This window comes from Paraburkholderia bengalensis (genome assembly GCF_037126505.1).
In the GTDB taxonomy this organism is placed as follows: Bacteria; Pseudomonadota; Gammaproteobacteria; order Burkholderiales; family Burkholderiaceae; genus Paraburkholderia; species Paraburkholderia bengalensis.
On record NZ_JACFYJ010000025.1, the window covers coordinates 1 to 57,187 of the forward strand.

At 64.7% G+C, this 57,187-nt stretch carries 50 protein-coding genes, 2 pseudogenes and 1 riboswitch (1 of these 53 cut by a window edge); of the genes and pseudogenes, 35 read left to right on the forward strand and 17 right to left on the reverse strand.

Features of this window, described 5'->3' with window-relative positions; all coding sequences use genetic code 11:
• Positions 1 to 175: 175 nt before the first annotated feature.
• Positions 176 to 490 (forward strand): EscU/YscU/HrcU family type III secretion system export apparatus switch protein, encoded by a 315-nt coding sequence (locus tag H3V53_RS16780; protein WP_336598913.1) that lies wholly within the window; start codon positions 176 to 178, stop codon positions 488 to 490.
• Positions 491 to 506: 16 nt separating this feature from the next.
• Here H3V53_RS16780 and H3V53_RS16785 read toward each other — a convergent pair whose 3' ends face one another.
• Positions 507 to 1,925, reverse strand: coding sequence for a coniferyl aldehyde dehydrogenase (locus H3V53_RS16785; RefSeq protein WP_336598914.1), 1,419 nt, complete (start codon positions 1,923 to 1,925; stop codon positions 507 to 509).
• 72 nt (positions 1,926 to 1,997) lie between these two features.
• Complete coding sequence (locus H3V53_RS16790; protein ID WP_336598915.1) at positions 1,998 to 3,677, reverse strand: isovaleryl-CoA dehydrogenase; 1,680 nt, start codon at positions 3,675 to 3,677, stop codon at positions 1,998 to 2,000.
• A gap of 359 nt (positions 3,678 to 4,036) precedes the next feature.
• On the opposite strand from H3V53_RS16790, the gene H3V53_RS16795 reads away from it, so the two are divergent.
• Positions 4,037 to 5,686: a GMC family oxidoreductase gene (locus H3V53_RS16795; protein ID WP_336598969.1), complete on the forward strand. Its 1,650-nt coding sequence runs from the start codon at positions 4,037 to 4,039 to the stop codon at positions 5,684 to 5,686.
• A gap of 189 nt (positions 5,687 to 5,875) precedes the next feature.
• Positions 5,876 to 7,714, forward strand: a complete 1,839-nt coding sequence (locus tag H3V53_RS16800) for an OmpA family protein (protein ID WP_336598916.1) — start codon at positions 5,876 to 5,878, stop codon at positions 7,712 to 7,714.
• A 67-nt stretch (positions 7,715 to 7,781) separates the two neighbouring features.
• Here the strand turns inward: H3V53_RS16800 and H3V53_RS16805 are convergent, their stop codons facing one another.
• Positions 7,782 to 8,744, reverse strand: a complete 963-nt coding sequence (locus tag H3V53_RS16805; RefSeq protein ID WP_336598917.1) for a LysR family transcriptional regulator — start codon at positions 8,742 to 8,744, stop codon at positions 7,782 to 7,784.
• Positions 8,745 to 8,858: 114 nt separating this feature from the next.
• Between H3V53_RS16805 and H3V53_RS16810 the strand changes: the two genes are divergently transcribed.
• The 13 genes from H3V53_RS16810 to H3V53_RS16870 all read left to right on the forward strand — a co-directional run bounded on the left by H3V53_RS16810 (position 8,859) and on the right by H3V53_RS16870 (position 23,088).
• A complete protein-coding gene (locus H3V53_RS16810; RefSeq protein ID WP_336598918.1) occupies positions 8,859 to 9,350 on the forward strand; it encodes a CidA/LrgA family protein in 492 nt (163 codons plus the stop codon).
• A 21-nt stretch (positions 9,351 to 9,371) separates the two neighbouring features.
• A complete protein-coding gene (locus H3V53_RS16815) occupies positions 9,372 to 10,094 on the forward strand; it encodes an LrgB family protein (RefSeq protein WP_054918373.1) in 723 nt (240 codons plus the stop codon).
• A 141-nt stretch (positions 10,095 to 10,235) separates the two neighbouring features.
• Positions 10,236 to 11,045, forward strand: a complete 810-nt coding sequence (locus H3V53_RS16820; protein WP_336598919.1) for a glycosyltransferase — start codon at positions 10,236 to 10,238, stop codon at positions 11,043 to 11,045.
• 49 nt (positions 11,046 to 11,094) lie between these two features.
• Positions 11,095 to 11,208: riboswitch (S-adenosyl-L-homocysteine riboswitch) on the forward strand.
• Positions 11,209 to 11,240: 32 nt separating this feature from the next.
• Positions 11,241 to 12,662, forward strand: coding sequence for an adenosylhomocysteinase (gene ahcY, locus H3V53_RS16825; RefSeq protein WP_054918375.1), 1,422 nt, complete (start codon positions 11,241 to 11,243; stop codon positions 12,660 to 12,662).
• 167 nt (positions 12,663 to 12,829) lie between these two features.
• Entirely contained in the window at positions 12,830 to 13,183 is a 354-nt protein-coding gene (locus H3V53_RS16830) for a phage holin family protein (protein ID WP_054918378.1), read from the forward strand.
• A 30-nt stretch (positions 13,184 to 13,213) separates the two neighbouring features.
• Positions 13,214 to 14,044, forward strand: a complete 831-nt coding sequence (gene metF / locus H3V53_RS16835) for a methylenetetrahydrofolate reductase [NAD(P)H] (RefSeq protein WP_336598920.1) — start codon at positions 13,214 to 13,216, stop codon at positions 14,042 to 14,044.
• A 258-nt stretch (positions 14,045 to 14,302) separates the two neighbouring features.
• Positions 14,303 to 15,949, forward strand: coding sequence for an ABC transporter substrate-binding protein (locus tag H3V53_RS16840; protein ID WP_336598921.1), 1,647 nt, complete (start codon positions 14,303 to 14,305; stop codon positions 15,947 to 15,949).
• Positions 15,950 to 16,134: 185 nt separating this feature from the next.
• A complete protein-coding gene (locus H3V53_RS16845; RefSeq protein ID WP_336598922.1) occupies positions 16,135 to 17,766 on the forward strand; it encodes an ABC transporter substrate-binding protein in 1,632 nt (543 codons plus the stop codon).
• Positions 17,767 to 17,920: 154 nt separating this feature from the next.
• Positions 17,921 to 18,934, forward strand: a complete 1,014-nt coding sequence (locus tag H3V53_RS16850; protein ID WP_054918382.1) for an ABC transporter permease subunit — start codon at positions 17,921 to 17,923, stop codon at positions 18,932 to 18,934.
• Between the two features lie 10 nt (positions 18,935 to 18,944).
• Positions 18,945 to 19,862 carry an ABC transporter permease subunit gene (locus H3V53_RS16855; protein WP_054918383.1) on the forward strand — a complete coding sequence of 306 codons (918 nt, stop codon included), beginning with the start codon at positions 18,945 to 18,947 and terminating at the stop codon, positions 19,860 to 19,862.
• A gap of 1 nt (position 19,863) precedes the next feature.
• Positions 19,864 to 20,868, forward strand: a complete 1,005-nt coding sequence (locus H3V53_RS16860; RefSeq protein WP_054918385.1) for an oligopeptide/dipeptide ABC transporter ATP-binding protein — start codon at positions 19,864 to 19,866, stop codon at positions 20,866 to 20,868.
• Entirely contained in the window at positions 20,865 to 21,890 is a 1,026-nt protein-coding gene (locus tag H3V53_RS16865) for a dipeptide ABC transporter ATP-binding protein (RefSeq protein ID WP_054918386.1), read from the forward strand. The genes H3V53_RS16860 and H3V53_RS16865 overlap by 4 nt, the downstream gene beginning before the upstream one ends.
• The gene (locus H3V53_RS16870) at positions 21,883 to 23,088 is read left to right on the forward strand and encodes a TraB/GumN family protein (protein WP_336598923.1); all 1,206 of its coding nucleotides are present in this window, start codon (positions 21,883 to 21,885) and stop codon (positions 23,086 to 23,088) included. Before H3V53_RS16865 ends, H3V53_RS16870 begins: the two co-directional genes overlap by 8 nt.
• Positions 23,089 to 23,096: 8 nt before the next feature.
• Here H3V53_RS16870 and H3V53_RS16875 read toward each other — a convergent pair whose 3' ends face one another.
• The 6 genes and pseudogenes from H3V53_RS16875 to pxpB all read right to left on the reverse strand — a co-directional run bounded on the left by H3V53_RS16875 (position 23,097) and on the right by pxpB (position 28,440).
• A complete protein-coding gene (locus H3V53_RS16875; protein ID WP_336598924.1) occupies positions 23,097 to 23,699 on the reverse strand; it encodes a tetratricopeptide repeat protein in 603 nt (200 codons plus the stop codon).
• A gap of 212 nt (positions 23,700 to 23,911) precedes the next feature.
• Entirely contained in the window at positions 23,912 to 24,868 is a 957-nt protein-coding gene (locus tag H3V53_RS16880) for a DUF979 domain-containing protein (RefSeq protein ID WP_336598925.1), read from the reverse strand.
• Positions 24,865 to 25,644, reverse strand: coding sequence for a DUF969 domain-containing protein (locus tag H3V53_RS16885; RefSeq protein WP_336598926.1), 780 nt, complete (start codon positions 25,642 to 25,644; stop codon positions 24,865 to 24,867). Before H3V53_RS16885 ends, H3V53_RS16880 begins: the two co-directional genes overlap by 4 nt.
• Positions 25,645 to 25,966: 322 nt before the next feature.
• Complete coding sequence (pxpA, locus tag H3V53_RS16890; RefSeq protein ID WP_336598927.1) at positions 25,967 to 26,719, reverse strand: 5-oxoprolinase subunit PxpA; 753 nt, start codon at positions 26,717 to 26,719, stop codon at positions 25,967 to 25,969.
• Between the two features lie 17 nt (positions 26,720 to 26,736).
• Entirely contained in the window at positions 26,737 to 27,789 is a 1,053-nt protein-coding gene (locus H3V53_RS16895; RefSeq protein ID WP_336598928.1) for a 5-oxoprolinase subunit C family protein, read from the reverse strand.
• A pseudogene (gene pxpB, locus H3V53_RS16900) lies at positions 27,786 to 28,440 on the reverse strand (5-oxoprolinase subunit PxpB). Before pxpB ends, H3V53_RS16895 begins: the two are co-directional and overlap by 4 nt.
• A gap of 204 nt (positions 28,441 to 28,644) precedes the next feature.
• Between pxpB and H3V53_RS16905 the strand changes: the two are divergent.
• A complete protein-coding gene (locus H3V53_RS16905) occupies positions 28,645 to 29,157 on the forward strand; it encodes a winged helix DNA-binding protein (RefSeq protein WP_054918396.1) in 513 nt (170 codons plus the stop codon).
• Here the strand turns inward: H3V53_RS16905 and H3V53_RS16910 are convergent, their stop codons facing one another.
• Positions 29,158 to 29,763 (reverse strand): 5-formyltetrahydrofolate cyclo-ligase, encoded by a 606-nt coding sequence (locus H3V53_RS16910; protein ID WP_419539509.1) that lies wholly within the window; start codon positions 29,761 to 29,763, stop codon positions 29,158 to 29,160.
• 31 nt (positions 29,764 to 29,794) lie between these two features.
• On the opposite strand from H3V53_RS16910, the gene H3V53_RS16915 reads away from it, so the two are divergent.
• The 4 genes from H3V53_RS16915 (at position 29,795) to H3V53_RS16930 (ending at position 34,756) form a co-directional block, all read left to right on the forward strand.
• On the forward strand, positions 29,795 to 31,768 hold the full coding sequence (locus tag H3V53_RS16915; RefSeq protein WP_054918397.1) for a transglycosylase SLT domain-containing protein: 1,974 nt from the start codon (positions 29,795 to 29,797) through the stop codon (positions 31,766 to 31,768).
• A 102-nt stretch (positions 31,769 to 31,870) separates the two neighbouring features.
• Positions 31,871 to 32,827 (forward strand): complex I NDUFA9 subunit family protein, encoded by a 957-nt coding sequence (locus H3V53_RS16920; RefSeq protein WP_336598929.1) that lies wholly within the window; start codon positions 31,871 to 31,873, stop codon positions 32,825 to 32,827.
• Positions 32,828 to 32,858: 31 nt separating this feature from the next.
• Positions 32,859 to 33,506, forward strand: a complete 648-nt coding sequence (locus H3V53_RS16925) for a glutathione S-transferase family protein (RefSeq protein WP_336598930.1) — start codon at positions 32,859 to 32,861, stop codon at positions 33,504 to 33,506.
• Positions 33,503 to 34,756, forward strand: coding sequence for a multifunctional CCA addition/repair protein (locus H3V53_RS16930; protein WP_336598931.1), 1,254 nt, complete (start codon positions 33,503 to 33,505; stop codon positions 34,754 to 34,756). The genes H3V53_RS16925 and H3V53_RS16930 overlap by 4 nt, the downstream gene beginning before the upstream one ends.
• Before the next feature lies 1 nt (position 34,757).
• On the opposite strand, the gene H3V53_RS16935 is transcribed toward H3V53_RS16930, so the two are convergent.
• Positions 34,758 to 34,952, reverse strand: a complete 195-nt coding sequence (locus H3V53_RS16935) for a DUF2905 family protein (RefSeq protein ID WP_054918404.1) — start codon at positions 34,950 to 34,952, stop codon at positions 34,758 to 34,760.
• A gap of 16 nt (positions 34,953 to 34,968) precedes the next feature.
• A complete protein-coding gene (locus tag H3V53_RS16940) occupies positions 34,969 to 36,162 on the reverse strand; it encodes a class I SAM-dependent methyltransferase (RefSeq protein ID WP_336598932.1) in 1,194 nt (397 codons plus the stop codon).
• A gap of 13 nt (positions 36,163 to 36,175) precedes the next feature.
• Between H3V53_RS16940 and H3V53_RS16945 the strand changes: the two genes are divergently transcribed.
• The 5 genes and pseudogenes from H3V53_RS16945 (at position 36,176) to glmS (ending at position 41,909) form a co-directional block, all read left to right on the forward strand.
• Positions 36,176 to 37,024, forward strand: a complete 849-nt coding sequence (locus tag H3V53_RS16945; RefSeq protein WP_336598933.1) for an SDR family oxidoreductase — start codon at positions 36,176 to 36,178, stop codon at positions 37,022 to 37,024.
• A gap of 107 nt (positions 37,025 to 37,131) precedes the next feature.
• On the forward strand, positions 37,132 to 37,527 hold the full coding sequence (locus tag H3V53_RS16950) for a dihydroneopterin aldolase (RefSeq protein WP_054918426.1): 396 nt from the start codon (positions 37,132 to 37,134) through the stop codon (positions 37,525 to 37,527).
• A gap of 3 nt (positions 37,528 to 37,530) precedes the next feature.
• The gene (ttcA, locus tag H3V53_RS16955; RefSeq protein WP_336598934.1) at positions 37,531 to 38,547 is read left to right on the forward strand and encodes a tRNA 2-thiocytidine(32) synthetase TtcA; all 1,017 of its coding nucleotides are present in this window, start codon (positions 37,531 to 37,533) and stop codon (positions 38,545 to 38,547) included.
• 132 nt (positions 38,548 to 38,679) lie between these two features.
• Positions 38,680 to 40,040: pseudogene (gene glmU, locus H3V53_RS16960) on the forward strand (bifunctional UDP-N-acetylglucosamine diphosphorylase/glucosamine-1-phosphate N-acetyltransferase GlmU).
• Between the two features lie 51 nt (positions 40,041 to 40,091).
• On the forward strand, positions 40,092 to 41,909 hold the full coding sequence (glmS, locus tag H3V53_RS16965) for a glutamine--fructose-6-phosphate transaminase (isomerizing) (RefSeq protein WP_336598935.1): 1,818 nt from the start codon (positions 40,092 to 40,094) through the stop codon (positions 41,907 to 41,909).
• 289 nt (positions 41,910 to 42,198) lie between these two features.
• Here glmS and aroQ read toward each other — a convergent pair whose 3' ends face one another.
• Positions 42,199 to 42,633, reverse strand: a complete 435-nt coding sequence (gene aroQ, locus H3V53_RS16970) for a type II 3-dehydroquinate dehydratase (RefSeq protein WP_054918415.1) — start codon at positions 42,631 to 42,633, stop codon at positions 42,199 to 42,201.
• 25 nt (positions 42,634 to 42,658) lie between these two features.
• Complete coding sequence (locus tag H3V53_RS16975; protein WP_336598936.1) at positions 42,659 to 43,711, reverse strand: Gfo/Idh/MocA family protein; 1,053 nt, start codon at positions 43,709 to 43,711, stop codon at positions 42,659 to 42,661.
• 285 nt (positions 43,712 to 43,996) lie between these two features.
• On the opposite strand from H3V53_RS16975, the gene H3V53_RS16980 reads away from it, so the two are divergent.
• Entirely contained in the window at positions 43,997 to 44,920 is a 924-nt protein-coding gene (locus H3V53_RS16980) for a LysR substrate-binding domain-containing protein (protein WP_336598937.1), read from the forward strand.
• Positions 44,921 to 45,074: 154 nt separating this feature from the next.
• Here the strand turns inward: H3V53_RS16980 and cadR are convergent, their stop codons facing one another.
• Positions 45,075 to 45,506 (reverse strand): Cd(II)/Pb(II)-responsive transcriptional regulator, encoded by a 432-nt coding sequence (gene cadR / locus H3V53_RS16985; protein WP_336598938.1) that lies wholly within the window; start codon positions 45,504 to 45,506, stop codon positions 45,075 to 45,077.
• A 198-nt stretch (positions 45,507 to 45,704) separates the two neighbouring features.
• Between cadR and H3V53_RS43650 the strand changes: the two genes are divergently transcribed.
• The 7 genes from H3V53_RS43650 to H3V53_RS17020 all read left to right on the forward strand — a co-directional run bounded on the left by H3V53_RS43650 (position 45,705) and on the right by H3V53_RS17020 (position 54,996).
• Positions 45,705 to 46,016 (forward strand): zinc ribbon domain-containing protein, encoded by a 312-nt coding sequence (locus tag H3V53_RS43650; RefSeq protein WP_419539510.1) that lies wholly within the window; start codon positions 45,705 to 45,707, stop codon positions 46,014 to 46,016.
• A 192-nt stretch (positions 46,017 to 46,208) separates the two neighbouring features.
• Positions 46,209 to 46,475, forward strand: coding sequence for a DUF4148 domain-containing protein (locus tag H3V53_RS16995; RefSeq protein WP_054918428.1), 267 nt, complete (start codon positions 46,209 to 46,211; stop codon positions 46,473 to 46,475).
• Positions 46,476 to 46,700: 225 nt separating this feature from the next.
• Positions 46,701 to 48,032 (forward strand): TolC family protein, encoded by a 1,332-nt coding sequence (locus H3V53_RS17000; protein WP_336598940.1) that lies wholly within the window; start codon positions 46,701 to 46,703, stop codon positions 48,030 to 48,032.
• Between the two features lie 9 nt (positions 48,033 to 48,041).
• The gene (locus H3V53_RS17005; RefSeq protein ID WP_336598941.1) at positions 48,042 to 49,517 is read left to right on the forward strand and encodes an efflux RND transporter periplasmic adaptor subunit; all 1,476 of its coding nucleotides are present in this window, start codon (positions 48,042 to 48,044) and stop codon (positions 49,515 to 49,517) included.
• Positions 49,518 to 49,583: 66 nt separating this feature from the next.
• A complete protein-coding gene (locus H3V53_RS17010; protein ID WP_419539511.1) occupies positions 49,584 to 52,850 on the forward strand; it encodes an efflux RND transporter permease subunit in 3,267 nt (1,088 codons plus the stop codon).
• Positions 52,850 to 53,530, forward strand: coding sequence for a heavy metal response regulator transcription factor IrlR (gene irlR, locus H3V53_RS17015; protein ID WP_054918423.1), 681 nt, complete (start codon positions 52,850 to 52,852; stop codon positions 53,528 to 53,530). The genes H3V53_RS17010 and irlR overlap by 1 nt, the downstream gene beginning before the upstream one ends.
• Entirely contained in the window at positions 53,530 to 54,996 is a 1,467-nt protein-coding gene (locus tag H3V53_RS17020; protein ID WP_419539512.1) for a heavy metal sensor histidine kinase, read from the forward strand. The genes irlR and H3V53_RS17020 overlap by 1 nt, the downstream gene beginning before the upstream one ends.
• A 31-nt stretch (positions 54,997 to 55,027) precedes the next feature.
• Here the strand turns inward: H3V53_RS17020 and H3V53_RS17025 are convergent, their stop codons facing one another.
• Positions 55,028 to 55,303, reverse strand: coding sequence for a DUF4148 domain-containing protein (locus tag H3V53_RS17025; RefSeq protein WP_336598942.1), 276 nt, complete (start codon positions 55,301 to 55,303; stop codon positions 55,028 to 55,030).
• A gap of 667 nt (positions 55,304 to 55,970) precedes the next feature.
• Here H3V53_RS17025 and H3V53_RS17030 point away from each other — a divergent pair.
• Positions 55,971 to 56,237, forward strand: coding sequence for a hypothetical protein (locus H3V53_RS17030; RefSeq protein WP_336598943.1), 267 nt, complete (start codon positions 55,971 to 55,973; stop codon positions 56,235 to 56,237).
• 666 nt (positions 56,238 to 56,903) lie between these two features.
• On the opposite strand, the gene H3V53_RS17035 is transcribed toward H3V53_RS17030, so the two are convergent.
• Positions 56,904 to 57,187, reverse strand: the end of a protein-coding gene (locus tag H3V53_RS17035; RefSeq protein ID WP_336598944.1) for a Gfo/Idh/MocA family protein. It continues 871 nt past the right edge of the window; 284 of the gene's 1,155 nt are visible here — the last part of the coding sequence; its start codon lies off the right edge, out of view; the stop codon is at positions 56,904 to 56,906.

Below are 57,187 nucleotides of genomic sequence, written 5' to 3' on the forward strand. Positions count from 1 at the left end.
GGCTTGCGCAGGCGGGCATCGAGCTGAGCGGACTGTCGATCCGCGAAATCGGCGGCAGCCTGCCGGCAGGCGGTGCGGCGGCGGCCGCTGCTGCGGCGGCGTCGGCTTATGCGCGGTCGGCGGACGGCGCAAGCGCGCCGGAAGCCGCCGACGACAGCTTTGACTGGGACATGCAATGAGCCGCACGAATCGCAAGAGCGCCGCCGCGCTGGTCTACGATTCGCACGGCCACGACGATGCGCCGCGCGTCGTCGCGAAGGGTTACGGGATCGTCGCCGAGATGATCGTGCAGCGCGCGAGGGAAGCGGGCCTCTACGTGCACGAGGCGCCTGAAATGGTGTCGCTGCTGATGCAGGTCGATCTCGATTCGCGCATTCCGCCGCGTCTGTATCAGGCGGTCGCCGAGCTGCTGGCGTGGCTGCACCGGCTGGAAAGCGGCGCCGCCGACGAGCCGCCCGCCGTCGACGTCACCGTGTCAAACGGGCCGTAAGACCGCCCCCGTATTTTCAGAACCGCATCATCACCCTGAGCAGCGCGCGCACGCGCCAGCCGTACGGCGGCGCGATCAGGCCGCGCGCGTTGAAACGCGCCTGCGTCAGGACCGGCTTCATTTTCGAAAATGTCACGAAGCCTTCGTAGCCGTGATACGCGCCCATCCCGCTCGCCCCGACCCCGCCGAACGGCAGGCTCTCGCACGCGAGATGCATCAGCGTTTCGTTGATCGACATGCCGCCCGCGATCGTTTCGTGCGTCACGCGCCCGACGCTCGCCTTGTCGTCGTCGTACAGATAGAGCGCGAGCGGACGCGGACGCGCGTTGACGTAGGCAATGGCGTCGTCGAGGGTGTCGTACGGAATCACGGGCAGCAGCGGCCCGAAAATCTCTTCCTGCATCAACGCGGCCGTATCGGGCGCGCCCGTCACGGCGACGGGCGGAAAGCGGCGCGCGTGCGGATCGGGCGAGGCGTCGGCGAGCGCGTGCAGTTGCGCGCCCTGTTCGCGCGCTTCGTCGGCGAGACGTTCCAGACGCTGAAAATGGCGTGCCGAAATGATCGACGTGTAGTCCGCGTTGCGCGCGAAATCGGGATACATCCGCGCGACGCGCGCGCGTGCCCGCTCGACGAACGCCTGTTCCTTGCCGCGCGGCACCAGCACGTAATCGGGCGCGATGCAGGTTTGCCCCGCGTTCAGCACCTTGCCCGCGACGATGCTGTCGACGGCGTAATCGAAACGCGCGTGCGGCCCGACGATCGCGGGAGACTTACCGCCGAGTTCGAGCGTAACGGGCGTCAGATGTTCGGCGGCGGCGCGCATCACTTCATGGCCGACCTTCATCGATCCCGTGAACAGCAGGTGATCGAACGGCTGCGAGCTGAAGGCGGCGGCGAGCGCGGCATCGCCGTTGACGACGGCCACGTGATCGCGTGCGAACGTCTGGGCGACCAGTTGTTCGAACAGCATCGACGTGCGCGGCGTCAGCTCCGACATCTTGATGATCGCGCGGTTGCCCGCCGTCAGCGCGCTGATCAGCGGCCCGGCCGCGAGCAGCACGGGATAATTCCACGGCACGATGATCCCGACCACGCCGAGCGGCTGCGGCACGACCTTCGCGCGCGCGGGCAGCAGCCACTTGCTGGTCGCGCGGCGCTGCGCTTTCATCCAGCGCTTGCCGTGGCGCAGCGCGCTGTCGATTTCCTCCTTGATGAGCAGAAATTCGGCCAGCATGCTTTCTTCTTTCGCACGATTGCCGAAGTCGGCGTTCATGGCGTCGGCGAACGCGTCGCGGCTGTCGAGCAGCACTTCGCGCAAGGTCTTCAGGTGTGCGGCGCGCTCGTCCCACGACGGATACGGCGCGCGCCGATATGCGGCGCGCTGCTCGCGCAACAGCGCTTCCAGCGCCGCGATATCCGGCAGATCGTTTTTCATCGTCTTCCCCGTCTTGTTGTTGTGTGCTGTCGTTCGTTCCGTTGTTCGTTCTGTTGCTCGCTACGTATGAGATCAGCCCGCGAATGCGCGTTCGACGATCGCCGCGTGATCGAATGCCGACGGCAGCGTGCCGTAGACGCGGCCGCTTTCGCCGCAGCCTTCGCCCAGACGCGTCGCGATGAACGCATCGGCCACGAACTCAGGCGCGTGCTGCGCGAGCAATACCGCTTGCGCGATCAGCACGATCTGCTGCGCAATGCGTCGCGCCGATGCCTCGCGCGCGTCGGGCGCCGATGTCAGCGCGCTCAGCAGCCGGTCGAGCGCCGCCTTCAGCGCGGGATGCGCGCGCGCTTCTGCGCGCCACGCGCCGAGCAAGGCCTGCGCGGCGTCGGGCTCGCGCTCCATCGCGCGCAGCACGTCGAGGCACATCACGTTGCCGGAGCCTTCCCAGATCGAGTTGACAGGCGCCTCGCGATAGAAGCGCGCCATCGGCCCCTCTTCGACGTAGCCGTTGCCGCCCCAGACTTCCATTGCTTCGCCCGTGAATTCGAGCGTGCGCTTGCAGACCCAATACTTCGCGGCGGGCGTGACGAGGCGCCGCCATGCGCGGTCTTCGGGCGCGTTGGTCGTGTCGTCGAACGCGCGCGCGAGCCGCATGAACAGCACCGTCGCCGCTTCCGATTCGAGCGAGAGATCGGCGAGCACGTTGCGCATCAGAGGCTGATCAGCGAGATGCTTGCCGAACGCGACGCGGTGGCGCGCGTGGTGGATGGCCTGCGCGAGCGCCGCGCGCATCAGCGCCGCGCTGCCGATCACGCAGTCGAGCCGCGTGTAGTTCGCCATTTCGATGATGGTAGGGACGCCGCGCCCTTCGTCGCCGATCATCACGCCGTAGGCATCGAAGAATTCGACCTCGCTGCTCGCATTCGAGCGGTTGCCGAGCTTGTCCTTCAGACGCTGCACGCGCACCGCGTTCTTGCTGCCGTCGGGCGCGAAACGCGGCACGAAGAAGCACGACAGGCCTTCGTGAGTGTCGGTGCGCGCGAGCACCAGATGCGCATCGCACTGCGGCGCGGAGAAAAACCACTTGTGGCCGACCAGCCGGTAGGCCGCGCCGCGCCCGCCGCCGTTGGCGTCCAAAGCGAACGCCTGCGTGCGATTGCTGCGCACGTCGGAGCCGCCCTGTTTTTCGGTCATGCCCATGCCGACCATCATCGACGTCTTGCGTTCGAGCGGCACGTCGCGCGGATCATGTTCGCGCGAGTAGAGCTTGTCGCGCAGCGTGTCGAACAGGGCGGGCTCGCGCTGCAGGACGGGAATGCTGGCGAAGGTCATCGTCAGCGGACAGAGCGAGCCGGATTCGAGCTGCCCATGCAGAAAGTAGCCGGCGCAGCGCGCGACCATCGCGCCCGGCCGAGGGTCGGAAAACGGCAGCGCATGTAGACCTTCGCGCCGCAGCAGACCGAGCAGGGTGTGCCACGCGGGATGAAATTCGAGCGCGTCGATGCGTTCGCCGCGCGCGCTGAAGGTCGCGAGCTCGGGTGTGTGGCGATTGGCGAGATCGGCGAGGGCGAGCACATCGGGCGCGCCGAGCGTGGCGCCATCGCGCAGCAGCGCTTCGCGATGCCATGCGGCGCCTTCGCGCTGGACGGCGGCATCGAGCGCGGTATCGCAGGAAAACAGGTTGTAGTTCGCAAGCGGCGGAACCTGATTGATCACGTCATGCGTGTTGCCGGGGCCGAAGCGTTCCATTCGATGTCTCCGTTTGACGGACGCGCGCCGTCCGTCTCGCGGGGCGCTGTTTGACGCAAGCGCGCAAGCCGGGTGCTCGATGGGCGGCGCGCGAATGACCGTGTCTGAATGAAGGCCGCGCATGGGCTGTGGCGCGGACAGCACCTTTCATCATAGGGGTGCGGCACGGCTTGCGTTTAGAAGGATCGCTCTGACACGTACGCCGCGTGATCTGCCGTCGCTCCCTACAATGCGCAGACAGCGCACGGAGACAACAAGTGTGCACGAGACAGAAGCCGCCAGCAACGCAGCGCGGCCCGGACAGCAGCCGCCGCATGAACCGCGCAGGAAGCGGATGCGGCGCGGCACAGGAGGAGCGGATGCAATACGACTACGTGATCGTCGGCGCGGGTTCGGGCGGCTGTGCGCTCGCCGGGCGCCTCGCGCAGCACTGTCCCGACGCGACGATCGCACTGATCGAAGCGGGCCCGCACACGCAACGCAATCTGTTCGTCAACATGCCCCTCGGCGTCGCGGCTCTCGTGCCGTTCAGGCTCAAGACCAACTACGGCTATCTGACCACGCCGCAGCCGGGGCTCGGCGGGCGGCGCGGTTATCAGCCGCGCGGACGCGGCTTCGGCGGATCGAGCGCAATCAACGCGATGGTGTACACGCGCGGCCATCCCCTCGATTACGACGACTGGGCGCGCCTCGGCTGCGACGGCTGGGCATTCGACGATGTGCTGCCGTATTTCCGCCGCGCGGAGTGCAACGAGCGCAATCAGCACGGCAGCGACGCGCTGCATGGCGCCGACGGGCCGCTGAACGTGTCGGATCTGCGCTTTCAGAACGTCTTTTCGCATCGATTCGTGAAGGCGGCCGTCGAGGCAGGCTTTCGCCACAACGACGATTTCAACGGCCCGATGCAAGAAGGCGTCGGCTTCTATCAGGTGACGCAGCGCGACGGCCAGCGCTGCAGCGTCGCGCGCGCGTATGTGTACGGACACTCGCGGCCGAATCTGCATACGCTCGCCGATGCCGCCGCGCTGCGCGTGATCTTCGACGGCACGCGTGCGACGGGTGTCGAAGTGGTGCGCGGCGGCGTGAAGGAAATCGTCGAGGCGCTCGCGGAAGTCGTGCTGTCGGCGGGCACGTTCAATTCGCCGCAACTGCTGATGTGCTCGGGCATTGGTCCCGCCGACCAGTTGCGCGCGTTCGGCATTCCCGTGCTGCACGACGCGCCCGAAGTGGGCCGCAACCTGACCGATCACGTCGATTTCACCATCAACAAGCGCGTGCTGTCGACGCAGCTCACGGGCTTTTCGCTGCGCGGCTTCGCGAAGATGGTGCCGGGTTTCGTCTCGTATCTGCGCAGCGGCCGCGGCATGCTGACGAGCAATGTCGCGGAAGCGGGGGGTTTTCTGAAGAGCAGGCCGACGCTCGACCGGCCCGATCTGCAACTGCACTTCTGCACCGCGCTCGTCGACGATCACAACCGTCACATGCACTGGGGCCACGGCTATTCGCTGCACGTGTGCGTGCTGCGCCCGCATAGCCGGGGCGCCGTCACGCTCGCGAGCAGCGATGCACGCGAAGCGCCCGTCATCGATCCCGCGTTTCTCAGCGACCCGCGCGATCTCGAACTGCTTGTCGAAGGCGTGCATCTGTCGCGGCGCATTCTGGACGCGCCGTCGCTGGCGTGGTGCGGCGGGCGCGAACTGTACACGCGGCCCGGCCAGACGGACGCCGAATTGCGCGCGACGATCGCCGCGCACGCCGACACGATCTACCACCCGGTGTCGACCTGCCGGATGGGCGGCGACGAGCGCTCGGTCGTCGATACGCAACTGCGCGTGCGCGGCGTGGCGGGCCTGCGCGTGGTCGATGCTTCCGTGATGCCGACGCTGATCGGCGGCAACACGAATGCGCCGACGGTGATGATCGGCGAACGCGCGGCGGATTTCATCGCGGCGGCGCGGCGCGACGCGACGAGTCCGTCGACGGCCGTCGAGCCCACGCGCGCGTCGTGACCACCCCGCCGGATGGCGCGCGCGGACATGCGCGCAACGACCAGCCGCTGTGACGTCCGCGCGCTCCTAGGAGCAATCCTAAAAAGCTCGCGAATCCTGCATCGATTCAATTCTGAGATTTTCCCGCTCCTATAATCGCCGCCCACGAAGGGCGCATGGCGCGCATTCGAAATTCAGGGAAACGAATCGATGAGTGTCAATGTGATTCAACTGATCCGGTCTGCATTGCCGGACGAGGTGGTTCGACAACTGTCGAACTGCCAGGGATTGCCGCCCGACGCGACGGCGCGAGTCATGGGCGTCAGCATGCCGCCGCTGATCGCTGGCCTGCTGAACAGGTGCGCGACCCTCGACGGGGCCCGGGCGCTGTTCGCGACCGTCCTCGGCCAGGAAGTCAACGCGGACATCGCCGAGCACTTGCCGCGCATCATCGCGAGCACGACAGGCGTCACGCAGCTGGCGTCGACGGGGCGCCAGTTGCTCGAGCATTCGTTCGAGCGCCGCATCGACGGACTCAGCGACGCTGTGTCGATGCAGACCGGCGTGCCCGCGCACGCGACACACGCGATTACGGGCATCGTCGGCAGCATCCTGATGGGCGTGCTCAAGCGGCACCTTCTCGATCATCAGGGCAACATCGGCCACTTGCCCGCGCTGCTCGGCCAGCAGTTGCCCGTCATCGCGCCGCATCTGAACGACGGCCTCACGACCGTGCTGGGCCTGGGCGCCGCGGGTGCGTTCGCGGACGCCATCGGCGCGCAGGTGCGCGCGGTGTCGTCGCATTTCGAGCCTCCCGCGCCAGCGACGGCGCCCGCGCATATGCCCGCCGCCCCGGCTGCAGCAGCCGTCGCGCGCGGTCCGGCCGAGCCGGTCATGTCGGGGGGCGCGGCGGGCGTGCCCGCACTCGCGCCAGAACGTGAAGGGCGCCATGTGGGGCCGCGCATGAAGCACTGGTTCGGCGTCGCCGCGTTATCCGCGCTGCTCGGCGCGATTGCGGCGATGCTGACCTGGGTGGCGCTGGGCTTCTGTCCGGCTGCGTCCAGCTTCTTCGTCCACGATGCCGTCGGCGCGACGCCTTCGGCATCGCCTGCTTTGGCGCCGGCGCCAGTAGCCGCGCAGCCCGCCCCGGACGCGGCGACGAATACAGCGGCGAATACGGCGTCGAACAGCGCCGCGAGCGCTTCCGGCAAGATCGACACGAACGCCGTCAGGGACTCGCGGCTAACCGTCTCCGTCGACAAAAGCGGCAAGCCGACGGTCGCCGCGACCGTGCACGACGCCGCCGAAAAAACGGCGCTGCTGGGCGCGCTGACGAAGAAGTTCGGCGCTGGCCAGTTCGACGCCGATATCGCCGTCGACGACGGCACGAAAGCGGCCGACTGGCTCGCGCATCTCGATGCGCTGATGCCGCTGATGTCCGTGCCCGGCGCCGAAATGACGATCGACGGCACGCACGTAGAGCTGAGCGGCACAGCCGCCGATATGAAAGCGGGTTGGCTCGACCGGTTGAAGGGACACCTCGGCGCGCCGTATCAGGTGAGCGCGTTCGATGCCGCGCAAGCCGTCGCGAACGCCGCGCAGTCGTTCAGGAACGCGGCCAGGTCGCTGCTGGCGCCGGGCGCATCGTGCGCGAGCGCGGACCTCGTGAGGACGCTGAACCTGCAGGTCGTCAATTTCGTGCCGCGCGATGCGCACGTGCCGTCGACTGCTTTCGACGATCTGAACCAGTCTGCGCGCATGCTGAAATCGTGCGCGGCGGCCGGCCATGCGCTGAAGCTCGAAGTGGCGGGCTATTCGGATAACGTCGGCAGCGAGACGGCCAATCTGGAACTGTCGAAGGAACGCGCCGAAGCCGTGCGCGCATTTCTGGTCAAGGCGGGTGTGAGCGCCGATGCGCTCATCGCTCGCGGCTACGGCAACGCGCGGCCCATGGCGAGCAACGCGACGGAAAGCGGACGTTTCGCGAACCGGCGCATCGAGTTCAGCGAGGCGCAAGACCAGCCACAGGCGCAGGTCCAGACGCAATAAGCGCGGCCGCTCACACGTTCCCCGCCTCAGACGCCATGCCGCCCGGCAACCAACCGGGCGGCATTGTTCATTTCAGCGCCGGTTTCGCCGGATCGGGCGCGGACGCGGGGACATCGAAAGTAGGCGGATGCGTGAAGTTGTCGGTGGAGAGTCCCGGCAGCGTTTCGCGCGCGACGTCCAGCCACGCGCGCGCGGCATGCGACAGATAGCCGTTGCGCCGCCAGCCGATCGCCATTTCCCACGGAATCTCCGGCGCGACGACGGGCCGGCAGGTGAACTGCGCCGCGTCGAGCCGCCGGCAGTACGGCGCGGGCAGCAGCGCGATGCCGACGCCCGCGAGCACCAGTGCCGCCATGAAATCCCAATGCCCGCTACGACCGACGATCTGCGGCGCGAAGCCCGCGCTGCGGCACGCCGTCAGCACGACGTCGTTGAGCGCGAGGCTCTCGCCGTAGAACACGAACGGCTCGCTGGCGAGATCGGCGAGCGGCACGTCCTGCAACGCGTCCCAACGTGAGCCGTGGCGGGCGACGAGCCATAGCAGCTGACGCGTCATCGGCAGCACGTCGATCGTGTCGGGATCGACCGGCTGCAGCACGCCGCCGAGTTCCAGTTCGCCGGAAATCAGCGCGGCCTCGATCGCCTTCGAGCCCTGCTCGAACAGTTTCAGCTCGACCTTCGGATAGCGCTGCCGGAACGCGGCGATGGCGGGCGTGAAAAGCGAGCCGCCCATGGGCGGAATGCCGATCGTCAGTTCGCCGCGCCCGAGCTTGTCGAGGTCGTTCAGTTCGGCCTGCAGCTGCGCATACGACGCGAGCACTTCCTGTCCGCGCTGATAGACGATGCGTCCGGCGTCCGTCAGCACCATCTGCCGGCCGTCGCGCAGCAGCAACGGCGAGCCGATTTCGTCTTCCAGCGACTTCACCATCTTGCTGATGGTCGGCTGCGTGACGAACATCTGCTCGGCCGCGACGGTGAAGCTCTGCTGCCGCACAACTTCGACAAAATAACGCAGAGCGCGCAGTTCCATGGTCGGTGTTCCTCGAATTCCATTCTGGAATGATTTGGATAATTCTAAGTCATTATATTTATGGTGCACTGCACCCTATACTGAACCTCATCCAAAAGTCACCTAGGGTTTGCCATGATCTCGCCGCTGATCGCCCGTTTCGCCGCTGCCGTCCGTCTGGATGCGAACTCGCCTGTCGCGAAGTTCGGCCGCATCGCCGTGCAGAGCGCCGCGATCGCGGGCGTCTGGTTTGCCGCCGACTGCATCGTGCGCCGGTTCGGCTTGCCGGTGCCGGGCGGCGTGGTGGGCCTCATCGCGCTGCTGGCGCTGCTGTTTTGCGGCGGCGTCGCCCCGCGCTGGGTGAAAGCGGGCGCCGACTGGCTGCTGTCCGACATGCTGCTGTTCTTCATTCCCGCCGCGGTGGCCGCTGTCCAGTACGGCGGGCTGTTTCGCGAGGACGGCTGGCGCCTCGCGCTGGTCGTGGTCGCGGGCACGCTGATGGTGATGGTGGCCGTTGCCTTTGCCGTCGACCAGGCGGCGCGGCTCGAACGGCGCCTCGCACTGCGTCGCGTGATGGTGCAGCGCGCGCCCGTCGAGCGCCGCCTCGCGGACAAACGATTCCTGTAAACCATTCGGCCCAATCCAGTCATGAGCGCCTTCTACACATCCCTGTTCGCCGACGACGCGTCCCGGCTCATCGCCGCGGGCTGCTTCGTGCTGACGGTGGCGCTCTATTTCGCATCGAAGGCGCTGTACGCGCGGCTGAAGTCGCCGTTTCTCACGCCGCTGCTCGCCGTGCCCATCGTGCTCGCCGCGATCGTGCTGGCCGCGCGGATTCCGTACGCCGTCTACTTTCAGGACACGCGCTGGCTGATGTGGCTGCTCGGGCCCGCCACCGTCGCGTTCGCGGTGCCGATCTACGAATATCGCGAACTGCTCAGGCGCCACTGGATTTCGCTCACCGTGGGCGTGACGGTCGGCATCGTCGTGGCGGTGGGCGGGTCGCTGGCGCTCGCGAAGGTGCTGCATCTGTCGCCGGAACTGCAGCGCAGCCTGATGACGCGCTCGGTGTCGACGCCGTTCGCGCTCGCCGTCTCGGACAAGATCCACGCGCCGAAAGACCTCACCGCGCTATTCGTGATCGCGACGGGCGTCTGCGGCATGCTGTTCGGCGAGATCGTGCTCGCGCTCGTGCCGCTGCGCACGCGGCTCGCGCGCGGCGCGCTGTTCGGCGCGGCGGCACATGGCGTCGGCACGGCGAAGGCGCGCGAACTGGGCAGCGAGGAGGGCGTCGTCGCCAGTCTGACGATGATGATCGCTGGCGTGGTGATGGTGCTGCTCGCGCCGCTGTTCGGGATGCTGCCGCTTTGACTCTGCGCTCCGGCGTGCGGGCGTTCGGGCGTGAGGCGCGGCGCTCGCAGCCACCGCGGCAGCCGCAGCCAATTTGAGACGCATGGCGGCTCGGCGGCTTTATGATGGACGGCTGTCCTTCGCTTCCGCAGATTCCGCGCCATGCTGCCCATCTCCGTCATCATTCCCTGCTACAACGCCGAACAGACACTCGCCCGCACGCTCGATAGCTGCGTCGCGCAGCCCGAGGCCGCGCAAATCATCGTCGTCGACGACGGCTCGCAGGACGGCGCCACCGACATCGTCGCGCGCTATGCGCAGCACTATCCGCAGATCGAGTTGCTGCGCATGCCGTACAACGGCGGCGCGTCGCGCGCGCGGAACTGGGGCGCGATGCATGCGCTGCATCCGCTGCTCGCGTTCATCGACGCCGACGACGAGTACCTCCCCGGCGCGCTCGCCGCCGCCGCGGCCTTTTTGCACGCGCATGCCGGGCTGCCGTCCGTGCGCTTCGACGTCGAATTCTGCGGCTTTCCCGCCGACATCACCGGCCATCCGCAGTTCGACGAACACGCGGCTACATTGAGCAACACCGTGCCCAGCAGTCTCGTGATCCGCCGTAGCGTGTATGCGGCGTTCGGCGGCTTTCCGCTCGATGACGTGTTCCGGCGTCATGGCGGCGAAGACGGCGCGCTTTCGCTTGCGCTGCTGAATATCTTCGGCAATCCGCGGCTATCCGACCGCAAGCGCGTGCGCATGCATTACCACCCGACCATCCACGCCGAGCGCTATTTCCGCATTTCGATGGGCATGATCGACGCTCCCGACGAACTCGTCGCCTCGACGCGCGACGCTTCGTGGGCCTTCGTGCGGCGCGCTTATGCAGCCATCGGCGAATTGCGCGGCTTCGAACTCGCGCCGCATCTGGCCGCGCAGCCAGCCACGGAATCGGCGCAGAAGCAATCGGCATAGACTGAAACGTCACACCGCAGCCGATCCCGTTTTGCTACAATCGCCGTTCGTCTTCGAGGAGCGTTGCGACGGGTTTCCCCGCCAGGCTCGAAGGCTTTCAATCGGAAGGATGGGACGCGCGTCGCGCTTGCCAACCAACCGCATCGAACGGCGCTCACGTCAACATTTCTAGTCTTTTTTAGAAAGGAGGGCGTGATGAACGCCGCAGTCTACGATTCCAAAAATTCCCAGGACTTCATCGTTGCCGACCTGTCGCTGGCCGACTGGGGCCGCAAGGAACTGACCATCGCCGAGACCGAAATGCCCGGTCTCATGCAAACCCGCGAAGAGTACAAGACGCAGCAGCCGCTGAAGGGTGCGCGTATCGCCGGTTCGCTGCACATGACCATCCAGACGGGCGTGCTGATCGAAACGCTGACGGCGCTCGGCGCCGATGTCCGCTGGGCCTCGTGCAACATCTTCTCGACGCAGGATCACGCCGCCGCAGCCATCGCAAAGGCCGGCACGCCCGTATTCGCGTTCAAGGGCGAGTCGCTCGACGAATACTGGGAGTTTTCGCACCGCATCTTCGAATGGCCGAACGGCGAATTCGCCAACATGATCCTCGACGACGGCGGCGACGCCACGCTGCTGCTGATTCTCGGCGCGAAGGCCGAGAAGGACCGGTCGGTGATCGGCAAGCCGACCAACGAGGAAGAAGTCGCGCTGTACAAGTCGATCGCGAAGCATCTCGACGCCGACCCGACGTGGTACTCGACGCGTCTTGCGCACATCAAGGGCGTCACGGAAGAAACGACGACGGGCGTGCATCGCCTGTATCAGATGGAGAAGGACGGCCGTCTGCCGTTCCCGGCCATCAACGTCAACGACTCGGTCACGAAGTCGAAGTTCGACAACCTGTATGGCTGCCGCGAGTCGCTCGTCGACGGCATCAAGCGCGCCACCGACGTGATGATCGCCGGCAAGATCGCGGTCGTGGCGGGCTACGGCGACGTGGGCAAGGGCTGCGCGCAATCGCTGCGCGGTCTGGGCGCGACCGTGTGGGTCACGGAAATCGATCCCATCTGCGCGCTGCAGGCCGCGATGGAAGGCTACCGCGTCGTGACGATGGAATACGCCGCCGACAAGGCCGACATCTTCGTGACGGCCACGGGCAACTATCACGTCATCAATCACGACCACATGAAGGCGATGCGCCACAACGCGATCGTCTGCAACATCGGCCACTTCGACTCGGAAATCGACGTCGCGTCGACTCGCCAGTACAAGTGGGAAAACATCAAGCCGCAAGTCGACCACATCATTTTCCCGGACGGCAAGCGCGTGATCCTGCTGGCGGAAGGCCGCCTCGTGAACCTGGGCTGCGCAACGGGCCATCCGTCGTTCGTGATGTCGAACTCGTTCACGAACCAGACGCTCGCGCAGATCGAACTGTTCGTCGAAGGCAGCAAGTACGAGAACAAGGTGTACGTGCTGCCGAAGCAGCTCGACGAGAAGGTTGCGCGCCTGCACCTCGCGCGCATCGGCGCGAACCTGACGGAACTGTCGGCGGATCAGGCGAAGTACATCGGTGTCGACAAGAACGGTCCGTTCAAGCCGAACCACTACCGCTACTAAGCAGCGGCGCAAGCGGAAAGAGGCGGCATGACGCATCGTGCCGCGTGCGATTGCAGCACGCGGCGCGATGAACGAAGCGTGGACGGATGCACAGCAACTGTCCACGCTTCGCGCATGCCTTCGAATTCAACCCGGACTTCATGCCCACAGGCGACCAGGAGCTGTTCATGACCGTATTGCTGACCTGGGTGATCAACGCGCTCGCGCTGCTGATCATCACCTACATCGTGCCGTCGATCCACATCCGCAGCTTCGGTACTGCGCTGATCGTCGCGCTCGTGCTCGGGCTCATCAATGCCGTTTTGCGGCCGGTGCTGATCCTGCTGACGCTGCCCGTCACGATACTCACGCTCGGGCTCTTCATTCTCGTGGTGAACGCGCTGTGCTTCTGGCTGTGCGCGTCGCTGCTGAAGGGCTTCGAAGTGTCGGGTTTCTGGTCGGCGTTTTTCGGCTCGATCCTGTACAGCATCGTTTCGTGGCTGCTGTCCGCGCTTATCTTCGGCAACCGCAGCGTCGGCTGACGGCTGCCGTCAGGATTCTTGACCCGAACCATGAACTCCATCGAACTTTCATTCGAGTTCTTTCCGCCGAAAACGCAGGAAGGGCTCGAGAAGCTGCGCGCGACGCGCGCGCAACTGTTGCCGCTCAAGCCCAAGTTCGTGTCCGTCACGTTCGGCGCGGGCGGTTCGACCCAGCAAGGCACGCTCGACACCGTGCTCGACATGTCGAAAGACGGCCTTGAAGCCGCGCCGCATCTGTCGTGCATCGGTTCGTCGCGGGAAAGCCTGCGCGCGATTCTCAACGAGTACCGTGCGCACGGCATCCGTCATATCGTCGCGTTGCGCGGCGATCTGCCGTCGGGCATGGGAGAGGTTGGCGAACTGCGTTATGCGTCGGAACTGGTGAGCTTCATTCGCGCCGAGTTCGGCGACTGGTTTCGCATCGAGGTCGCGGCGTATCCCGAGTACCACCCGCAGTCGCGTTCGCCGAAGCACGATCTGGAGAACTTCGCGCGCAAGGTGAAGGCGGGCGCCAATTCGGCGATCACGCAGTATTTCTTCAACGCCGACGCGTACTTTCGTTTCGTCGACGATGCGCACAAGCTGGGCGTCGACGTGCCGATCGTGCCAGGCATCATGCCCATCACGAACTTTTCGCAGCTGATGCGCTTCTCCGAAATGTGCGGCGCGGAAGTGCCGCGCTGGGTCGCGAAACGGCTCGAAAGCTTCGGCGATGACCGCGAATCGATCCGAGCGTTCGGGCTCGACGTGGTGACGGATTTGTGTCGACGGCTCGTCGATGCGAAGGTGCCGGGGTTGCATTTTTATACGCTCAACGGCGCGGCTGCTAGTCGGGCGATTTGTGAGCGTCTAGGCGTGTGAAGTTTTGTTGCGCCTTTGCGGCGCGGGCGTTGCCGGTGTGTGTTTGCCTTTGCGCAGGCATCCGCGATAGCGCCGCGTCGGCGCAACGCGGATGCCAGCGAAAAAATGGCCTGCGCAGCAAACACCGCCTCGCGGATGCCAGCGAAATCAAACCCAAACCCAAACCACGACAGTGGAGTAAAAACCCGCATATTGAATCCGAATATTGGCTGACTATGATCCAAGAGCCCTCGAACCAGGTGCCTCGCGGAGAACAACATGCCAATGTCATCGACGCTGTCTGCCGTTCGCAAGTCCTGCCTGTCCGCCGCGCTGATCGCGGCCTGCATCGCGGCGTGCATCGCGCCAGTCCGGAGCGGCGCTGCCGCATCGCTGCCCGACAAGACGGTCGTGTTCTGCTCCGAAGGCAGCCCCGCCGGATTCGATACCGCGCAGTACACGACGAGCGTCGAGTTCAGCGCGGGTTCATACACGGTCTATAACCGCCTCGTCGAGTTCGGCCACGGCAGCACCGACATCGAGCCGGGCCTCGCCGAAAAATGGGACGTCTCCAGCGACGGCCTCCAATACACGTTTCATCTGCGCCACGGCGTGAAGTTCCAGACGACGTCGTTCTTCAAGCCAACGCGCGAGTTCAACGCCGACGACGTCGTCTTCACATACACGCGCATGCTCGATCCCGAGCAGCCGTTCCGCAAGGCGTACAACGTGCCGTTCCCGTATTTCGCCGATCTCGGCCTCGCCAAGAACATCGTCAAGGTCGAGGCGCTCGATCCCTACACCGTGCGCTTCACGCTGAAAGAAGTCGACGCGCCGTTCCTGCAGCAGATCGCGATGCCGTTCGCGTCGATCCTGTCGGCCGAATATGCGGACCAACTGCTGAAGGCGGGCAAGGCCTCCGATATCAACCTGTTTCCCGTCGGCACCGGGCCGTTCATTTTCCGCAGCTACACGAAAGACGAGTCGATCCGCTTCGACGGCAACCCGAACTACTGGAAACCCGGCGTCGTGCAGATCAGCAAGCTGATCTTCGCGATCACCGTCGATCCGTCCGTGCGTCTGCAGAAGCTCAAGCGCAACGAATGCCAGGTGATGAGCTACCCGAAACCCGCCGACATCCCGCAGATCCAGGCAGATTCGTCGCTCGCGCTGCCGCATCAGGTGGGCTTCAATCTCGGCTTCATCGCGTACAACACGACCAAAAAGCCGCTCGACAACGTGCTCGTGCGGCGCGCGCTCGATATGTCCGTCAACAAGAAGGCGATCATCGATTCCGTCTACCAGGGCGCGGGCCAGGCCGCGACGAATCCGATGCCGCCTACGCAATGGGGCTACGACAAGAGCCTGAAAGACGCGCCATACGACGTCGACAAGGCGAAGGCGCTGCTCAAGGAAGCGGGCTATCCGGACGGCTTCGACCTGACGCTGTGGGCCATGCCCGTTTCGCGTCCGTACAACCCGAACGCCCGCCTGATGGCCGAAATGCTGCAGGCGGACTGGGCGAAGATCGGCGTGAAGACGAAAATCGTCACGTACGAGTGGGGCGAGTACATCCGCCGCGGGCACAGCGGCGAGCACGAGGCGATGCTGATCGGCTGGACGGGCGATTACGGCGACCCCGATAACTGGCTCGGCGTGCTGCTCGGCTGCGACGCCGTGAACGGCAGCAATTTCTCGAAATGGTGCTACAAGCCGTTCGACGATCTCATCAAGGCCGCGCGCAGCACGACCGACCTGCCCACGCGCACGAAGGACTACATGCAAGCGCAGCAGATCTTCAAGGATCAGGTTCCTTTCACTCCGATTGCACACTCCACCGTCTATCAGCCGCTGTCGAAGTCGATTACCGGCTTCAAACTGGACCCCTTTGGGCCGACCCAGTTCTGGAACGTCGGTCTGAAGTAGACAATTAGCCGCTTCTTTACGTAATTGCGCTCTAATCCTGACACGCTGCCGTGCAACGCGCGGCAGCCCCCGTTTCAGTTGTTTCCGATCGTCAACACAGTTAATTTCCTCCGATTGCGGCCCCTGGCAAGAGTCAGTAATATCGCGCTACGCTGATTTTTACCGGCGCCGAACCTGGAGGAAACATGAAGCAAAACAAACTGTTGCGCGCGGCACGGCTCACGATGCTGGCCGCGACGGCAGCGGCATCGATGGCGGGGACCCAACTGGCGAACGCCGCCGATATCCCGAACAAAACCCTCGTTTACTGCTCGGAAGGCAGTCCCGCGGGCTTTGATCCGGCGCAGTACACCACGGGCGTGGATTTCACCGCCAACACGTTTACCGTTTACAACCGCCTCGTCGAATTCGAACGCGGCGGCACGAAGGTCGAGCCGGGCCTCGCAGAGAAGTGGGAAGTCTCGCCGGACGGCAAGACGTACACGTTCCATCTGCGCCACGGCGTCAAGTTCCACACCACGTCCTGGTTCAAGCCGACGCGCGAATTCGACGCGGACGACGTCGTGTTCACGTTCCAGCGCATGCTGGATACGAACCAACCGTTCCGCAAGGCATACCCGGTGCAGTTCCCGTACTTCACCGACATGGGCCTCGACAAGCTGATCGACAAGGTCGAAAAAATCGACCCGTACACGGTCAAGTTCACGCTGAAGGAAGTCAACGCGCCGTTCATCCAGAACGTGGCGATGGAATACGCGTCGATCCTGTCGGCTGAATATGCGGATTCGCTGCTGAAGTCGGGCAATGCCGCAGACATCAACCAGAAGCCGGTGGGCACGGGCCCGTTCATCTTCCGCAGCTACACGAAGGACGCGACGATCCGTTTCGACGGCAACCCAGACTACTGGAAGCCGAACACCGTCAAGATCTCGAAGCTGATCTTCTCGATCACGCCGGATGCCGGCGTGCGCGTGCAGAAGCTGAAGGCAGGCGAATGCCAGGTGATGAGCTATCCGCGTCCCGCCGACATCGCGCCGCTGAAGGCCGACTCGAACATCGACATGCCGTCGCAGCCGGGCTTCAACCTGGGCTATCTGGCGTACAACGTGTCGCACAAGCCCGTCGACAAGCTCGAAGTGCGTCAGGCGCTCGACATGGCGATCAACAAGAAGGCGATCATCGACTCGGTGTATCAAGGCGCAGGCCAGGCCGCGACGAACCCGATGCCGCCCACGCAATGGTCGTACGACAAGAACCTGAAGATGCCGGGCTACGATCCGGAAAAGGCGAAGGCGCTGCTCGCCAAGGCCGGCTTCCCGAACGGTTTCGACATCACGCTGTGGGCGATGCCCGTGCAGCGCGCGTACAACCCGAACGGCAAGCTGATGGCCGAAATGATCCAGGCCGACTGGGCCAAGATCGGCGTGAAGGCGAAGATCGTCACGTACGAATGGGGTGAGTACATCAAGCGCGCGCACGCGGGCGAAGACGACACGATGCTGATCGGCTGGACGGGCGACAACGGCGACCCGGACAACTGGCTCGGCACGCTGCTCGGCTGCGACGCGGTGAACGGCAACAACTTCTCGAAGTGGTGCTACAAGCCGTTCGACGAGCTGGTCCAGAAGGGCCGCGAAACGACCGCGCAGGCTGACCGCACGAAGGCTTACGTGCAGGCGCAACAGATTTTCGCGCAGCAGCTGCCGTTCTCGCCGATCGCTCACTCGACGGTCTATCAGCCCGTCAGCAAGAAGGTCGTCGACATGCGCATCGAGCCGCTCGGCTACGCACGTTTCGACGGCGTGAGCGTGAAGTAAATCTCGCGATTCCGGTGGGCTTCGTTGCCCACTGCATCACATACGCAGTACGCTTTTCGTTCGGTTAGAAGACTGGTCGAAATGGTCCGGCGACCGGGGTCACGAGCCCTCGTCGCCGGTTGCGTTTTTTTCATCAAGACCTAAGGGACGAACCATGTTCCGATTCGTTTTGCGCCGCATCGGGATGGTCATACCGACTTTCATCGGTATCACGATCCTCGCGTTCGCGCTCATTCACCTGATCCCGGGCGACCCCATCGAAGTGATGATGGGCGAGCGCGGCGTCGACCCGGCCATGCACGCAGCCGCGATGCACCGCCTCGGGCTCGACGAGCCGCTGCCCATCCAGTATCTCCATTACGTCGGTCATGCGCTGCAGGGGAACCTCGGCACGTCGATCATCACCAACACCAGCGTGATGGGCGAATTCCTGGCCCGTTTCCCCGCCACCGTCGAACTGTCGATCTGCGCAATGCTGTTCGCATTGATCGTCGGATTGCCGGCGGGCGTGTTCGCTGCGCTGCGGCGCGGTTCCGTGATCGACCACGGCGTGATGGGCACGGCGCTGACCGGCTACTCGATGCCGATCTTCTGGTGGGGCTTGATCCTCATCATGTTCTTCTCGGCGAAGCTCGGCTGGACGCCCGTGTCGGGCCGCATCGCCGTCGAGTACGACATTCCGCACGTCACCGGCTTCCTGCTGATCGACTCGCTGCTGCCCGGCACGGACGAGGGCTCGTTCCGCTCGGCGCTGTCGCACCTGATCCTGCCCGCGATCGTGCTCGGCACGATTCCGCTCGCGGTCGTCGCGCGGATGACGCGTTCGTCGATGCTCGAAGTGCTGCGCGAGGATTACATCCGCACGGCGCGCGCGAAGGGCTTGTCGCCGGGCCGCGTGATCGTTGTGCATGCGCTGCGCAACGCGCTGATTCCCGTGGTCACCGTGATCGGTCTGCAAGTCGGTACGCTGCTTGCGGGCGCCGTGCTGACGGAGACGCTGTTCTCGTGGCCGGGCATCGGCAAATGGCTGATCGATGCGATCGGCCGGCGCGACTATCCCGTCGTGCAGGGCGGTATCCTGATGATCGCAACGCTTGTGATCGTAGTGAACCTCGTCGTCGATCTGTTGTACGGCGTGTTGAACCCGCGCATTCGCCATACGAGATGAGGTAAATACCGTGGCAGACATTCAAAACACAGTCCCCCAGGCGGTCACGCCGCCCAGCGGGCGAGCTTTGGCCGCCCGCGAATTCTGGTCCAACTTCTCGCGCAACCGTGGCGCCGTCGGCGCGGGCATCATCGTGCTGGTCCTGATCTTCGTGGCGATCTTCGCGCCGCTGATCGCGCCGCACAGCCCCATCGAGCAGTACCGCGACTCCGTGAAGATTCCGCCCGCATGGCTCGACGGCGGCAACTGGAAGTTCATCCTCGGCACCGACGAAGCGGGCCGCGACATCCTCTCGCGTCTGATGTACGGCGCGCGCCTGTCGTTCTGGATCGGCTTCGTCTCCGTGATCCTCGCGCTGATTCCCGGCGTCGTGCTCGGCCTGATCGCCGCGTTCTTCGAGAAGTGGGCCGACACGCCGATCATGCGCGTCATGGACGTGCTGCTCGCGCTGCCGTCGCTGCTGCTCGCGGTGGCCGTGGTGGCGATCATCGGTCCCGGTCTCGTGAACACGATGCTGGCTATCGCGATCGTCGCGCTGCCGGGTTATGTGCGTCTGACGCGCGCGTCGGCGCTCGGCGAGTTGCACAAGGAATACGTGATGGCCTCGCGCGTCGCGGGTGCGGGCACGGCGCGCCTGATGTTCTCGCAGGTGCTGCCCAACTGCACGGCGCCGCTGATCGTGCAGGCCACGCTCGGCTTTTCGTCGGCGATTCTCGATGCCGCCGCGCTCGGCTTCCTCGGTCTCGGCGTGCAGCCGCCTTCGGCGGAGTGGGGCGCGATGCTCGCGTCGGCACGCGATTACATCGACAGCGCATGGTGGATCGTCACGATGCCTGGTCTCGCCATCCTGATCTCGGTGCTCGCAATCAATCTGCTCGGCGACGGGCTGCGCGACGCACTCGACCCGAAACTCAAACGGTTGGCCTGACATGAGCAACGGAAATCTTTTGACGATCCGCAATCTCGCGGTCAACTTCAGCGGCCTGCCCGCCGTCGATCGAATCAACCTGAACGTGGCGCCGGGCGAAGTGGTCGGCGTCGTCGGCGAATCGGGCTCGGGCAAGAGCGTGACGATGATGGCGCTGATGGGCCTCATCGACGCACCCGGCAAGGTCACCGCCGACGAAGTCACGTTCGACGGCAAAGACCTGCTGAACGCGTCGCCGAAAGAGCGTCGCAAGATCATCGGCAAAGACGTGGCGATGGTGTTCCAGGATGCGCTCACGAGCCTGAACCCGAGCTACACGGTCGGCTATCAGATCAAGGAAGTGCTGAAGCTGCACGAAGGGCTGAAGGGCGACGCGCTTAACAAACGCGCGCTCGAACTGCTCGATCAGGTCGGCATCCCCGACGCGAAAAACCGCATCAACACGTTCCCGCACCAGATGTCGGGCGGCATGAACCAGCGCGTGATGATCGCGATGGCGGTGGCGTGCAACCCGAAGCTGCTGATCGCCGACGAGCCGACGACCGCGCTCGACGTGACCATCCAGGCGCAGATCATGCAACTGCTGGTGCAGTTGCAGAAGGATCGCGGCATGGCGCTCGTGCTGATTTCGCACGATCTCGCCGTGGTGTCGGAAGTCGCGCAGCGCGTGGCCGTGATGTACGCGGGCGAAGTGATCGAGACGAACCGCGTGCCCGATATCTTCACCGCGCCGCATCATCCGTACACGGAAGCGCTGCTCGCGGCCATTCCCGAGCACAACGTCGGCGCGGTACGTCTGTCGGCGCTGCCGGGCATGGTGCCGGGCCGCGACGATCGCCCCAAAGGCTGTCTGTTCGCGCCGCGCTGCAAGTACGTCGTCGACGATTGCAACAAGGCGCGGCCGGCGCTCGCGCCGCTCGCCGATCATGATCCCGCCGCCCAGGTTCGCTGCATCAAGCCGCTGAACCTGGTTCGCGATGCCATTCACCACGGAGGCGCACGATGAATGCAGTACCCGAAACGCGGCGCTCCGCTGGCAGCACCGCGAACGACCACGTGCTGGTCGCCGACAACCTCGCGCGCTACTACGACGTGAAGCGCGGCATGTTCGGCCACGGCACGGTGAAGGCGCTGAACGGCGTGTCGTTTCATCTGGAGCGCGGCAAGACGCTCGCGGTGGTCGGCGAGTCCGGCTGCGGCAAGTCGACGCTCGCGCGCCAGCTGACGATGATCGAATCGCCGTCATCAGGGCGTCTGCTGATCGACGGCGAAGACGTGGCGGGTGCAAGCCACGAGAAGATCGCGCAATTGCGCCGGCGCGTGCAGATGGTGTTCCAGAACCCGTTTGCTTCGCTGAATCCGCGCAAGACCGTCGAGCAGACGCTCGGCGAGCCGCTCGCGATCAACACGCAACTGAGCGCGAGCGAGCGCGGCGAGCGCATCGCGCACATGATGCGCACGGTCGGCTTGCGGCCCGAACACGCGAAGCGTTATCCGCATATGTTCTCGGGCGGCCAGCGTCAGCGTGTGGCGATCGCGCGCGCGATGATTCTCGATCCGCAGATCGTCGTCGCCGACGAGCCGGTCTCCGCGCTCGACGTGTCGATCCAGGCGCAGATCCTGAACCTGTTCATGGACCTGCAGGACGAGTTCAAGACGAGCTACGTGTTCATCTCGCACAACCTGTCGGTGGTCGAGCACATCGCCGACGACGTGATGGTGATGTACTTCGGCGGCGTCGCGGAACTCGGCGACAAGAAGCGCATCTTCAGCAAGCCGCGTCATCCGTACACGCGCGCGCTGATGTCGGCCACACCGTCGATCTTCGAAGCCGACCGCCGCATCCAGATCAAGCTGCAAGGCGAAATGCCTTCGCCGCTCAATCCTCCGTCGGGCTGCACGTTCCATCAGCGCTGCCCGTATGCGATCGAGCGTTGCCGCAAGGAAGAGCCGAAGCTGCGCGAAGTGGATGGCCGCCAGGTGTCGTGTCACCGCGCCGAAGAGGTGGGAGACGACACGAATGCATGATGCGGTGGCGGCGCGTGGTGTTGCGCGCCGTCACGCGCGTCGTTCGTCTGCGAGGCAGGCGGACGGCGCGCGCTTCAGGTTGTCACATCGGCGGGTCATGCGCTTTTTGACGGGCGCGGCGCTCGCCGTGGCGGCGCACTGCGTGCTGCAAGGCGCCACCCATTCATTCGATGTCGTCGCCCCGGCGCACGCTGCAGGCGCCGCGGCGAACACGCCCGCTCAGGCCGGGCAGGCCAACCAGGCGGGACGCCCGGCCGTTCCCGCGCCGCGCGCTCCGTCGCAGCCTCGCACGACGCTGCCCGGTTTCAACCCGCCGCCCTCGTTCGCGAGCGGCACGACGGCCAGCGGCCCCGTGCGCACGCAGCCGGCGCGCATGCCGTTCTACGTCGCGACGCGCGGCAAGACCACGATCTATCTGCTCGGCACGCTGCATGTCGGCGACCCGAACGACTATCCGCCGAACCAGCCGTTTCGCCCGCCGATTCTCGGCGCGCTTGCCGCATCGCCTACTCTAGCGCTCGAACTGTCGCCCGACGATCTGCTCGTCTCGCAGGACGACGTCTCGAAGTACGGCGTGTGCGCGTACCAATGCCTGCCGAAGCTGCTGCCGGAGCCTTTGTGGCACAAGCTGTCGATGCGTCTGCGCGACAATCCCGCCGCGCTCGTCGAAATCAGAAAGATGCGCCCGTGGCTCGCCGCGCTACTGGTCGAGACCTACGATTCGCTCAGCGCCGGTCTGCAAACGGAATACGGCACGGAAGCGCAGTTGCAGAACGTGTACCTGAAGCAGAAGGGGAAGATTGTCGGACTGGAGACGCTCGGCGAGCAGATGCGCGCGTTCACGGGCTTGTCGCTCGCGCAACAGCGCGAAATGCTCGCGCAGGATCTCGTGCAGACGCCCGCCGAAAATGTCGCCGACGTGCAGACCTTGCACCGGCTCTGGCGCGTCGGCGATGCCGATGCGATTGCCGCATGGGAAGCGGCGAAGTCGGAAAAGCTCGCGCGCGACAAGCGCGTTTCCGCACAGATCGACAACAAGATCGTGTTCGATCGCAACCGGCGCTTCGTCAACCGGATGATGCAGATCGCCGCGCCGAACAAGCCCATTTTCGTCGCGATCGGCGCGCTGCATCTGGGCGGGCAGAAAGGTGTGCTGCAACTGCTGCGGCAACGGGGTTTCGTCGTCGAGCCGTATTGAGTTTCCGGTTACGCCGCTTTGCGCGTCCTGCGGGACTTCAGACACACATTCGCCGTGCGCGCATTCAGCGACAGCACCGCGCGATAGTGCTCGTCGGCGTCGTCGAAACGCATCAGACGATCGAGCGCGCTGCCGAGATTCAGATGCACGTCAGCAAGCGTGGGGGCGAGCTTCAGCGCCTCGCGGTAGTGATGCACCGCTTCGCCGGGCCGTCCCGCGCCTTCGAGCGCGACGGCGATGTTGTTGTGCGCATCGGGCGAACGCGGATCGAGCGCCAGCGACACGCGGTAGCAGCGCAACGCCGTGGCATGCTCGCCGAGCACATCGGCGACGAAGCCGCGGTCGTTCCAGCCTTCCGCGTTGTCCGGCTCGAGTTCCAGCGAAAGATCGATGTAGTCGAGCGCCTGCGCATGCTGGCCGCGCTGATGCAGCAGCACGCCGTAGTAGTGCAGCGCGTCCGGGTGGTGCGGGCACAGGTCGAGCGCTTCCTGGTACAGCGTTTCGGCTTCGGCAAAGCGGAACGCGCGATGCGCTTCGAGCGCGAATGCGAGCGTGACGGGAAACAGGTGGACTGCGGAAGAACGTGAAGCGGCGGCGGATTGCGCTTGCATGGCGATGCTCTCCAGACTCTCGAAAGAGCCGGCGCACACCGTGGCGGCGCCGGACCGTGAACGTGAACGATGCAACGGTCACAGGTTAGGTCCGGGGCTTTCATCGAACTATCAGATGCATCCTAAAAAGCGCTGCGCGCCTTTAGGATCGCGTCGTGCGGGCGGCTCGCTTATCCTGGAAAGGATCGCGGCGAGCGCCCGCAGGCTTCGCGCTACAGGAACATCAGGAAATTCAGCAGGAAGATGTTCACCACCAGCAGCGTGAGCGCCGTCGGAATCTGCACCTTGATCACCGCGTTCTTGTCGGGCAGTTCGAGCAGCGCGGCGGGCACCATGTTGAAGTTCGCGGCCATCGGCGTCATCAGCGTGCCGCAGTAGCCGGAGAACATGCCGATCGCGACCATCACGGCCGGGTTGCCATGAAACACGTTGACGAGAATCGGCACGCCGACGCCGCCCGTCATCACGGGGAACGCCGCGAAGCCGTTGCCCATCACCATCGTGAAGAGCGCCATGCCGATGCAGTAGACGGCCACCGCGATCAGCCGGTAGTCGAGGCTGATATAGGCGGTGGTCACGTGCGCGACGGCCTTGCCGACGCCTGCGTCCGAGAACACGAGGCCGAGCATGCCGAGCATCTGCGGCAGCACGGCCGCCCACGACAGCGCATCGACGAGCCGCCGGGCTTCCTTCATCGACTGGCCGACGGTGTCGCGCGTCATCACGCAGGCAAACGCGAGCGCGATCACGCAGCCGATGCCGAAGCCGATCAGCGTGACGTTCTTCTGCTCGATGAGCGGCGTGCCGCCGAACACCAGATGACTCGCCGACAGCGTGATGATCACCGTGACGACGGGGATCGTCAGCGCGGGCACGAACAGCTTGTTGCGAAGGCGCGCGGCGCTTGCCTTGCGCGTGGCTTCGGAGAGCACCTTCGGTTTGCCCGCCGTTACGCCGCCGAAACCCGCGATCAGCGCCATCGCGATGACGAGCGCGCCGACCAGTTCGACGGGCAGCTTGTCGCCGATCAGAAAGATCACTGCGTAGATGATCCAGAAGCCGCCCGCCGTGAAGCGGCGGGGATGGTCGCGATCCGTGACGATCATGCCGCCGATCACCAGCAGCACGATGCCGAGCAGCCAGAACAGATAGTTGATGGTGAGTGTCATGCCTGGTCTCCCGTTGCCGATTGCGTCGCGGGCTTGGCGGTCGCGGTGTTGTTCTTGTCGAGGTTCGCCGCGGCTTGCGCGGCGGCGTTGCCGCGCAGTTCGCGCTCCAGCTTGCGATCGAGCAGCCAGAGCCGGAAGCCGTGAATCAGGAACGCGCAGATCGCTGTCGGAATGCCCCACACAGCGACGTGAATCGGCTCGACGGTGATGCCCGCTTCCTTCAGGAACGTGACCATCAGCACGATCGCGCCGAACGCGACGAAGATGTCCTCGCCGAAGAACAGGCCCACGTTGTCGGTGGCCGCCGAGAACGCGCGCAGCTTGTAGCGCACGGCGTCGCTGAGCTTGCCGAAGCGCGTTTCCGTCGCGCCTTCGGCCATCGGCGCGATCAGCGGACGCACCATCTGCGGATGGCCGCCGAGACCCGTCAGGCCGACGGCCGCCGTCAGCTCGCGCACCAGCAGATAGACGATCAGCAGACGTCCAGCCGTGGCCGCCTTGATGCCGGCGATCCAGGTCTGCGCGCGTTCGCGCAGCCCGTGCCGTTCCAGCAGGCCGATCACCGCGAGCGGCAAGAGGATGATGAGGGGAATATTGCGCGTCTTGATGAAGCCGCTGCCGATGGCGGCAAGGATCTTGTCGGGCGGAAAATGCGCGGCGATCGCCGTGACGACGGCGGCGGCCGCCACGATCAGCATCGGATTGAAGCGCAATAAGAATCCGGCGATGATGACCGCGACTCCGATCAGCGGCCATAGGTTGACGGTTGACTGCATCTAGATCTCCAGAGGTGGTCCTGCATTGGGACACCGCTCTTGGCGGCGAACTTTAGTCATGTCGGGTCTGGTGTTCAGGCCCGTGCTTTTCCCTCGCTTGCGGTGCGGCTCTTGAGCGGCCGCCTGGCGCGTGCTTCCCTGTCGTTGCTGCTGCTTTTTGCTGCTATTTGCTGCTTGCTACTACCTGGTACTGCGCGCTGCTGCCGAACTTCTCAGGCTTCAAAAATCGTTTGGCAACCCGTGTTGTGGCTTTTCTGGCAAACGCCCCGCGAAGAGCGGGGCGCAAACACGTTCATCCGACGACGCTACGACCGCGCGCGGATCACGCACGCGCCGCATTCGCCGCATGCACGCCAATCCCGGCGTCTTCGAGTGCCTGACGGATGCGCCGCGCGAACGCGAGCGCATGCGGGCCGTCGCCATGCAGGCAGATGGTCTGCGCGTTGAGCGGCACCCATTCGCCGCTGACGGCTTTCACGCGCTGCTCGCGCACCATCGCCAGCGTGCGTTCGAGCACTTCGTCTTCGTCTTCGAGCAGCGCGCCCGGCTCCTTGCGCGGCACGAGCGAGCCGTCCGCGCGATAGCCGCGATCGGCGAACACTTCTTCGATGGCGACGAGCCCCGCGTTGTGCGCAGCTGTCACGAGCCCGCTGTTGGCGAGCGCGAACACGGCCACGGACGGGTCGAAGTCGTGCACGGCGGAGACGATGGCATCGGCGATCTTCGCGTCGCGCGCGGCCTGGTTGTAAAGCGCGCCGTGCGGCTTCACGTGCGCGATGCGCCCGCCCTCCGCCTGCGCGATCGCCGACAGCGCGCCGAGCTGATACAGCACGCCCGCGTAGATTTCTTCGGCGGGCAGATCCATTTCCTTGCGGCCGAAGTTTTCCGGGTCGTTGAAGCTCGGATGCGCGCCAATCGACACGCCTTTCTGCACCGCCCAGCGCACGCATTCGCGCATCGCGTTCGGACCGCCCGCATGCCAGCCGCACGCGATGTTCGCCGAGCTGACGAGATCGAGCAGCGCCTCGTCGGAGCCGCAGCCTTCGCCGAGATCGGCGTTCAAATCGATTTCCATGATGTCCTCGTTGGGTGTTACACCGCTGCGGGCGCCGCGAGCCGCGCGCAGCGTTCTTCATGCATGGCGATGGCGGCATCGATCTGCCGCAAATACTTGCGCTCTTCGATCAGCGCCTGGCGCGCTTCGTAAGGCGTGGTCGGAATGAAGCGCACCGCGCCGTTCAGGCGCACCTGCGCGAGCTTCCACAAGTCCGCGTGAATCACCGCGCCGATCTTCGGATAGCCGCCCGTGGTCTGCGCGTCGCTCATCAGGATGATCGGTTGGCCGTTGGGCGGCACCTGGATCGTGCCGGGCATCACCGCGTGCGACAGCAGATCGCTCTTGTGCGTGCGCGTCAGCGCGGTGCCCGAGAGCCGGTAGCCCATGCGGTTGCTGTTCGGCGTGACGAGCCATTCGTCGTTCCAGAACGCCTGTTGCGCGTCGGCGGTGAAGCTGTCGTACTCGGGGCCCGGCAGCACGCGGATGGGCGGCGCCCACGCGACACCCGACGGATGACGCCCGCGCCGCACCGGCTCGTCGACGAGCACGAACTTGCACCACGCGGGCGCTTTCACGCCGAACTCGGGCGCATCGGGCGAAAAGCCGGAACCCGCGCCCGCGCGCGGCGCACCGACGGGCAGCCGGTCGCCGTCGCGCAGCGCGCGCCCGCCCAGACCGCCGAAGCCCGCCTGCAGATCGGTGCTGCGCGAGCCGAGCATCGGCAATACGTCGATGCCGCCCGCGATGCACACGTAGCCGCGCATGCCGCGCTTGGCCGCGTTCAGCGTCAGTTCCTGGCCCGCCTGCACGGGCAGGCTCCACCACGAGTACACGGGCTTGCCGTCTAGCGTTGCGCCGAATTCGGTGCCCGTGATCGCGACGCGCGTCGGGCGCAGAAAGCGCAGCACGGTCGGGCCGAAGGTGATTTCGAGTCCGGCGGCGTCGGGCCGGTTGCCGACCAGCCGGTTGCCGACTTCGAGCGACAGGCGATCGAGCGCGCCGCCCATCGCGACGCCGAGATGCCGGTGGCCGTGTCGGCCGAGGTCCTGGATCGTGGTCAACAGACCCGCGCGAATGACGTCGATCATGCGTGCAGCCCCGCGATGGTGAAGCGGACGCGATCGCCCGGTTGCAAAAGGGTGGGCGGATTGCGCGCAGGGTCGAACAGTCTGAGCGCGGTGCGGCCGATCAGCTGCCAGCCGCCTGGCGACGTGGCGGGATAGATGCCCGTCTGCGCGCCGCCGATGCCGACCGAGCCGGCGGGCACTTCGAGCCGCGGTTCGGCGCGACGCGGCGTGTGCAGCGCGTCTTCGAGCCCCCCCCATGTACGCGAAGCCCGGCTGGAAGCCGAGAAAGAACACGATGTAGTCGCCGCCCGCATGGCGCTCGACGACTTCCTTCACCGACATGCCCGTGTGGTCGGCCACGGCCTTGAGATCGGGGCCGTACTCGCCGCCGTACTGCACCGGAACCTCCACTTCGCGGCTCGCGCCGGGTGCGCTGCCTGCGCTGTCCCACGCGGACTTGAGCTTCGCCTGCAGATCGTCGGGATCGGCCGCGAGCGGATCGAAGATCACCGTCAGATTATTCATGCCGGGCACCACTTCGAGCACGTGCGGCCAGTCGCGCGCGGCCTGCGCGGCCGCCCACACGCGGCGCTGGCAGTCGATCGTGGCAGGCGGCGGCGCCTCGCAGACGAGCGCGGTATCGCCGAACGGAAAGATGCGGGGTTCAGTCATCGCGGGGTCTCGGTCGTGAAATCCTGGTTTGGGTAGAGATACAGCAGATTCCGTCTGACGATGCACGCCGGCTTCTCGAGGAAAACGCTAGCGTACATTCTCAATAAAATATCGACAATTTATCAATAAGCGATGTCCCCAGGCTCGCCCGGGCAGAGTGGACGTCGTACACTTCGCACAACCATCACGCTCGATAGAAAAATCATGGCTCGTCATCCGACCAAAATCGTGTCATCGGAACATCTGGTCTCCGACTTCAGTGCGGAGTTATCCGAACTCGAATACGGGCTGATCATGGCGAGCAACGCGTTCAACCGCTGGATGGTTCGCTGCATGGCGGCGGCGGGCGACAAGGACATGACGGCGATCGAGGTTTCGCTGCTGCATCATGTGAGCCACCGCGAGCGGCGCAAGAAAATCGCCGATATCTGCTTCGTGCTGAACATCGAGGACACGCACGTCGCGACCTACGCGCTCAAGAAGCTCGTAGCTAGAGGGTATGTAAAAAGCGAAAAGACCGGCAAGGAAGTGTTCTTTTCCGCGACGCCCGCGGGGCGCGAGCTGTGCATGAAGTATCGCGAGGTGCGCGAGAACTGTCTGATCGCGACGCTGAAGGAAAGCGGACTGACGAACGAGCAGATCGGTGAAGCGGCGCAACTGATGCGCAACGCTTCCGGTATTTACGACACCGCTGCGCGCGCGGCGGCTTCGTTGTAGTTATTCGTTTGCTGTTCCCCGATACCACGCGGCATCGGTAATCACAGCGTCGAGCGGAATGTCGTGCGCTTCGCGATGCAGCGCATCTGTACGGCACGCTTCATACGCAACGCCGACGGTCACGGGCAGCTTGCCCGCCGCGCGAAAAGCGGCAAGCGTGCGGTCGTAATACCCGCCGCCATAACCGAGCCGATACCTCGCCTCGTCAAATCCGACGCACGGCACGAACAGCAGGTCGGGCGTGATCGCTTCGCCCGACGTCGGTTCATGAATGCGATGCGCGCCGAGCTGCATCGGCATGTCGGGCGTCCACACGTGAAATTCGAGCGGCTGCTCGCGGCCCGTGATGACGGGCAGACTCGCGCGGCGGGACGCATCGGATGCAAGCCAGAGCGTGACGGCAGCGCGGATGTCGAACTCACCCGACAAAGGCCAATACAACCCTACACTTGCGGGCGCAAAGACCGTTAACGCATCCAGTACGCGACGGCTTAGCGCGTCGTTGCGAATTTCGTCGCGAGCCGCATGCAGACGTGCTTCCAGCAGTGTTGTACGCAGTTCCTTTTTCGATTTCGCGCCGGGGTTGCATGCTATGCTTGAGTTCAATTCGCGCTCCAGAAACGCTCTAGAAATAACGATGTCCAAACGCCTTTTCCGAGTATATCGCGCGGCCAGTCTGGCGCTCGCCGCAGCGGCACTCGTCGCGTGCGGCACGGCCTCCGCCGTCAAGCCGCTCCCGCTTTCCCCCCTCACCAACGACGACCAGGTTTTCGTGCAGTTGCGCGAAGCAGCGCGCAATAACGACGCAGGCCGCGCCGCGCAACTGGCGGCGATGATTCCCGATTACCCGGCGCCTTCGTATCTGGAATATTTCCAGCTGAAGCCGCAACTGTTCGACGGCTCGGGCCATCCGCGCATCGACGCACCCGACGCGCCCGTGCTGTCGTTCCTGCAGCGCTACGACGGCCAGGCCATCGCCGACCGCATGCGCAACGACTACCTCGTCGTGCTCGGCGCGCGTCACGACTGGCGCAACTTCGACCAGCAATACGCGCGCTTCGTGCTGAACGACGACACGCAAGTGAAGTGCTACGCGCTCGAATCGCGCGCCGCGAAGGGTGAGAACGTCGTCGATGCGGCGCGCGCGTTGCTCGTCGATCCGCGCAACTACGGCGACGGTTGTGTCGACCTGATCACCACGCTTGCCATCAACCAGCAGTTCACGACCGACGACGTCTGGCAGCAGATCCGCCTCGCATACGAACAGAACCAGACGAACACGGGTTCGAAGCTGCTCGACGCGCTCGGCAACAACCGGCCCGATCCCACGCTGTTCGACCAGGCCGCGACCACGCCGCCGCTCTTGCTCGCGCGCGGCGTCGGCGCCGATCCGCAATCGCATCAGCTCGCGCTGCTCGCGATCACGCGCATGGCGCGCAATGATCCCGCCATGGCCGCGGCCACTTTCGGCTCTGTCGCGCCGTCGCTGACCTCGCCCGAGCGCGCGATCGGCTGGGGCACGATCGCCTACCAGGCGGCTTCGAAGCAGATGCCGGGCGCGGTCGACTGGTTCCGTCTGTCGGCGAATGCGCCGCTGTCCACGCCCGCTTACGAATGGCGCACGCGCGTCGCGCTCGTCGCCGGCGACTGGACGATGGTGCGCTGGTCGATCGAGCAGATGCCGCCTTCACTGCGCAGCCAGCCTTCGTGGGTCTACTGGCACGCACGCGCGCTCAAGGCCGCGGGCGACGTGACCACGGCGAACCAGGAATTCGAGTCGATCGCGCAGAACTTCAACTTTTACGGCCAGCTCGCGGCCGAAGAACTCGGCCAGAAAATCGTCGTGCCGCCGAAGACGCAAGTCACCGACGCCGAAGTCGAAGCGGCAGGCAACACGCCGGGCTTCGCGCTTGCGCAGAAGTTTTATCAGCTGAATCTGCGACTGGAAGGCAACCGCGAGTGGAACTGGCCGCTGCGCAGCATGACGGACCGCCAGCTGATCGCGGCCGCCGAGTACGCGCGCCGGATCGAGTTGTACGACCGCGCGGTGAACACGGCCGACCGCACAAAGACAGAGCACGATTTCTCGCTGCGTTTCCTGTCGCCGTTCCGCGATATCGTCGAGCGCGACTCGCAGTCGAACGGGCTCGACGTCGAATGGGCGTATGGTCTGATCCGTCAGGAATCGCGCTTCATCATGAACGCACGCTCCGAAGTCGGCGCGAGCGGCCTGATGCAGCTGATGCCGGGCACGGCGCAACTGGTCGCGAAGAAGATCGGCCTCGGCACGATTTCGCGCGCGCAGATGAACGACATCAACACGAACATCCTGCTCGGAACGAACTATTTGTCGATGATCTACAATGAATTCGACGGGTCCGCCGTGCTGGCGACGGCGGGCTACAACGCAGGTCCGGGCCGTCCGCGCAACTGGCGCGCGACGTTGCCGCGCGGCGTCGAAGGCGCGATTTTCGCGGAAGCCATTCCGTTCCAGGAAACGCGCGACTACGTCAAGAACGTGCTGTCCAACACGGTCTACTATGCGGCGTTGTTCGAAGGCCGTCCGCAATCGCTGAAGGCGCGTCTGGGTTACATCCAGCCGTTGCAGTAACGATGCGCCTGGCCGTCGCCGCGTGACACGTCACTGACACGTCACGCAGGCGGCGGCGCCCGACCTCAGCCGTTGCCGCGGCTTCCATCAGGGAGTCGAAAAATGCGACATCAAACCATCGCAATCGTCGGCGGTTCAGGTTTCATCGGCAGTCATCTCGTCAATGCGCTCGTCGAAGCGGGCAAGACGGTGCGTCTTGCCACTCGCCGGCGCTATCACGCGCGGCACCTGACGCTGCTTCCCATCGACGTAGTCGAAATGGATGTGTTCGATCCCATCCAGCTTGCGCGCTTCGTCGAGGGCGCGGACGCCGTGATCAATCTCGTCGGCGTGCTGCACGGTCATCGCAGCGATCCTTATGGCCCCGAGTTCGCCAAAGCGCACGTCGAGCTGCCTACCAAGATCGTTTCCGCGTGCGAAGGCAAAGGCGTGCACCGGCTGATCCATATGAGCGCGATCGGCGCCGATCCGCGCGGCCCGAGCATGTATCTGCGCTCGAAGGGCGACGGCGAGCGCGCGGTGCATGCGTCGTCGATACTGGCGTCGACCATCTTTCGGCCGTCCGTGGTCTTCGGTCCCGAGGACCAGCTTCTCAACAAGTTCGCATTCCTCCAGCGCATGTTCCCCGTGATTCCGCTCGCGAAGGCCGATGCGCGCTTTCAGCCGATCTTCGTCGGCGATGTCGCGAAGGCGATCGTCAACGTGCTCGATCTCGATGCGTCAACGGGCCGCACCTATGAGCTTGGCGGCCCTTCCGTCTATACGCTCCAGGCGCTCGTCGAGTATTGCGGCGATGTGATCGGCAAGCACGCGCGCATCATCCGGCTGCCGGATTCGCTCGCGCGGCTGCAGGCAATGTCGTTCGAGATGGCGCCCGGCACGCCCGTGCTGTCGCGTGACAATCTCGACTCGATGAAAGTCGACGCCGTGCTGAGCGCGCCGCTCGCGCCCGAGCTCGACATCGAGCCCGCCAGCATCGAAACGATTGCCCCCGTGTACCTGACGGGCTCATCATTCCGCTCGCGCTTCAACGCGTTCCGCGCGAGCGCGGGCCGCTAGGTTTTCCGTCCCACTTACTCCATGAAGACGCATGAAACTCGTTATCGGTGACAAGAACTATTCGTCGTGGTCGATGCGGCCATGGCTCGTGCTGAAGCACTTCGGCATTCCGTTCGAAGAAGTCGTGATTCCGCTTGCCGAAGAACAGACCAGAGCGTCGATCCTCGCGCATTCGCCATCGGGCAAGGTGCCGTGCCTGATCGCCGACGACGGCGTCACCGTGTGGGACTCGCTCGCGATCTGCGAGACGCTCGCCGAGCGCTTTGCGCAGCACGCCATGTGGCCGCTCGACGCGAAGGCGCGCGGCCGTGCGCGCAGCATCAGCGCCGAGATGCATTCGGGTTTCGGCGACCTGCGCAACAACATGTGGATGAACATCCGCGCGAAGTTTCCGGGCAAGGGCGCGACGCCCGGCACGCTCGCCGACGTCGCGCGCATCGACGCGATGTGGTGCGAGTGCCTGGAGTTGTCGGGCGGACCGTTTCTGTTCGGCGACTTCACTATTGCGGATGCGATGTACGCGCCCGTCGTGATGCGCTTCAACACGTGGCAGCCGACGTTGTCGGAAGCGGCGGCGGCTTACGCGCGCCGCGTGACGGAACAGCCGGCCGTCGCCGCGTGGATCAGCGATGCGTTGCGCGAAGGTCACGACATCGCCAAGTACGACGTCTGCGCATGAATATCTACGCAGTCGGCGGCGCGATCCGCGATGAATTGCTCGGCATGCCCGTGCAGGACCGCGATTACGTGGTGGTCGGCGCGACGCCCGAGCAGATGATCGCGAAGGGCTTTCGCCCGGTCGGCAAGGACTTCCCCGTTTTCCTGCACCCCGACACGCACGAGGAGTACGCGCTCGCCCGCACGGAGCGCAAGACGTCGGCGGGTTATCACGGCTTCCAGTTCTTCTACGCGCCCGACGTCACGCTCGAAGAAGACCTCGCGCGGCGCGATCTCACCGTCAACGCGATGGCGCGCGAAGTGACGCCCGACGGCGACCTGATCGGCCCGGTGATCGATCCGTTCGACGGCCAGACCGATCTGAAAAATCGCGTGTTCCGTCACGTCAGCGATGCCTTCCTCGAAGACCCCGTGCGCATTCTGCGCGTCGCGCGTTTCTCTGCCCGCTTCACCGATTTCACCGTCGCGCCCGAAACGATGGCGCTGATGCGCAAGATGATTGAAGCGGGCGAAGTCGATGCGCTGGTGCCCGAGCGCGTGTGGCAGGAAGTGTCGCGCGGGCTGATGGAGAGAAAGCCGTCGCGGGCGTTCCAGGTGCTGCGCGAATGCGGCGCGCTCGCGCGCATCCTGCCGGAAATCGATGCGCTGTACGGCGTACCGCAGCGCGCCGACTATCACCCGGAAGTGGACACGGGCGTGCACGTGATGATGGTCGTCGATCACGCGGCCGCGCAAAACTATGCGCTCAGCGTGCGTTTTGCCGCGCTCACGCACGATCTCGGCAAGGCGACCACGCCTGAAGATGTATTGCCGCGCCATATCGGCCATGAAGGACGCAGCGTCGATCTGCTCAAGCCGCTGTGCGAGCGCCTGCGCGTGCCGAACGAGTGCCGCGATCTCGCACTGCTGGTCGCGCGCGAGCACGGCAACATCCATCGCGTGATGGAGACGAAGGCGGCGGGCATCGTGCGTCTGTTCGAGCGCTGCGACGCGTTGCGCAAGCCCGCGCGTTTCGCTGAAGCGTTGCAGGCGTGCGAGTCCGATGCGCGCGGCCGTCTCGGCTTCGAGGCGCGCGCGTATCCGCAGGCCGAACGGTTGCGCGTGGCGCTCGTCGCGGCGCGTGCCGTCGATGCCGGCACGGTCGCGAAGGCCTATGAAAACGAACCGGCGAAGATCAAGGACGCCGTGCATCGCGAGCGCGTGCGGGCGGTCGCGAAGGCGCTGAACGAAGCGCCTTCGCAAGAAGCGTGAACTAGAGCAGCCGGGCGATCAGCGACAGCAGCATCGACAGCACCAGCGTCGACATGAACGGGAACGGATATTCCTTTCCGAACAGCCGCAACGTGACATCGCCCGGCATCCTGCCGATCCCGAGCTTGCGCAGCCACGGCCAGCACGACGACAGCACCGCGACGGCGATGAACGTGGTGAGCAGCCAGCGGATCATCGTGTGAGCCTCGAACTTAGAGCGTGTGCGAGCGGTCGCCGCGCGAGAATGCGTCGAGCGTGCCGTCGATGCCGCGCGAAAACGCGATCACCTTGAACAGCTCTCCCATCTCGGCTTCCGACAGCAGCTTCTGCACGGCGTTGGCGGCGGGCAGAAAGTTCGGAATGTCGGAAGGATCGATCGAACTGAGCACGTCCGTGATGCCCGCATTCATCAGAAAGCGCGCCTGCGACGTGTAACCAAGCAGATCCGCGCCCGCATCGACGCCTGCTTCGGCGATACCCGTGAATTCGACGTGCGCGGTGATGTCCTGCAAGCCCGGATAAAGAAACGGATCGCCGTGGGCGCGGTGGCGGTAGTGGCACATCAGCGTGCCCTGCGCGCGCTGCGCGTGATAGTACTCGTGGCGCGGAAAGCCATAGTCGATCAATAGCGCCGCGCCGCGCCCGAGCATCGCGCAGACGGTGCGCGTGAAGGCGAGCGCGGCTTCGTGCGTCTCCGTCACGTAGTCGCCGTCGCCTTCTATTTCCAGCCCGCGCAGGAAGGCGGCATCGCGCTCCGACGCGACCGCGCGATCCTCGAAACCCAGCGCGCCGTTCTGCAAAGCGACACCGCGCTCGTGCCACTGTCCGCCGCTGCGCGCGAAAAGCCGCACGGGCATGGCGTCGAGCACTTCATTGCCGATCACGACGCCTTCGAACGATTCAGGCAGCGCGTCGAGCCAGCGCACGCGCGCGGCCATGCCGGGCGCCAGCGCTTCGATCGTTTCGCGCTGACGCTCGCGCAATTCGCCCGACAGATCGACGATCGAATACGTGTCGAACTGCGCGCCGCGTTGCGCGAGCGCATTCAGCAGCCCGGAAGCCAGCTTGCCCGTGCCCGCGCCGAATTCCATCACGTGACGCGTGCCGCTCATCTCCAGCGCCTGCCCGATCGGCCGAGCAAGCGTTTCCGCGAAAAGCGGCGACAGCTCGGGCGCCGTGACGAAGTCGCTGCCATCCTCCGCGCGTCGGCCGAACTTGATGGCGCCGCCGCCGTAGTAGCCCAGTCCCGGTGCGTACAACGCGCGCTCCATGTAGCGATCGAACGGTATCCAGCCGCCGTTCGCCGCGATCTCCGCGCGAATCTGCGAAACCAGCGCTTCCGACTGCGCGAGCGCGGTCGGGCCGGGAGCAGGTAAACTATCGGGTTGATGAGCTTTCGGATTCATCCCTGCATTGTAAATGAGCGCCTCGAACGATACTTCCGCCGCCGGCGCGCGGTCTGCCCCGTCCGCCCGGTCTGCAGCGTCAGCACGGACGGTGCTGGTCACGGGCGCCGCGCACCGGATCGGCCGCGGGCTGGCCGTGGGCTTTGCCGCGGCGGGCTGGGACGTGGCCGTGCACTACGGCGCGTCGAAGGCGCAGGCGGACGATGTCGTCGCCGAAATCGCCGCGTTGGGGCGGCGAGCCGTCGCGCTGAAGGCGGATTTGTCCGTCGAGGCGCAAGTCGAGCGGCTCGTGCCCGATTGCATCGCGGCGCTCGGGCGGCCGTCGTGCATCGTGAACAATGCGTCGCTGTTCGACGAGGACACCGCGCTCGACGTCGGTTACGCGAAGCTGCTGCGCCTGACGTCGATCAACGTCGGCGCACCGCTGGTGCTGGCGCGGATGCTGCACGCCGCGACGCCCGAGGCGGCCGTGCACGACGAATCGCTGCGCGGCGCGGTGATCAACGTGCTTGATCAGAAGCTGTACAACATGAATCCGGATTACCTGTCGTACACGTTGTCGAAGGCCGCGCTCGGCACGGCGACCGTCGCGCTGGCGCAGGCGCTGGCGCCGAAGGTGCGCGTGGTCGGCCTCGCGCCGGGCCTGACGCTGCAATCGGGCGACCAGACGCCGGCAAGCTTCACGGCCGCGCACAAGGTGACGCCGCTCGGCCGCGCGTCGCGCGTCGAGGATCTCGTGGCGGCGGCGCTGTATCTGGCCGACGCGCGCGGTGTAACGGGCACGACGCTGGTCGTCGACGGTGGCCAGCATCTCGTGCCGCTGCCGCGCGACGTGATGTTTTTGACGGGCGCCGATCGCTAGCCGACCGGCTGCCGGTGCGCTGCGAGGCGTGCGCCGAAACGCGCCGCGAGCGTGCCCCATTTGCAACTGCGTGTGAAACCGCGCGCAAACTTTGTACTGGAACGAACATGTCTGCCGCTCTGCTTCATCCCCGGCTCGCCGATTGCCGCCGGCTCTTTCTGCGCAATTACGAGGTGTACATCAATATCGGCGTGCACGACTTCGAAAAGCGCGGCGAGCAGCGCGTGGTGATCAACGTCGAACTGTTCGTGCCGCTCACGCTGTCCACGCCCGTCGAAGACAAGCTGCGCGAAGTCGTCGATTACGACTTCATGCGCTCGACGATCGGCGCGCGCGTGAGCCAGGGGCATATCCATCTGCAGGAAACGCTCTGCGACGACCTCGCGAAAGCGTTGCTCGCGCATCCGAACGTGCGCGCCGTGCGTCTGTCGACGGAAAAGCCCGACGTTTATCCGGACTGCGATGCCGTGGGCGTCGAGGTGTTCCATATCAAAGAGGACTGAGCGATGAACGCTCCCGAAACCCTGACGGGCGTCGAAGCGAACGCGCCCGTTGTCGACGCGACGGCAACCGCGGCCGCAAGCGAAGCCGAGCGCAAGCGCGCGCACACGCGCCGCGAGCAGAAAGAGCAGTACGAGAACAACAAGCTGTTCAAGCGCCTCGCGCGCCAGGTCGGCCAGGCCATCGGCGACTACAACATGATCGAGCAGGGCGACAAGGTGATGGTGTGCCTGTCGGGCGGCAAGGACAGCTACGCGATGCTCGACGTGCTGATGCGCCTGCGCGAGCGCGCCCCGATCCACTTTGACATCGTTGCCGTGAATCTCGACCAGAAGCAGCCGGGCTTTCCCGAGCACGTGCTGCCCGAGTACCTGAGCAAGCTCGACATTCCGTTTCACATCGAGAATCAGGATACGTACAGCATCGTCAAGCGCCTCGTGCCCGAGGGCAAGACCACGTGCTCGCTGTGCTCGCGGCTGCGGCGCGGCATTCTGTATCGCGTGGCGGGCGAACTCGGCGCGACCAAGATCGCGCTTGGGCATCATCGCGACGACATCCTGCAGACGCTGCTGCTGAACCTGTTCTACGGCGGCAAGCTGAAGGGCATGCCGCCCAAGCTGCAATCCGACGACGGCAAGAACGTCGTGATTCGTCCGCTCGCGTACGTGAAGGAAACCGATCTCGAGAAATACGCGGAGTTGCGCGAATTCCCGATCATTCCATGCAACCTGTGCGGCAGCCAGCCGAACCTGAAGCGCGCGGAAATGAAGGCGCTGATCCGCGAATGGGACAAGCGTTTTCCGGGGCGCGTCGACAACATGTTCAACGCATTGTCGAACGTCGTGCCGTCGCATCTGATGGATCACACGCTGTTTCCGTTCGCGGGTCTGCGCGCGACGGGCGAGGCCGATCCGCAAGGCGATATCGCTTTCGACGAGGAGCCGTGTTCGACCGATTCCGCGCCCAGCGGCATGTCCGCGGCATCGCAAACGATCTCCTTCGTGCAATTCGACGATCTTTGACACCTCGTCAGATCCCCGCAAAGCCTTTTAAAACATACGCTTGCGGGGGTTTGACCGTTCGCTGGGCCACGTAGCCGCCACGTTCAACATGCTAGAATCGCCCACTCCAAACTCGTCGAATACGCCCACGTCATGAATATCGTGATTCTGGCGGCAGGCACCGGAAAGCGCATGCGCTCCGCATTGCCGAAAGTGCTTCATCCCTTGGCCGGCCGGCCGCTCCTCGCTCATGTCATCGATACTGCACGCACGCTGGATCCTGCGCGTCTGGTCGTCGTGGTCGGTCATGGCGCGGAGCAGGTGCGCGCGGCCGTCGCGGCGCCCGATGTGCAATTCGCGCTGCAGGAACAGCAGCTCGGCACGGGCCATGCGGTGCAGCAGGCGCTGCCGCTGCTCGAACCGTCGGCGCGACGCTCGTGCTGTACGGCGACGTGCCGCTCACCCGCTCGAGCACGCTCAAGCGCCTGACGGACGCCGCCGGCCGCGACGGCTACGGCGTGCTGACCGTGACGCTCGACGACCCGACGGGCTACGGCCGGATCGTGCGCAGCACGGGCGGCAAGGTCGAGCGCATCGTCGAGCAGAAGGACGCGACGCCCGAGCAGCAGCGGATCGCCGAGATCAATACGGGAATCGTCGTGATGCCGACGAAGCGTCTAGACGGCTGGCTGTCTTCGCTGAAGAACGACAATTCGCAGGGCGAGTTCTACCTCACCGACGTGGTCGAGCGCGCAATCGAAGCGGGCATCGACATCGTCACCGCGCAGCCCGATCAAGAATGGGAAACGCTCGGCGTGAACAGCAAGCAGCAGCTCGCGGAACTCGAGCGCATTCATCAGCACAATGTCGCCGACGCGTTGCTGGTCGCGGGCGTGACGATCGCCGATCCGGCGCGTATCGACGTGCGCGGCTCGCTCGAATGCGGCCGCGACGTATCGATCGACGTGAACTGCGTGTTCGAAGGCAAGGTGACGCTCGCCGACAACGTCTCCATCGGGCCGAACTGCGTGATCCGCAACGCGACGATCGGCGCGGGCACGCGCGTCGACGCGTTCACGCATATCGAAGGCGCGCAGGTCGGCGCGCAGGCCGTGCTTGGGCCCTATGCGCGGCTGCGTCCGGGCGCGACGCTCGCTGACGAAACACACGTCGGCAATTTCGTCGAAGTGAAGAACGCGGTGCTCGGCCACGGCTCGAAGGCGAACCACCTGTCGTATATCGGCGACTCCGATGTCGGCGCGCGCGTGAATATCGGCGCGGGTACGATTACCTGCAACTACGACGGCGCGAACAAGTTCCGCACGATCATCGAAGACGACGTCTTTGTCGGCTCGGACACGCAACTGGTGGCGCCCGTGCGCGTCGGCCGCGGCGCGACGATCGCGGCGGGCACGACGGTGTGGAAAGACGTCGAAGAAGGGCGGCTCGTGCTCAACGAAAAGACCCAGGTGGGCAAGACGGGTTACGTGCGCCCGACCAAAAAGAAAAGCTGAGGCAGCCGCGCGGGTCGCGCGGCCGGCTTCCAACTCTGAAGGATCATCATTATGTGCGGCATTGTCGGCGCGGTAGCGCAGAGAAATATCGTTTCCGTCCTGATCGAAGGACTACGTCGCCTCGAATATCGCGGCTATGACTCGTGCGGCGTCGCCGTGCTCGCGAACGGTGAGCCGCAGCGTGCGCGCAGCGTCGCGCGCGTCGCCGATCTCGACGATCAGGTTCGCGACACGCGCCTCGAAGGCGCAACGGGCATCGCGCACACGCGCTGGGCCACGCACGGCGCGCCCGTCACGGATAACGCGCACCCCATCTTTTCGCGCAACGAACTGGCGCTCGTGCACAACGGCATCATCGAGAACTACGAGTCGCTGCGCGAGATGCTGCGCGGCAAGGGCTATGAGTTCGTCTCGCAAACCGATACGGAAGTGATCGCGCATCTGATCCACAGCCTGTATCGCGGCGACCTGTTCGCGGCCGTGCGCGAAGCGACGGCGCAACTGCACGGCGCATACGCGATCGCCGTGCTGCACAAGGATCAGCCGCATACAGTGGTGGGCGCGCGCCAGGGTTCGCCGCTCGTCGTCGGTTTGGGGCAGGGCGAAAACTTCCTCGCGTCGGACGCGCTCGCGCTGGCGGGCAGCACCGACCGCTTCATCTTCCTCGAAGAAGGCGACGTCTGCGAACTGACGCTGGAAAACGTCCGCGTGTTCGATCGCGACGGCAAGCCCGCCGAGCGCGAAGTGCGGCAAGTGGCGGCGTATGGCGGTGCTGTCGAACTCGGCCCGTATCGCCACTTCATGCAGAAGGAAATCTTCGAGCAGCCGCGCGCGATCACCGACACGATTCCGCAAGCCGACGCATTCGATGCGTCGCTGTTCGGCGAGCAGGCCCCGCAGGCGTTCAGCGAAATCGACAACCTGCTGATTCTCGCGTGCGGCACGAGCTACTACTCGGGCCTGACGGCGAAGTACTGGCTCGAATCGATCGCGAAGATTCCGACGCAGGTCGAGATTGCCAGCGAATACCGTTATCGCGATTCGGTGCCGAATCCGAAGTCGCTGGTCGTGGTGATTTCGCAATCGGGCGAAACGGCCGATACGCTCGCCGCGCTGAAGCACGCACAGTCGCTCGGGCACAAGCACACGCTCTCGGTGTGCAACGTCGGCACGAGCGCGATGGTGCGGCAGACGGCACTGTCGTTCCTTACGCACGCGGGCCGCGAGATCGGCGTGGCGTCCACAAAGGCTTTCACGACGCAACTGGTCGCGCTGTTCGTGCTGGCCGCGACGCTCGGCAAGATGCGCGGCCACGTCAGCGCGGCGCAGGAAGCCGACTACATCCGGCATCTGCGCCACCTGCCGGCAGCGCTGAACAGCGTGCTGGCGCTGGAGCCGCAGATCATCGCGTGGTCGGAAGAGTTCTCGCGCAAGGAAAACGCGCTGTTCCTCGGACGCGGCCTGCACTATCCGATCGCGCTGGAGGGCGCGCTCAAGCTGAAGGAAATCTCGTACATCCACGCCGAAGCGTATCCGGCTGGCGAGCTGAAGCATGGGCCGCTCGCGCTCGTCACGGAGGCGATGCCCGTGGTGACGGTTGCGCCGAACGACGCGCTGCTCGAAAAGCTCAAGTCGAACATCCAGGAAGTGCGCGCGCGCGGCGGCCAGCTGTACGTGTTCGCCGATGCCGATACCAAGATCGTCAATGACGAAGGGCTGCACGTGATCCGCATGCCGGAGCACTACGGCTTGCTGTCGCCGATCTTGCACGTCGTGCCGCTGCAGTTGCTCGCGTATCACACGGCATGCGCGCGCGGCACGGATGTTGACAAGCCGCGCAACCTCGCGAAGTCGGTCACGGTGGAGTAAGCCGGACGCTTCCGTCGGCGCTCAGTGTTCGACTGTCTGGCTGCGGTTTTTCATCGAATATGAATCGTTCAGCCGTTCTGGCCGGTGGTTCCGCGCGCCGCTTCCCGCGGAGCGCGTGCCGGAAGTGACAGCCGAGAACGCGATAGCGATGCTGAATACACTGACGCGCCGGTTCGCTGGTGGCAGCCGCTTCAATTCCAGTGGGTTCGAGAAGTACGGCCTGGTTGAGTTGCGGCCATAAACATCGGCGCGGCGAATCGACAACGATCGTCGCCTAGTTGAGCGATGTCTACTGCATTGCCGATACCGCGGCACGCAATGCGAGCAGATAGCTGTCGACGCCAAAGCCGCAAATTTGTCCCTTCACAACTTCGGCGAACACAGAGTGATGCCGGAAAGGCTCACGAGCGTGAATGTTTGACATATGCACTTCGACGACCGGGACCGTGAGAATCGCGAGCGCATCGCGAATCCCGTAGCTGTAGTGGGTCCAGGCGCCGGCGTTGATGAGCACAGCATCTACCCCATCGGTGAAGGCCTTGTGAATGCGTTCGCACATCTCGCCTTCATGGTTCGTCTGAAAGCTATCGACCTCGACCTTCAACTCGCGGGCTGTTGCCCGGAGCTTCTCGTCGATTTCTTCGAGCGTTATCGTTCCGTACTGGACCGGGTCGCGCTTGCCGAACATGTTGTGGTTGATGCCATGAAGCATGAGGACTTTCATTTCGGTATCTCGCTAACAGTGAATTTCAATCGGTCGGCAACTCGACGACGGTGCCTGAGGTTGCCGCAGTTGCGATGGCTTCCGTGATTCGCAGGTTTTTCAGGCCATCGCGTGCTGACACCAAAGGCGCAACTTCGCCCCGAACGACAGCGGCAAAGTGCTCCATCTGATGCTTGATGGGGTCATCGCGGACCATCCCGACAACCCCCACTTCGAACGGCTTCCACCATGAGCGGTCCTCGCGCCGTGCGTAGGTCTTCAGCCGCATAGTCGGAACGGCCAGACTCCCATTCGTTCCAGCGACGAGATAGCAGTCTTCGTCTTCGTACGTCGGATAGGCCTTGTTTTCTTGCGACGTCTGTTCCCAACTACGGGCGCTGGCCGCGGTATCCGAAAGCATGAACGTGCCAAGTGCGCCGCTAGCAAACCGGAGATTGATCGCAACCGTATCTTCGACGGGAAAATTCCGGGCCGCATGGGACTTGAATGCCTGCACCGCGACGATGTCGCCACACAACATGCGAAGGTTGTGCACCTCGTGAATCATGTTCAGCAGGATGGGACCCCCGCCGATTTCTCGACGCCATGGCGCCTCGACGAAGTAGTGGTCGGGCTTCATGAACATCGCAGTACCCGTGACTGCCACGAGACGTCCGAGGGCGCCGGAGTCGACCACTTGCCGGGCCTTTTCCATGATCGGACTGTGCGCACGGTGGTGACCAATCAAAATCGGGACACCAGCTTCCTCGCCGGCACGCACCAGCGCTTCCGCTTCGGCGACGGTGGGGGCGATGGGCTTCTCAAGCAACATCGGGACACGCGCGTCAAGACACTGCACTGCGTGATCGACATGCAACTGATTGGGCGTCGCGAGGACGACACCATCGGGTTTGTCTTTTGCAAACAGTTCGTCAAGCGTCGCGAACAATGGCACATTGGCCTGCTCAGCCAGCACTTTTGCCGCGGGTGACGGGTCGACAATTGCTGAAAGCGTACAGATGTTGCTGCGGGTTGCTGCACCGATATGCGCCTGTCCGATGTAGCCGGCTCCAGCGACGGCTATACGGGTCTTGCTCATGCTGTGTCACTCCTTGAGGGTAGCGCGCTCATGCACGCGATTGCTTAAGAGCCGGCTGACGCATTGCCTGATACTCGGGATTCCCGGGTGGGCTTGAGTCGGTTTGCCGAGGTCACCCTCCGGGTGTGATGCAGCCTCTCTTGCCCACTGCGGGTCTCCCGCTCCATCGTCTCGTCTCCCTATTTATCGCCGCCTGGCTTGACGTGCGGCTTGGCGCGGGAGTAAGAATAAAATCAACTTCTGCGCTTACAATGCGTGCATCGTTCACTTCAATGCTTCCTGATCGTGAATAATGACTGGGACCTTGTCGACCTCCGGGTCTTCTGTCAGGTTGCACGGCGGTCGAGCTTTGTCGCCGCCGCGACGGACTTGGGGATTTCCCCTGCCTATGTCAGCAAGCGGGTCGCCGATCTGGAACGGACACTCGGCGTCACCCTGTTTCATCGCACCACCAGAAGAGTGCGAATCAGTGACGTGGGGGAAGCGACTTACCTGTGGGCCCGTAAGGTGCTGGAAGCGGTCGACGGTCTGAACGACAGCGTCGCGAGGCCGGACACGACGCTGTCCGGTCAATTGCGCATCAGTTCAAGCCTGCGTCTCGGGCGCAATCATCTCTCTCCCATCCTTGCCGAATTGAACCGCGCACATCCCGGTCTCGAGATATGGCTCGAGCTGGTGGACCGTCGCGTTGATTTGCTCGCTGAAGGCTTTGATATTGACGTGCGGATGGGGGAAGTCATGGAACCACATCTGGTCACCCACCTGGTCGCGGAAAATTCGCGAGTTCTCTGCGCAGCGCCTGAGTACATTGCGACATTCGGAGCTCCGAAGACTGTGGCCGAGTTGGCGCATCACAGTTGCCTGCTCTACCGGGAGCGACATCAAACCTTCGGGGTCTGGCGGCTACAGGGACCGGAGGGAATCGAGTCAATCAAAGTGACTGGTCCCATGGGCTCGAATCACAGCGATATCGTGTTCAACTGGGCCATTCAGGGGCGCGGCATCATCCTGCTGGCAGTATGGGATGTTGCCGAAGCTTTAGCTTCCGGACAGCTCCAGCGCGTCCTCCCCGAGTATCGGCAGGAAGCCAACGTCTGGGCCGTGACGGCCGCCAAACTGCAATCGTCTCCGAAATTGCGCGCCTGCACCGAATTCATCATGAAACATTTGCGCGAAGGCCCCTACGCACTGAATACAACGATTCAGTGATCGCTGGTCCGCTTGAATTATCAGGTCGTACGTCGCCGTGAAGGCGAATCGCGCGATAAACGGCTAGCCGTCTCCCACGCGACGCCTGACGCCGCAGCTTTGCGGTCGGCAACCTTCCTCTTCGAGCACGCGCGAGCGCGTCACCTCGACATCGTCAGCCGAGGTGAGTCGTTTTCATCTTCGGCTGCGGCGCGTCCCGCGACGTCAACTCCTGCATGATTCCGCACCTATCGACGGGATGTGCGCAGCGACACTTCTGCCGCAACCCGACGAGCTTTTGCCGTAGCTGCACGAGTTCGTCGATTCGCGTGCTGACGTGATCGATATGATCATCGACCAGCGAATTGATCGTGCTGCAACTCGACGAATGGCCATCCGCAGCCTCCAGTAGCGCGCGCACTTCTTCGTGTGTCATGTCCAGCGCGCGGCAATTTCGGATGAATCTCAGCCGGTCAATGTGGCTTTCGTTGTACGTGCGATAGTTCGCATCCGTTCTGTCGGCCTGCGGAAGGATGCCTTCTTTTTCGTAGAAGCGGATGGTGTCCGGCGTGCAGTTCAACCGACGGGCAAGTTCGCCGATCTTCATTTTTGCTCTCCTGACTTGACCCTGGAGTGACTCCAAGGTGTTTAGTACTACCGTGGATCACGAAAGAACGTTTGCATGCTACGCCGCGGAGCTTTCATTTGCCGGTGCGCGTGCAAGTGAGCGCCGGTGATGGCCGGCGGGCTCGCGATCCTGGTATCGAAGTGAACGCGAATGCAACACACGTGCAGGGAGCAAAAAATGAGCATCTGGGAACGAGTATTCGGAAATCATCAAGGCAGTCATCGCGGCAACGGCGCGCGTCATGCGCAGCGTGCGAGCAGTCATCGCGACGGGCGAGAGGCAAACGCCGACTGGGGACGTTCGCGCGCATCGGACTGGTCTGCGCCGTCGGGAAAGATCTGTTCGCGGTGCTACGCGCCCGCTTCGGCGCATGCGCAGTTCTGCAATCGGTGCGGCACGTCGCTGCTGTTGTCGGCGTGCGGAAAATGTAGCGGACCGTTGCAGGCGGGGGCGAGGTTCTGCGGGCAATGCGGCACAGCCGTGCCTTGACGCAGCGCGCTCGCTTGATTGGCCACGCCCGTCTTTCCGTCGCGCGCGAGGGCTCAGTCCGCGCTACGCGCCTTATGGCCCGCGAACGATACGTGAATGACAGTTTTGTCATCTGCGGATCATCGATACGCACCGGCTTCTCTTCAGACTGGACGCATGCGCCCAAGGGCGAACGTCGAGGGAGAGAAAACCATGAAGCGGCAGACCATGGTCGTCGCGCTGCTGATCGCCGTCGCGTCAGGCATGGCGTCGGCGCAGGACGCGTCGGCGCCGACATCGAAGACACGCGAGCAGGTACGGGCTGAAGTTGAACAGGCGCGCCGGGATGGCTTGCTGCCCTATCGGCGCCACGATTATCCACCCAGCAAGGCGACCATCGAGCGCAACAAGGAGCTGTATGCCATCGCGCATCCGAACGCCGTGAAGACTGAAGGTGCGACGGCGGTGCCCGCGAAATAGTCGCTCATAGATCCGCACTCCACGCGGACTATTTCGGCGCGCCGCGATCACCGGGCGCGCCATTTTTTTCTTCGGCGTCGGCAGCGTTTGCATGCACACGAGCGAGCCATCGGCACACGTCGCTCGCGTCGAATGCGAAAGATGACAGAAATCTCATGTTCGCGTCATGTTCGCACTGCTGCGCAACCGTAGCATCGCCACGGCTGCTCAACGGTAACTTCGCCTATGTCGATACGTTCATTCTCTGTGCTGCTGCTTGCGGCCACTGCTGCTGCCGCCGCTTCCGCTCATGCGCAGGCGGGTCCATCGCCCGCCGATCGCGCGACGGACCCGCCGCTCGCGCAACGCGGTGCGCCTGACGAGGGCGCCCAAGCACCCTTGACCCTCGACGACGTGCTCGGACTCGCCGCGCAATCCAACCCGATGCTGCGCGGCGCACGCGAGGCGGCCGACGCGTCCGCTGGCGCGTTCATGCAGGCAGGCGCGCGGCCGAATCCGCAGCTGTCGTTGCTGCAGGAAGGATTCAGCCGGGCCGAGCGCACGTCGACGGCGCTTGTCAACCAGACCATCGAGCTTGGCGGCAAGCGGAGCGCGCGGCTGGAAGTCGCGTCCTATGGCCGCGAACTGGCGCTCGCCACGCTCGACGGCCGCGCCGCGGCGCTGCGCGCGCAAGTCATCGCGGCGTTTTACGGACTGCTCGCCGCGCAACGTCAGTCGCAGGTCGCGCAGGAATCGGCGGACATCGCGGCGCGTTCCGCCGATCTCGCCGACAAGCGCGCGCGAGCCGGCAAGGTGTCGCCCGTCGAAGCCACGAAAGCGAAAGTCGCCGCTACCGGCGCGCAGATCGAGGCCGCGAATGCGATGACGCAGCTTTCGGCCGCAGCCGAAAAGCTCGTGAATGCGACGGGCAGCGCCGTCGTGCGCGAACGCGCGGTCATCGGCGATCTGGAGAGGGTGCCGACTATCGAGCCGCTGCCGCAACTGCTCGCGCGCATCGACGATGCGCCGCTTTCCCGCATGGCGAAGGCCGCGATGCTTCGCAGCAACGCGGCCGTGTCCGTCGAACGCGCGAGGCGCATGCCGGACATCACGATCAGCGCGGGCATGAAGCGCGTGATCACGGCCGGCATCGGCGACAACCAGGCGGTGATCGGCGTATCGATTCCGTTGCCGATTTTCGATTCGAACAAGGGCGGCTTGCTCGAAGCCGTGCATAAGGCGGAACAGGCATCGGCCGATTTCGACGGCGAGCAGGCGGGACTGCGGCTCGCGCTGACGCAGGCGTACGCCAGCTATCAGATTGCCACGCAGGAAGCGCAGCGGCTGAAGGCCGATGTGCTGCCCGCCGCCCGCGACGCGCTGAACGCGATGTCGCGCGGCTATGCGCTCGGCAAGTTCAGCTTCCTCGACGTGCTCGACGCGCAGCGCACGTTGTTCCAGGAGCAGTCGCGCTACGTGCAGTCGCTGGCGGACGCCCATGCCGCGTGGGCGGAACTCGGGCGGCTCGTCGGCACGCCGTTGCCGTCGGGCCTTCCACAGACAACGGATAACCACTGAGGGGTCATCATGCCGCGCAACAAAATCAACGCCATCCTCGCGGCCGCCGCTGTCGGAGCGGGTCTCGCGTTTGCCGCGTATGCGCTGACACATCGGCCGTCCGTCGAGACGCCTGCGGGCCTCGAAAGCAATGCGCCCGCCGACGCCCAGACGACAGGTCCGCAGGGCGGCACGCTGCTCAAGTCGGGCGATGTCGCTATCGAAATCGTGCTGCCCGAAAAGCAGGGCGATGCGCGCCTTTTCGTCTATCTGTACGTGAAGGGCAAGCCCGTTGAAGGCGGCGGGCCGGTCGTGACGGGCACCCTGACGCGCATTCAGGGCAACAGGGAGAACCTGCAATTCGTTCCGTCGGGCAAGGGGTTCATGTCGGTGCAGCCCATCGCGAAACCTCACGTGTTCGATGTCGCGCTGCGGACGTCGTGGCAGGGTCGATCGGCGGCCTTCGCCTGGTCGCGCAGCGACGGCGTCATCGCGCTGAGTGCGCAGCAGAGCCAGACGGCGGGCATCGAACTGGCGAATGCCGGGCCCGCCGACATCACGGTCACGCTGCAAATGCCCGGCGAAATCAGGTTCAACGAGGACCTCACCGCGCATGTGGTGCCGCGCGTGGCGGGCATCGTCGAGCGCGTGGCCGTGTCCGTCGGCGAGAAGGTCGACAAGGGGCAATTGCTCGCCGTCATCGCGAGCACCGACCTGGCCGACCGCCGCAGCGAACTGCTGACGGCGGAGCGCAGATTGTCGGCGGCGCGGACCTCGTACGAACGCGAGCGAACGCTCTGGCAGGAACGCATCTCCGCCGAACAGGACTATCTGCAGGCGCAGGTGCAACTGCGCGAAGCGGAAATCGCCGCGCAGAACGCGCGTCAAAAGCTGCTCGCGCTGAACGCGGCCACGAACGCGGGGCCGCTGAACCGCTACGAGCTGCGCGCGCCGTTCGCGGGAACGATCGTCGAAAAACACGCGACCACGGGCGAAGCCATCGCCGCCGACGCGAATGTGTTCACGCTGTCGGATCTGTCGACCGTGTGGGCGGAAATGGCCGTGCCGGCGCAGTCGTTGAATGCCGTGCGCGTCGGCCGCGAGGCGACGGTCAAGGCGACCGCATTCGATTCGAGTTCGAGCGGCCGGATCGCCTATGTCGGCTCGCTGCTCGGCGAGCAGACGCGCTCGGCGCAGGCGCGCGTGGTGCTGCCCAACCCCGACGGCGTGTGGCGTCCCGGCATGTTCGTCAATGTGTCGGTCGACGCGGGACGGAAGTCCGTGCCTGTGGCCGTCGCGCAGGACGCGCTTCAGGACATCGACGGCAGTCCCGCCGTGTTCGTGAAAACGGCGAAGGGATATGTCGCGCAGAACGTCGCAACGGGGCGCCGGGACAACCGCATCGTCGAAGTGGTGAGCGGTCTGCGGGCGGGTCAACAGTACGTCGCCGCCAACAGTTTCGTGCTGAAGGCCGAACTCGGAAAGAGCAGCGCCGAGGAAGAGTGACATCGCGGGCGCCGCGCGGCGAAAGCCGTTCGGCGCGCGGCCGTTGGACCGTTCATAGGACATCCCATGTTTGAGCGACTCATCCGTTTTGCGATCGCGCATCGCTGGCTCGTGATGCTGGCCATCGTCGCCGTCGCGGCCGTCGGCGTGTTCAGCTATCAGAAGCTGCCCATCGACGCCGTGCCGGACATCACCAACGTCCAGGTGCAGATCAATACGTCCGCACCGGGCTATTCGCCCCTCGAAGCCGAGCAGCGCATCACGTTCCCCGTCGAGACGGCAATGGCCGGCCTGCCGAATCTCAGCCAGACGCGCTCGATTTCGCGCTACGGCTTGTCCCAGGTCACCGTGATCTTCAAGGACGGCACCGACATCTACTTCGCGCGGCAACTCGTCAACGAACGCATTCAGGAGGCAAAGGAGAAGCTGCCGCGCGGCGTCGCGCCCGCCATGGGACCGACATCGACGGGACTCGGCGAAATCTACCTGTGGACCGTCGAGGCCGACGCGTCGGCGCGCAAGTCCGACGGCAGCGCGTACACGGCGGCCGATCTGCGCGAGATGCAGGACTGGGTCATCAAGCCGCAGTTGCGCAACGTGCCGGGCGTCACCGAAGTGAATTCGATCGGCGGCTACGTGAAGGAATACCGGGTCGCGCCGAATCCCGCCAAGCTGATGTCGTACGGTCTGACGCTCGCCGATGTCGTGCGCGCGCTGGAGCGCAACAACGACAACGTCGGCGCGGGCTACATCGAGAAGCGCGGCGAGCAGTACCTGGTGCGCGTGCCGGGCCAGGCCGGTTCCGTCGACGACATCGCCAGCATCGTGCTCACCAATGTGAGAGGCGTGCCCGTGCGCGTGAAGGACGTCGGCCAGGTGGATATCGGGCGCGAGCTGCGCACGGGCGCCGCGACGTCGAACGGCGCAGAAGTGGTGCTCGGCACCGTCTTCATGCTGATGGGCGAAAACAGCCGCTCGGTGGCGAAGGCCGTCGCGCGCAAGATGGACGACGTTAACCGCACGCTGCCGCCGGGCGTCAGGGCCATTCCCGTCTACGACCGCACGGTGCTGGTCGAAAAGGCCGTGGCGACGGTGAAAAAGAACCTGCTCGAAGGCGCCGTGCTCGTCATCGCGATCCTGTTCCTGTTCCTCGGCAATATCCGCGCGGCGCTGGTTACCGCGCTGGTGATTCCGCTGTCGATGCTGATGACCTTCACCGGCATGGTCAACGCGAAGGTGAGCGCGAACCTGATGAGTCTCGGCGCGCTCGACTTCGGCATCATCGTCGACGGGGCGGTGGTGATCGTCGAGAACTGCGTGCGTCGGCTCGCGCATGCGCAGGCGTTGGCCGGGCGGCCGCTGACGCGCGACGAGCGCTTCGCCGAAGTGTTCGGCGCGTCGCAGGAAGCGCGCCGCGCGCTGATCTTCGGCCAGCTCATCATCATGGTGGTGTATCTGCCCATCTTTGCGCTGACGGGCGTCGAAGGAAAAATGTTTCACCCGATGGCCGTGACCGTCGTGATGGCGCTCGCCGCCGCGATGGTGCTGACGGTGACCTTCATTCCCGCCGCCGTCGCGCTGTTCATCGGCGAGCGCGTCGAGGAAAAGGAAAACCGCCTGATGCGCTGGGCGCGCCGCGCTTACGAGCCGGTGCTGGAGCGCTTCATCGCGCGGCCGAGGCGGGTGCTGCTCGCCGCCGTCGCCGTCGTCGGCCTGACGCTGGTGCTCGCGACGCGCCTTGGCAGCGAGTTCGTTCCGAGTCTCAACGAAGGCGACCTCGCCGTGGCGGCGCTGCGGATTCCGGGCACGAGTCTGTCGCAATCGATCGAGATGCAGACGGCCATCGAACGGACGCTGAAGCAGCGCATTCCCGAGATAGAGCGCGTGTTCGCGCGGACCGGGACGGCCGAAATCGCCGCCGACCCGATGCCGCCGAATCTCTCCGACGGCTATGTGATGCTCAAGCCCACCGCGCAATGGCCGGACCCCGCCAAGCCGCGCGAGCAGCTGATTCGCGAAATCGAAGCCGTGCTGGCGGAACTGCCCGGCAACGCGTATGAGTTTTCGCAGCCGATCCAGTTGCGCTTCAACGAACTGATTTCGGGCGTGCGCAGCGACGTCGCCGTGAAAATTTTCGGCGACGACATGACCGTTCTCAACGACACGGGCGCGAAGATCGCGGCCGCGCTGCAGAAGGTGCCGGGCGCATCGGAAATCAAGGTCGAGCAGACGACGGGCTTGCCCGTGCTGACCATCGAGCTCGACCGCGACGCGCTGGCCCGCTATGGCGTGACCGTGACGGACGTGCAGGACGCCGTCGCGGCGGCTGTCGGCGGGCAGAAGGCGGGCACGCTGTTCAAGGGCGACCGGCGCTTCGACATCGTGGTTCGCTTGCCGGAGGAGCTTCGTTCGGATATTGAGGCGATCAGGCGTCTGCCGATCGCGCTGCCGGGGTCATCGAATGCGTCGCCGAATGTGTCACCGAATGCGTCGCAGGCTGCATCGGGCGCGAGCGGGCCATTCGTCCAGCCGCCCTATGTGCCGCTGACGGAGCTGGCGACGGTGCGCGTCGGTCCGGGGCCGAACCAGATCAGCCGCGAAAACGGCAAGCGGCGCGTGGTCGTCAGCGCGAATGTGCGCGGCCGCGATGTCGGTTCGTTCGTGGCGGCGGCGAAGGCGCAGATCGGTCAGGACGTGCAGGTGCCGGCGGGCTATTGGGTGTCGTGGGGCGGGCAGTTCGAGCAGCTGCAAAGCGCCAGCGAGCGCCTGAAGCTGGTCGTGCCGCTCGCGCTGTTCATGGTGTTCGTGCTGCTGTTCATCATGTTCAACAACGTGAAGGACGGGTTGCTGGTGTTCACGGGCATTCCGTTCGCGCTGAGCGGCGGCGTCGTGTCGCTGTGGCTGCGCGGCATTCCGCTGTCGATCACGGCGGCCGTCGGGTTCATCGCGCTGTCGGGCGTGGCCGTGCTCAACGGTCTCGTGATGATTTCGTTCATCCGGAATCTGAGCGAGAACGGCGCCGCGCTCGATGCCGCCGTGCGCGAAGGCGCGCTGACGCGGCTGCGGCCCGTGCTGATGACGGCGCTGGTCGCGTCGCTCGGCTTCTTGCCGATGGCGTTCGCGACGGGCACGGGCGCCGAGGTGCAACGTCCCCTCGCGACAGTCGTGATCGGCGGCATCCTGTCGTCGACGGCGCTCACGCTGCTCGTGCTGCCCGTGCTGTACCGCGTGTGCCATTCGGTATCGTTGCGCAACAGATTCGCCGCGCGCGCCGGCCGCGGCTGGTGGGGCCGCATGGTGCGGCGCCCGGGATTCGATCGGAGTAACGTGTAATGCGCATATTGATTGTCGAAGACGAGCCGAAGACGGGCGCGTATCTGCGGAAGGGGCTGACCGAGGCCGGCTATGTCGTCGATTGGGTGGAAGACGGCATTTCGGGCCAGCATCAGGCCGAAACCGAGGATTACGACCTTCTGATCCTCGACGTGATGCTGCCCGGTCAGGATGGCTGGACCTTGCTGCGCAATCTTCGGCGCAGCAAGCCGACGCCTGTGCTGTTCCTGACCGCGCGCGACGACGTCGGCGATCGCGTCAAAGGACTGGAACTCGGCGCCGACGATTACCTCGCGAAGCCGTTCGACTTCGTCGAACTCACGGCGCGCGTGAAGTCGATTCTTCGCCGTGGCCAGCCGCGCGATTCGAACACGCTGCGCGTGCTGGATCTGGAACTCGACCTGACGCGCCGCAAGGCGACGCGGCAGGGCGACACGATCCTGCTGACGGCGAAGGAGTTCGCGCTGCTGTGGCTGCTGATGCGGCGCGAGGGCGAAATTCTGCCGCGCGCGTCGATTGCGTCACAGGTGTGGGACATGAACTTCAACAGCGACACGAACGTCGTGGATTCCGCGATCCGCCGCCTGCGCTCGAAGGTCGACGACGCGTACGAGCCCAAGCTGATTCATACGGTGCGCGGCATGGGCTACGTGCTCGAAGTTCGCGACGGCGCAGCGTGATGTCGATGCTGAAGTGGACGCTCATGCCGACGCTGAAGTTGACCCGGTTCCTGCCACAGACGCTGCGTGCGCGGCTCACCGTTCTCATCGTCCTGTCGGCGTCCGTGATTCTCGCGCTGAGCGGCGTGTCGCTCTACGAGGCGCTGCGCAATCGTATCGACGCCGCTTCGGCCGACCAGATGAACAGCACGATGACGGCGCTGGAGTCGCACCTGTTCGACATCGGTTCGGCGGCTGATGTCGCCGCGAATACCGAAAGACTGATCGACCAGTTGCACGGCCATCGCAGCCTGGACCTCGCGATCTACGACACGGATGCGACCCTGTTGCTCGCGACGCGCCGCTTCCGGCCGTTCCCGCCGACGCTCGCGGCGTGGTCGGGACGCGCGCCCGTCGAGTTTTCGCGCGACAGCACGAGCCTTCGGTATCTCGTGTCGTCGGTGCCGCTGAGCCGCGATCAGGGCATGCCCGTGCGCGTCGTGCTTCAGTACGACGCGACCGACGATGCCGCGCTGTTGCGCGCGCACGCCTCTACGATCGCGCTGATCGAAGTGCTCGGCATCATGCTCGCGGCTGCGCTTGCGTACGGCATCGCGATGCTCGGCCTGAGTCCGCTGCGCGGCATGGTCGCGCGTGCCGAAGCGATGTCGTCGAGCCGTCTTGCGCAGCCGCTGCCTGAACTCGAGACGTCCGGCGAGCTGAAGGAACTCGAGCGGGCGTTCAACGGCATGCTGGAAAGACTGAACGAATCGTTCACCCGTCTTGGCCAGTTCTCGTCGAACCTCGCGCACGACATGCGCACGCCGCTGACCAATCTGCAGGCGGCCGCGCAAGTGGTGCTGTCGCAGCCGCGAAGCGCCGACGAATACCGCGACGTGATCGAATCGAGCGTCGACGAGTATCAGCGGCTATCGCGGATGATCGAGGACATGCTCTTTCTGGCGCGCGCCGAAAACGCCGATGCGCAGATCGCCGTGCGACGCCTCGACGCCGTGGCGGAAGCGGAGCGCGTCGCGGGCTACTACGAGCCGATGGCCGACGATGCCGACATCGCGATTCGCGTGTACGGCCGCGCGGAGATTCATGCGGATCTGCTGCTGTATCAGCGCGCGTTGAGCAATCTGCTGTCGAACGCGCTTGCCCACGCGCCGCGCGGTTCGACGATTTCGATCGATTGCAGCGAAACGGGCGACATAGCCAGAATCGCCGTGTCGGACAAGGGCGCGGGTATCGAGCGGCAGCACCTGGACCGCATCTTCGAACGGTTCTACCGCGTCGATCCTTCGCGCTGCAATTCCGCATCGGGAACGGGGCTCGGGCTCGCCATCGTCAAATCGATCATGGAGAGCCACGGCGGGCAATGCGGCGTCGACAGTCTTCCGGGGCGCGGCGCGACGTTCTGGCTGAGCTTTCCGCGCGCGCGTCGAGGCGATGCCATTGCTGCTTCGACGCGTACCTCGCGCTAGCCGTCTTCACGCGGCTCGCCCGCAGGCGCATCTATCGCGCCGCTGCCATGTTGTCGTGACGATCGACGTTCGGCTTCTGCTCGCCGCCATGCCGTGCGATCGCGTGGACTTCCTTGTTGCGCGCAATCGTGCCGGCATTGGGCGGGTACTGGGTCTTGCTGATGGGCAGCGTGCCGTCGTGCTGCGCCTGGATCAGTTCGTCGCGGACCTGCTCGCGCGTCTTGCCTTGCGCGAACGCGGACGGCGAGAGCGTGCCCAGCACGATGGTGGCAGTCACGAACGCTGCGGCGAGTCTGGTTGCTTTCATGATGGATCTCCTCGGTGATGACGGCCGGGTGGCGCGTCGTGAAACCAGTATGTCGGGCAGACAGTGCGCGTCCGTGACGCGAAGATGAGAAAAGTGTCACGCGTAAAAAGCAGGACACAGGATGTCCACACGACGCTATGGACAACGTGGGGATATCGCGGAGGCGTTGGCTGTGGGTAGATTCTGGGTAAACACGCGGCGCGCATGAATGCGCGAAAAGTTATTCAGGCTTGCGGCGCGTGATCCCGTGCTTATGCTCAAAGGTATCCGTTCAGCAATCCTTTGAGCGCAAAGCAGATTTCGCCTTTGTCCACAGAAAGCAGACGTGCTTGTTAACTGCTACTACGTATACATACGGATCAGTTCAAAGACAGTGAGCAGTGAGCGGCCGCTGCGCACAGGCGATGCAATGGCGTGAAGCTTGATCGTCGGAGAAGAGTGGATGTCGGATTTGACGTGTCGTTCGGGCGTTCATGTGTGCGGCGAATGCCAACACTCGATGGCCGTCGACCGTCGGCGATGCGTGGATCGGATGGACTCACGTGGCGCGTGTGCCTTGTGCGGCGGGCATCGGTGGTGCATGTCGCGCAAACGGGCATGCACGTTGCTGTTAAGTGGCGCGTCCGGCACCGCAGCCGGTCCAACCCACACCATACCGGAGGCGAACGTGCTGGCAACAAAACCGTGTACTGCGACCTGTGTCATCGATGGAATCGCGGTCACGCTGACCTTTTTCCCCGACACCGAAGTCCTGCGCATCACCGATAGTACGGGCAGCCGTCTTAGAGAGACGCGCTGGTCGGCGTCGTGGCAGAGCCTGGTCGCGACATTCCGCGAACTCAGCGAAACACCTGTCGAAGATCGCGCCGATCCCGATGTGCTGTTCGCGAGCCACCCTCGCGCGCACGCGGCGCATACGCGCTTCGCGAACTGAGCGCGGCGTAGTTTGCGCGTCGTGCAATCGCGGACGGACGGGTGAAAACGGGCGGCAAAACAAACGGGCGAACTGGGCGGCAAATGGTGCTCGCTTCGACCGATTGAATGCGCGGATGCGCTCCTATACTGCTTTCCATGGAGCGACGATTCACAAGCCCATCGACGCGGTTCCCCTCTGCGTCGCGCATGACCGAAGTTGCCAGCAGTCGATGTAGCAGCAGGCATGATCGCAGTCGCAGTACGGCAGTCGAGGTAAGACGGATAGCAGTCGGATCGGCAGTTTGAAGTTCTCGTTGAAGGTGCAGTCGCTTTTGCTTTCGCAGTAGCAGTCGATTTTGCAGTGGCAGTTTGTTTTGCAATGGCAGTCGCTTTTCGCAACAGCAGCACGCACTCTTTTTCACAGCAGCTTTCGCAGTCGGCAGTTCGCAGCAGATGCACCGGGCAGTAGTTCGACCGGTTTCACCAATGCAGTTGGGGTTAGCAAGCAAGGAGTAGGCGCGGGGCCAATCGAAGCAAAAAAAGTTTCACCAATAACAGCTTCTCCGTGATGAGCAGCATTCGGCAAGCATCCACGCGCCTGTTCGATATGACTCATCCACCGAGCCCTGTTCCCCCGCGGGACAGGGCTCTTTTTTCATGCCGCTTCTTTCGCAGCGCGCGCCGATCACACGCGCTCCACGTCCTGCCATCCGCCCGTCGCCATGCTTTTCACCGATGCGGCCACGAACGCCAGTCCCTTCACGCCATCCGATACGCCAGGAAAAAGCGTCGGGCTGTCGTCGACGGGGCATCCGCCCATTCTCGCGGCAACACGCTGCGCGAACTCCGTGTAGAGATTCGCAAACGCCTCCAGATAACCTTCGGGATGTCCGATCGCAATGCGCGTCGAACGCTGCGCACCTTCGCTTGTCGCGGGGCCGAGGCGGCGCGTGATGATCTGCTCGAACG

Bases quoted from the DNA above. Each gene is read 5' to 3' on its own strand.
- H3V53_RS16780 (WP_336598913.1), top strand. From the start codon at position 176: ATGAGCCGCACGAATCGCAAGAGCGCCGCCGCGCTGGTCTACGATTCG.
- H3V53_RS16785 (WP_336598914.1), bottom strand. From the start codon at position 1,925: ATGAAAAACGATCTGCCGGATATCGCGGCGCTGGAAGCGCTGTTGCGC.
- H3V53_RS16790 (WP_336598915.1), bottom strand. From the start codon at position 3,677: ATGGAACGCTTCGGCCCCGGCAACACGCATGACGTGATCAATCAGGTT.
- H3V53_RS16795 (WP_336598969.1), top strand. From the start codon at position 4,037: ATGCAATACGACTACGTGATCGTCGGCGCGGGTTCGGGCGGCTGTGCG.
- H3V53_RS16800 (WP_336598916.1), top strand. From the start codon at position 5,876: ATGAGTGTCAATGTGATTCAACTGATCCGGTCTGCATTGCCGGACGAG.
- H3V53_RS16805 (WP_336598917.1), bottom strand. From the start codon at position 8,744: ATGGAACTGCGCGCTCTGCGTTATTTTGTCGAAGTTGTGCGGCAGCAG.
- H3V53_RS16810 (WP_336598918.1), top strand. From the start codon at position 8,859: ATGATCTCGCCGCTGATCGCCCGTTTCGCCGCTGCCGTCCGTCTGGAT.
- H3V53_RS16815 (WP_054918373.1), top strand. From the start codon at position 9,372: ATGAGCGCCTTCTACACATCCCTGTTCGCCGACGACGCGTCCCGGCTC.
- H3V53_RS16820 (WP_336598919.1), top strand. From the start codon at position 10,236: ATGCTGCCCATCTCCGTCATCATTCCCTGCTACAACGCCGAACAGACA.
- ahcY (WP_054918375.1), top strand. From the start codon at position 11,241: ATGAACGCCGCAGTCTACGATTCCAAAAATTCCCAGGACTTCATCGTT.
- H3V53_RS16830 (WP_054918378.1), top strand. From the start codon at position 12,830: ATGACCGTATTGCTGACCTGGGTGATCAACGCGCTCGCGCTGCTGATC.
- metF (WP_336598920.1), top strand. From the start codon at position 13,214: ATGAACTCCATCGAACTTTCATTCGAGTTCTTTCCGCCGAAAACGCAG.
- H3V53_RS16840 (WP_336598921.1), top strand. From the start codon at position 14,303: ATGCCAATGTCATCGACGCTGTCTGCCGTTCGCAAGTCCTGCCTGTCC.
- H3V53_RS16845 (WP_336598922.1), top strand. From the start codon at position 16,135: ATGAAGCAAAACAAACTGTTGCGCGCGGCACGGCTCACGATGCTGGCC.
- H3V53_RS16850 (WP_054918382.1), top strand. From the start codon at position 17,921: ATGTTCCGATTCGTTTTGCGCCGCATCGGGATGGTCATACCGACTTTC.
- H3V53_RS16860 (WP_054918385.1), top strand. From the start codon at position 19,864: ATGAGCAACGGAAATCTTTTGACGATCCGCAATCTCGCGGTCAACTTC.
- H3V53_RS16865 (WP_054918386.1), top strand. From the start codon at position 20,865: ATGAATGCAGTACCCGAAACGCGGCGCTCCGCTGGCAGCACCGCGAAC.
- H3V53_RS16870 (WP_336598923.1), top strand. From the start codon at position 21,883: ATGCATGATGCGGTGGCGGCGCGTGGTGTTGCGCGCCGTCACGCGCGT.
- H3V53_RS16875 (WP_336598924.1), bottom strand. From the start codon at position 23,699: ATGCAAGCGCAATCCGCCGCCGCTTCACGTTCTTCCGCAGTCCACCTG.
- H3V53_RS16880 (WP_336598925.1), bottom strand. From the start codon at position 24,868: ATGACACTCACCATCAACTATCTGTTCTGGCTGCTCGGCATCGTGCTG.
- H3V53_RS16885 (WP_336598926.1), bottom strand. From the start codon at position 25,644: ATGCAGTCAACCGTCAACCTATGGCCGCTGATCGGAGTCGCGGTCATC.
- pxpA (WP_336598927.1), bottom strand. From the start codon at position 26,719: ATGGAAATCGATTTGAACGCCGATCTCGGCGAAGGCTGCGGCTCCGAC.
- H3V53_RS16895 (WP_336598928.1), bottom strand. From the start codon at position 27,789: ATGATCGACGTCATTCGCGCGGGTCTGTTGACCACGATCCAGGACCTC.
- H3V53_RS16905 (WP_054918396.1), top strand. From the start codon at position 28,645: ATGGCTCGTCATCCGACCAAAATCGTGTCATCGGAACATCTGGTCTCC.
- H3V53_RS16915 (WP_054918397.1), top strand. From the start codon at position 29,795: ATGTCCAAACGCCTTTTCCGAGTATATCGCGCGGCCAGTCTGGCGCTC.
- H3V53_RS16920 (WP_336598929.1), top strand. From the start codon at position 31,871: ATGCGACATCAAACCATCGCAATCGTCGGCGGTTCAGGTTTCATCGGC.
- H3V53_RS16925 (WP_336598930.1), top strand. From the start codon at position 32,859: ATGAAACTCGTTATCGGTGACAAGAACTATTCGTCGTGGTCGATGCGG.
- H3V53_RS16930 (WP_336598931.1), top strand. From the start codon at position 33,503: ATGAATATCTACGCAGTCGGCGGCGCGATCCGCGATGAATTGCTCGGC.
- H3V53_RS16935 (WP_054918404.1), bottom strand. From the start codon at position 34,952: ATGATCCGCTGGCTGCTCACCACGTTCATCGCCGTCGCGGTGCTGTCG.
- H3V53_RS16940 (WP_336598932.1), bottom strand. From the start codon at position 36,162: ATGAATCCGAAAGCTCATCAACCCGATAGTTTACCTGCTCCCGGCCCG.
- H3V53_RS16945 (WP_336598933.1), top strand. From the start codon at position 36,176: ATGAGCGCCTCGAACGATACTTCCGCCGCCGGCGCGCGGTCTGCCCCG.
- H3V53_RS16950 (WP_054918426.1), top strand. From the start codon at position 37,132: ATGTCTGCCGCTCTGCTTCATCCCCGGCTCGCCGATTGCCGCCGGCTC.
- ttcA (WP_336598934.1), top strand. From the start codon at position 37,531: ATGAACGCTCCCGAAACCCTGACGGGCGTCGAAGCGAACGCGCCCGTT.
- glmS (WP_336598935.1), top strand. From the start codon at position 40,092: ATGTGCGGCATTGTCGGCGCGGTAGCGCAGAGAAATATCGTTTCCGTC.
- aroQ (WP_054918415.1), bottom strand. From the start codon at position 42,633: ATGAAAGTCCTCATGCTTCATGGCATCAACCACAACATGTTCGGCAAG.
- H3V53_RS16975 (WP_336598936.1), bottom strand. From the start codon at position 43,711: ATGAGCAAGACCCGTATAGCCGTCGCTGGAGCCGGCTACATCGGACAG.
- cadR (WP_336598938.1), bottom strand. From the start codon at position 45,506: ATGAAGATCGGCGAACTTGCCCGTCGGTTGAACTGCACGCCGGACACC.
- H3V53_RS43650 (WP_419539510.1), top strand. From the start codon at position 45,705: ATGAGCATCTGGGAACGAGTATTCGGAAATCATCAAGGCAGTCATCGC.
- H3V53_RS16995 (WP_054918428.1), top strand. From the start codon at position 46,209: ATGAAGCGGCAGACCATGGTCGTCGCGCTGCTGATCGCCGTCGCGTCA.
- H3V53_RS17000 (WP_336598940.1), top strand. From the start codon at position 46,701: ATGTCGATACGTTCATTCTCTGTGCTGCTGCTTGCGGCCACTGCTGCT.
- H3V53_RS17005 (WP_336598941.1), top strand. From the start codon at position 48,042: ATGCCGCGCAACAAAATCAACGCCATCCTCGCGGCCGCCGCTGTCGGA.
- H3V53_RS17010 (WP_419539511.1), top strand. From the start codon at position 49,584: ATGTTTGAGCGACTCATCCGTTTTGCGATCGCGCATCGCTGGCTCGTG.
- irlR (WP_054918423.1), top strand. From the start codon at position 52,850: ATGCGCATATTGATTGTCGAAGACGAGCCGAAGACGGGCGCGTATCTG.
- H3V53_RS17020 (WP_419539512.1), top strand. From the start codon at position 53,530: ATGTCGATGCTGAAGTGGACGCTCATGCCGACGCTGAAGTTGACCCGG.
- H3V53_RS17025 (WP_336598942.1), bottom strand. From the start codon at position 55,303: ATGAAAGCAACCAGACTCGCCGCAGCGTTCGTGACTGCCACCATCGTG.